The sequence below is a fragment of the Azotobacter chroococcum genome, assembly GCF_004339665.1.
GTDB lineage: Bacteria > Pseudomonadota > Gammaproteobacteria > Pseudomonadales > Pseudomonadaceae > Azotobacter > Azotobacter chroococcum.
Genome location: NZ_SMMU01000022.1, coordinates 1 through 55250, shown reverse-complemented (window position 1 = coordinate 55250; position 55250 = coordinate 1). Strand labels below are relative to the sequence as shown.

The following is a 55250-nucleotide window of genomic DNA, read 5'->3' as shown; positions in this document are numbered from 1 at the left end:
CATTGCTATGGTCGAAGTCATGGGCGTGGTGTTGGTGCTGGTGTACGTGGAGCGGGGCGCCGATGTGCGCGCCATCTCGCTGCGCCGTGCCTCCAAACAGGAGAGGAAACTCTATGCGAACCTCAAAGACTGACTGGGATCGGGTGAAGCGCGAGGCCGAGGCCGAGGCCCCGATCCCGTACAGCTCCGAAGACGAGCTGTACGATCCGAACGATCCCGAGGCCGTCGATGCCTTCTGGAAGAAAGCGACCATCCGCCGGCGTGGCGAGCGTGGGCCGCAGAAAAAGTCGGTGAAGGTCTCCACCACCATCCGATTGTCGCCCGAGGTGCTGGAAGGCTTCCGCGCCATGGGCCCCGGCTGGCAGACCCGCATGGATGCCGTGTTGGCGGACTGGCTCAAGACGCATTCGCCGGAGTAGGCCGGCAAATCCAGGAGGGCGGCATGGCTATCAGGCTCACCAGGTGGGACGTTATCGACCATCTCAAAACCGAGGAGGACATTGCGCTCTACCTTGAGGCTTGCATCGAGGAGGCAGGGGGCGACGCGGAGTTCATCGCCAAGGCGCATGAGTCTGTTGCGCGAGCGCGGGTTATCAACCGCATTGGGGCAGGAGTAGACTCCCAGCCTGTCACCGGCGCCAGCCGGCAGGAATCTGGCTCCCGTCAAGGTTGAGCCAGTAGCGCGGGGGCGGCGATCTGCCGTAGCCCCGCGTTTTTCGCTGAGAGCGATCATGCCTCACCTCCCGGCGGCAGGACGCCAGCAGTGGCCCCCTCCGCGCCGAACAGTTCGCCCAGGTCAACGCCGTAGATCTCCCTCCACGCATCTGCCGGCCAGGACACGGCCTTTCCGTAGCGCGGGCACGGCACCTTCGGCGGCGTCACGTCATGCGCCTTGCACCACATCTGCAGCGGACGGAAACCTTGAGCTCCGAACTTGCGGCCAGAGGCCTTCTCGACGGCGATGATGGTCGCGTGCCGAGTGCCGCGCCCCAGCTCCTGTTCGAGCTGGCGGGCCTTGCGGCTGGCGGCCGAGGCGGTGGCCATGGCACTAGCCTCGCGCGTGCGACTGATCTGGGCCTTGGTCGCAATGGCGTGGTCGCGCTCGCCGATGGCTGCCTGCTCGGCCTTCTTGGCCTCCAGAAGATGCTCAAGCGCTTCGATGTAGGTCTGGGGGAGCTGACTTGAAGCCCCCTGTTTCAACCGCTCCTCCAGCGCGGTCATGTGATCGAACACGGCCGCCTGCAACTCGTAGCTGTAGGACATGGCCATCAGGCAGGACTCGCGTTTGGGGAAGCGGTAGATATCGCGCTTGATCATTCCACCAGTGCCATTGGCGTATAGGTCAGTTCCCATAAATTTGGGAGCTGCCTCGCCAAGCACCTTTGGCACCTTGGCCATGAAATGATCGTGACGTAGAACGGTATCGTCATCTTGCTTACGACGGTGATCGTTGATGAAGTCCACCAGCTCCAGGCTGGTCATCATTACTGGCATTTCGACGATGGCGTTCATGCTGCCACCTCCTTGCGGCCCTTAGCCGGCTTGCACAGCAGCGCCAGTACGGTACGGGCGCGCTGGTGCTGGCTCTCCGGCAGGCAATAGCGGATCACGTCGCAGGGGGCGCCCCAGCGGTTGGGCACCTTCTCCGGCTGGCGCTGGAACTCCAGGCCGTAGTTGTGCGTCAGCTTGGCAATCGTCGAGTTGAGGCAGTGGTCGCCCAGGAGTTCGGCCTCGAAGCGGTTCAGCGAGTTATACGGCGCCAGCAGCTCGGCGGGGCTGGCGCTGCTATCATGGACAAACACTTCCTTTGGGCTGCCCTGTTGGTCGGCCTTCTTTTTATCCGTCATTCAGGCCACCTCCCCACGGCTCTCGGCGATCCGCTCATCACACCAAGCCAGCACCTCGGCTTCGATCCAGACAGCCGACTTCGGCCCCAGCATGATCTGTGCGGGGAAGGTGCCGGCAGCGATCCGGCGGTAAATCTCGGACGTGGAAAGAGTGGTCAGTCTGCGGACTTCGGGCAGCTTGATGAAGCGGCGCGCCTTGGTGACCTCAGCGCGCCGTTCAAGTTCGGCCTTCGAGTCTTGGTGAAGTTGGGGAAGGGTAGTGCCTGCCATGTCGTGCGCCTCCTTGGGGCTGCTGGGGAACATGGCGAAATGCTGGCCTGGCGGCCCAGGGCCGAACAGGTGACAGGTTCCAATCAACGGGTGACAGGTTGCGGATGGCTCGATGTGGATAAGCCAGCGCCAGCCAGGCATGGCGCTGGTTTGGAACGTGTCACCCCTTTTCGCGCTGGCGCTTGGCGACCATGCCGCCTTTCTTGCGGGCAGGCCAAGTAAGCGCCCACCGCAAATGCCTAACTACAGCGCCGGCAGGCTCGCCGAAGCGGTCTTTCCACCAGCGCCGGGCAAGCTCTCCCATGCCAACCCCGTTTTCTGCTACAGGGTCAAACGTCCCGTTTTCGGTCAGTTCGCACCAAGCCGAGACTCCGCGCCGCCCTTCGACCGGGGAAAGCGGATTGTCCGGGTTCATGAATTCGATGATGCCGGCATGCTCGCATAGCTGTTCGGCCAGCTTCACGCGCTCTCGCTCGCTTTTGTTGAACTCCTGGCGCAAGCCCTCGCACTCCCAATGGACCCTCTGTAGCTGTGCCTTCAAAGCGACGATGATGGCCTCTTTGTCTGCCTCGCTTCGCTCCGCACGCTGGCGCGCAGTCCGTTCGGCATCCAACTGCTCGGCAGCACTGCTTTCTCCCTTCCGGCGTAGATGGGCCTCGCGCATATTCAGATAGCCCGGCTCGCTGCCAGATAGGATCGGTAGTTGCTCGGCGTAGCTGGCAATCGGCGAGGCATTGGCAACCATGGCGACGTTGAAGCTGTCGTTTGCCGGAAATGCTAAGCCTGCGACCTGGGTAGCGCGTTTGGTGGCCTCGTTGGCAAGGGCGTTGACCCATTGACGACTGATCAGTACTGAGGCCGCAGGAATAGCCCCGGAGCTAGTGGTGATCGTTGCGGCGGCTTTATCCTGGCTAGCGCTGTCGAAATAGGTGGCAAGCTCGCCGTAGGTGATTCCTTCTCTGCCGTGTGCTGAGTTGCTCAGGATGGCAGAAACGTGGGTTTTCTCTATGGGATAGTCTGCAGGTGCCAGCGTGCGTAGAAGAGCAGCCATTTCGCTGGCCAACAGATATGGATTGATCGGAGGGTGCCCGTCATCCCATTCGCGGGCAATCTTGTCCAGAGGAATGTGCTCGAAGCCTGTAAACATCGTTTCTCCCAACCTACTTTATGCCGTCCATGGCTTCAATGGTCGGCCTGCCTGGCGGATAGGGCTCCGCGTTTCCCCTTTGCGGGTTAGGCTGGTCGGTGCTGAGCGCTGTACATATTTGCAGCGACAGGCGCGCAGTATACCTGCGCTGTATGGGGATGTTGTGGGAGTATTTGGGAGTTATCCGGTTGTTGGAGTGTCTAGGGCGGACGGCACTGCTGGCTCCCCACGAAAACTTGGGGCGGTTCAGCCAGTCATGCCTTGCGCTTGATGGCCACCACGTTGGCGCCAGCACACAGCGCGTCTATCGAGTCGGCCCAGGCTTGCATCATGTCCCGGCGCTGCTCCAGGTAGGTGGCATGGTTGTAGGTGTCGCGCATCTCGTCGGCGTCGCCGTGGGCGAGCTGGCGCTCGATCCAGTCCCGGTTGTACCCGCGGCTGTTGAGTTCGGTGCTCAGCAGGTGGCGGAAGCCGTGGCCGGTCTGGCGGCCCCGGTAGCCGGCATCGGCCAATGCCTTGTTCACCGTGTTCTCGCTCATCGGGCGGGCGCTGTTGTTGCGGCCGGCGAAGACCAGCGCGTAGCCCCCGGTGATCTCTTGCAGCTGGCGCAGGATCGCCACGCTTTGGCGGGGCAGGGGGACCACATGCGGGCGACGGGCCTTCATGCGCTCTTTCGGGATCGTCCAGACGGCGGCCTCGAGGTCGAACTCTGACCAGGGGGCGGCGCGCAGCTCCCCCGGGCGGACGCCAGTCAGCACCAGCAGGCGGATGGCATGGCGGGTCAGGACGTTGATGCTGGCGCCCTCGATCTTGCCCAGCAGCTCGGGCAGCTCGGCGAAGGCAACGTGTGGGTGATGGCGGGTCGCTGGTGCATGGGCGGCTACCACGTCCAGATCGGTGGCCGGGTTGGCGTCCACGCTGCCCTTGGCCAGCCCGTAGCGGAAAATCTGGCTCAGCCACTGGCGGCACTTCTTGGCGACGTTGTGTGCGCCCCGGTCCTCGATCTTGCGTAGCAGCTCCACTAGCTCGGGGCGGGTGATCGCCTTCACCGGGCGATTGCCCAGGGCTGGCAGCAAGTCAGACTCCAGATAGGCGGCGGTCTTGTCGGCAGTGGACTTCGCCCAGCGCGGCGCCCGGTAGGCGTGCCACTCCCGCGCCAGCGTCTCGAAGGTCAGTCCGTTGCTCTGCTGCGCCTCCTTCTCGGCCTGGCGCTCGGCGCCGGGGTCTTTGCCCTCGGCCAGCAGCTGGCGGGCTTCGTCGCGCCTCTTGCGGGCTTGCTGTAGGCCGACAGCAGGGTAGGCGCCGAAAGCGAGCCCCTTCTCTTTGCCGGCCACTCGATACTTGAGCCGCCACAGCTTGGAGCCGTTTGGGTTGACCAACAGATAGAGCCCGTGGGCATCGCTCAGCTTGTAGGGCTTCTCCTTGGGCTTAGCGGTTTTGATGGCGCTGTCAGTCAGGGGCATGGCCATTGCTCTCCGGATCGGCAGCCAGCAGGAAGGAGCGGACGGCGGCTGTCTGCTCTGGCGTCAGCCGCAGGACTTGGCGCGGCGTCTCGATGGTCAGGGCGTTTTCTTGGCTCAGCACCAGGCGCAAGGTATTGGCTCGCTGGCGCTGCGGCATGTTGGCTTCCCGCTCAGCCTTGCGGGCTGCGCTCGGATCGGTGCCGGCCTTGAGCATGGTGCGGGCTTCGTCACGGGCTTGGATGGCCTGCTCCAGCGACACGGCAGGGAAGGCTCCCATGCTCAGGCTCTTGGCTACCCCACCGAAGCGATAACGGAAGCGCCATTGCTTGGAGCCGCTCGGGTTTACCAGCAGGGCAAGCCCTTGGCCAATCGTGATCTTGTACGGCTTCGATTTCGCAGGTGCTGCTGCAAGGCTTGCAGCGTCTGGGCTTGCTCTCATTTTGGGGGAATCGTCCGTGACCGAACTCAGGTTCCCCCAGATATACCCCCAAATGTTTGGGCTTACAAGGGAAGGTATGGGAAGCATAGACAACAAAAAACCGGCTCAGAGGCCGGTTCTTCGTGGGTTTCGGGCTTTCTTGGGAAGGCTCGAAAAGATTGTGTGGTGCCCCGGGAGAGACTCGAACTCTCACTCTGTCGCCAGAAACGGATTTTGAATCCGCCGCGTCTACCGATTCCGCCACCGAGGCACGATGGCGGCGCAGTATAGGGAGGCGAGCGGAGCGGGTCAATCGTGCCGCGTGGTCACCCGGAGTGCTTTCCGGTAAGCTTTGCGCCCCGAAAAGCTGACCTTTCTGCCATGCGCGTCGCCGATTTCCATTTCGATCTTCCCGAATCCCTGATTGCCCGGCATCCGCTGGCCGAGCGGCGTGCCAGCCGGCTGCTGGTGCTCGACGGAGCGACCGGGAGCCTGCAGCACCGGCGTTTTGCCGATCTGCTCGACTATCTGCGGCCCGGCGATCTGATGGTGTTCAACAATACCCGGGTGATTCCCGCGCGCCTGTTCGGGCAGAAGGCTTCCGGCGGCAAGCTGGAAATCCTTGTCGAGCGGGTGCTGGATGACGACCGGGTGCTGGCCCATGTGCGGGCCAGCAAGTCGCCCAAGCCCGGCTCGAAGATTCTCATCGAAGGCGGCGGCGAGGCACTGATGCTCGCCCGCCACGATGCCCTGTTCGAGCTGCGTTTCGACCAGAGCGTGCTGCCCCTGCTCGAGCGCGTCGGGCACATGCCGTTGCCTCCTTATATAGATCGCCCCGACGAGGCGGCCGACCGCGAGCGCTATCAGACGGTCTATGCCGATCGCGCCGGCGCGGTGGCGGCGCCCACCGCCGGTCTGCACTTCGACGAGGGGCTGCTCGCGGCGATCCGCGAGAAGGGCGTGGATACCGCCTTCGTCACCCTGCACGTCGGTGCCGGCACCTTCCAGCCGGTGCGTGTCGAGCGCATCGAGGATCACCACATGCACCGCGAGTGGCTGGAGGTCGGTCAGGATGTGGTCGATGCCGTGGTGGCCTGCCGGGCCCGCGGCGGGCGGGTGATCGCGGTCGGCACCACCAGCGTGCGCTCGCTGGAGAGCGCCGCGCGGTACGGCGAGCTCAAGCCGTTCAGCGGCGATACCGACATCTTCATCTATCCGGGGCGGCCCTTCCATGTGGTCGATGCCCTGGTGACCAATTTCCATCTGCCCGAGTCCACCCTGCTGATGCTGGTGTCGGCCTTCGCCGGCTATCCCGAGACCATGACCGCCTACGCGGCCGCCGTGGAGCACGGGTATCGCTTCTTCAGCTATGGCGATGCCATGTTCATCACCCGCAATCCCGCTCCCCGCGGCCCCGAGGAAACCCCATGAGTCATATGTCCTTCGAGTTGCTGGCCACCGACGGCAAGGCCCGCCGCGGCCGTCTGACCTTCCCCCGCGGGGTGGTCGAGACCCCGGCGTTCATGCCGGTGGGCACCTATGGCACGGTGAAGGGCATGCTGCCGCGCGACATCGAGGCGATCGGCGCGCAGATCATCCTCGGCAACACCTTCCACCTCTGGCTGCGGCCGGGCACCGAGGTGATCCGCCGGCATGGCGACCTGCACGACTTCATGCAGTGGCAGGGGCCGATCCTCACCGATTCCGGCGGCTTTCAGGTGTTCAGCCTGGGGGCGCTGCGCAAGATCAAGGAGGAGGGCGTGTATTTCGCCTCGCCGGTGGATGGCGCCAAGGTGTTCATGGGCCCGGAGGAGTCGATGCAGGTGCAGCGCGAACTCGGCTCGGACATCGTGATGATCTTCGACGAGTGCACGCCCTATCCGGCCGATGAGGAGGTGGCGCGGCGCTCCATGGAGCTGTCGCTGCGCTGGGCGAAGCGCTCGAAGATCGCTCACGAGGGCAATCCGGCAGCGCTGTTCGGCATCGTCCAGGGCGGCATGCACGAGGATCTGCGCCTGCGCTCGCTGGAGGGGCTCGAGGAGATCGGCTTCGACGGCCTGGCCATCGGCGGCCTGTCGGTCGGCGAGCCGAAGGAGGAGATGATCCGCGTGCTGGACTTCCTGCCGCCGCGGCTGCCGGCGGACAAGCCGCGCTACCTGATGGGGGTGGGCAAGCCGGAGGATCTGGTCGAGGGGGTGCGCCGTGGCATCGACATGTTCGACTGCGTGATGCCGACCCGCAATGCACGCAACGGCCATCTGTTCGTCGATAGCGGGGTGCTGAAGATCCGCAATGCGGTGCATCGGCACGACGAGTCGCCGTTGGATCCGGCCTGCGACTGTTACACCTGCAAACATTTCTCCCGCGCCTATCTGCATCATTTGGACAAATGCGGCGAAATGCTGGGCAGCATGTTGAATACAATCCACAACTTGCGGCATTACCAGCGTCTGATGGCTGGTTTGCGCGAGGCTATTCAACAGGGTAAATTGGCCGCCTTTGTCGATGCCTTCTACGCCCGGCGCGGTCTGCCGGTGCCGCCGCTGACCTGAGCCGGCCGTCCTTTCCGAATCCTTCCAACAGGAGCGTTACATGAGTTTTCTGATTCCCGCCGCCTATGCCGAAGCCGCTGCCCCCGCAGGCGCCCCGCCGGGTACCGGCTTCGAGTGGATCTTCCTGGTCGGTTTCCTGGTCATCTTCTACTTCATGATCTGGCGTCCCCAGGCCAAGCGTGCCAAGGAGCACAAGAACCTGCTGGGCGGCCTGCAGAAGGGCGACGAAGTGGTGACCAGCGGCGGCATCGCCGGGCGGGTGAGCAAGGTGGCCGACGATTTCATCGTGCTGGAAGTCTCCGATACCGTGGAGCTGAAGATCCAGAAGGGCGCGATCGTCGCCTCCCTGCCCAAGGGCACCCTGAAAGCCATCTAAGCTCCACTCCCTTCATCCATGACGGGGCGCGCAAGGCGCCCCGCGTCTCAATCGGACGGCGTCATGCTCAACAAGTATCCCCTGTGGAAGTATCTGCTGATCCTGGCCGTGCTGCTGGTCGGCATCGTCTATTCCGCACCCAATCTGTTTCCCGACGACCCGGCCATCCAGATCAGCGGGGCAAGCACGGCCCGGCCGATCGGACCGGGCGATCTCGAGCGTGTCGGCAAGGCGCTGGCCGAGGCCGGCATCGCCGTCAAGGCGAGCAGTCTGGCCAATGAAGGCAAGGCCGGGCTGGTACGCCTGGCCGATCAGGAGCACCAGCTGAAGGCCAAGGATGTGGCGCGCAAGGTGCTCGGCGACGAGTACGTGGTGGCGCTGAACCTGGCGCCGACCACGCCCGGCTGGCTGCGCGCGCTGGGCGCCAGTCCGATGAAGCTGGGCCTGGACCTGTCCGGTGGTGTGCACTTCCTGCTCGAGGTGGACATGGACAAGGCGCTGGATGCGCGCCTGAAGGTGTATGAAAGCGAAGTGAAGAGCCTGCTGCGCAAGGAGCGTCAGCGCTACCGCAGTCTGCCGCAGCAGGACGGCGCCATCCAGCTGGGCTTTGCCGACAGCGAGCAGCTGGAGCAGGCCCAGGCGTTGATACGCAAGAATTTCAGCGATTTCGAGCTGGCCGCCGCCGAGCGCAACGGTCTGCAGGTGCTGCGCCTGGTAATGACCCCGGCGAAGCTCGCGGAGATCCGCGAGTACTCGATCAAGCAGAACCTGACCACGGTGCGCAACCGGGTCAACGAGCTGGGCGTGTCCGAGCCGCTGGTGCAGCGCCAGGGGGCCAATCGCATCGTGGTCGAACTGCCCGGCGTGCAGGACACCGCCGAAGCCAAGCGGATTCTCGGCAAGACGGCCAACCTGGAATTCCGCATGGCCGCCGAGCCCGATGCCGCGCGCGCCATGACCGAAACCTTCGAGTTCCGCGAGGAGGGGCGTCCGCCGGTGGCACTGGAGCGCAGCCTGATCATCACCGGCGACCAGGTCACCGACGCCCAGGCTGGCTATGACGAGAACGGCCGTCCGCAGGTGAACATCCGCCTCGACGGCCACGGTGGCGAGCTGATGAACCGGGCGACCCGCAACAGCGTCGGGCGCAGCATGGCGGTGCTGTTCATCGAGCAGAAGCCGGTGACCCGCTACGTCAAGCAGATGGTCGACGGCGTCGAGCAGGAGGTGGCGGTTGAGACCTTCCGCGAAGAGAGGAAGATCATCAGCCTGGCGACCATCCAGTCGGCGCTCGGCAGCCAGTTCCGCATCACCGGCCTCGACGGCCAGGGCGAGGCCTCGGAGCTGGCGCTGCTGCTGCGTGCCGGTGGTCTGGCGGCGCCCATGTATTTCGCCGAAGAGCGCACCCTGGGTCCGAGCCTGGGCGCGGAGAACATCCAGCTGGGCATTCAGGCCTCGCTGTGGGGTTTCCTCTTCGTCACCGTGTTCATGCTGCTGATCTATAAGTTCTTCGGCCTGCTGGCCGTCGTGGCGCTGGCCTTCAATATGGTGTTGCTGATGGCCTTGATGTCGCTGCTCGGGGCGACCCTGACCCTGCCAGGCATCGCCGGTATCGTGTTGACCATGGGCATGGCGGTGGATGCCAACGTGCTGATCTTCTCGCGCATCCGCGAGGAGATCGCCAACGGCCTGTCGATCCAGAGGGCCATCCACGAGGGCTTCGTCCGCGCCTTCTCGGCGATCCTCGACGGCAACCTGACCACCCTGCTGGTGGGCGGGATCCTCTTCGCCTTGGGGACCGGGCCGGTCAAGGGCTTCGCCGTGACCATGTCGCTGGGGATCGTCACCTCCATGTTCACCGCCATCATGGCGACCCGTGGCCTGGTCAACCTGATCTACGGTGGCCGCGATCTGAAGAAACTGTGGATTTGAGGGGTTCGGCATGAAGCGCGTAATCAATTTCATGGGTATCCGCCGGGTGGCCTTCATCGCCACCCTGGCGCTGACCCTGGTGTCGCTGGCCAGTCTGGCGATCAGGGGGCTGAATTTCGGCCTGGACTTCACCGGCGGCACCCTTATCGAGCTGACCTACGAGCGCCCCGTCGAGCTGGCGAGCGTGCGTGCCAAGCTGGACGAGGCCGGCTACGGCGATGCCCTGGTGCAGAGTTTCGGCGCGACCACCGACGTGCTGGTGCGCCTGCAGGGCGACGATCCGCAGCTGGGCGAGAAGGTGGCGGCGGCGCTGCGTCAGTCCGCCGCCGACAATCCGGCGACGGTCAAGCGCGTCGAGTTCGTCGGTCCGGCGGTGGGCGAGGAGCTGCGCGACCAGGGCGGGCTGGGCATGCTGCTGGCGCTGGCTGGAATCCTGGTCTACGTGGCCTTCCGCTTCCAGTGGAAGTTCGGCTGCGGCGCCGTGCTTTCACTGTTCCACGACGTCATCATCACCCTCGGCGTGTTCTCTTTCTTCCAGATTCCGTTCGACCTCACGGTGCTGGCGGCGGTGCTGGCGATCATCGGCTATTCGCTGAACGACACCATTGTGGTGTTCGACCGCATCCGCGAGAACTTCCGTCTGCTGCGCAAGACCGAGCTGATCGAGAATATCAACATTTCCACGACCCAGACGCTGCTGCGCACCATGGCGACCTCGGTTTCCACCCTGCTGGCGGTGATGGCGCTGATGCTGTTCGGCGGCGAGGCGCTGTGGGGCTTCTCCCTGGCGCTGTTCATTGGGGTGGCGGCAGGGACTTATTCCTCGGTCTATATCGCCAACCTCACGCTGGTCTGGCTGAAGCTGACTCGCGACGACCTGATCCCCCCGGTCGCCGAGGAGACCGAGGCGGACCTGCGCCCCTGAGATCGAGCGAAGCGGAACTGCCTGCTGGTACGCCAGTCCAACTGCCGGCGCCCATCCGTGCGGTAGGGCGAGCGCAGGCAGGAGACAGTGATGGGCAAGGCAATGATCGTGGGTGTGGTGTGCGGCGCGCTGGGGCTGGCCGCGAGCGGGATGGCATCCGCCTATGGCTTGGGCGAGCGCGAGCCCGAATACGCCGACGTGCTGGCGGTGCAGCCGGTCGGGGAGGAAGGCGGAGCGCCGCGCGACGCCTGCCGGGAGGTCGAGGTGAGCCGTCCGGCAGAGGTCAAGGATCAGCAGCAGATCGCCGGTACGCTGATCGGTGCGGTCGCCGGCGGTCTGCTCGGCAGCCAGGTCGGCAGTGGCAGCGGGAAGAAGCTCGCCGCCGTGGCCGGAGCAGTCGCCGGTGGCTATGCCGGCAACAAGATTCAGGAAACTCTGCAGGCCCGCAATACCCAGACCACCACCGAAACCCGTTGCGACGGGGTGGCCGGCAACGGCTACGACTACGGAGTGGTCGGCTACGACGTGAAGTACCGTCTGGGCCAGGAGGTCGGCTGGGTGCGCATGGATCATGATCCCGGTGCGCGGATTCCGGTGCACAACGGCCGGTTGCGGCTGGATCGGGAGGAGCCTTCGCCCGTGTGGTAGGTTGCCTGTCCGGCGGTGCTTTTTCAGGTCGATAAAAAACCCGCCATGGCGGGTTTTTTTATTTTTCCGGTGTCGCTTCAGCGCTTCAGAGCCGGCGGCAGGTGCGGCTGGATGGCGGTCAGCACGGCCTTGAAGCACTTGGTGTTGCCGGCCACCACATGGCCCTTCTCGAGGAATTCGTGGCCGCCGCTGAAGTCGCTCACCAGGCCGCCCGCTTCCTGGATCAGCAGGGCGCCGGCGGCCATGTCCCATTCCGACAGACCGAACTCCCAGAAGGCATCGTAGCGGCCGGCGGCGACGTAGGCCAGGTCCAGGCTGGCGGCGCCGGCACGGCGGATGCCGGCAGTCTGGCCGGTCAGCGCGCGGAACATGCCCAGGTAGTTCTCGAGGTATTCGAGCTGGCTGTCGCGGAACGGGAAGCCGGTGCCCAGCAGGGCGCCGTCCAGGCTCTTGCGCGGGCTGACACGGATGCGCCGGCCGTTGAGGGCGGCGCCACGGCCACGGCTGGCGGTGAATTCCTCCTGGCGGATGGGGTCGAGTACCACGGCGTGCTCCAGGCGACCTCTGTACTTGCAGGCGATGCTCACGGCGTAGTGCGGCACGCCGCGCAGGAAGTTGGTGGTGCCGTCCAGCGGGTCGATGATCCACTGGTAGTCGGCGCCCTCGCCGCTACCGGGTTGCAGCCCGCCTTCCTCGCCGAGAATGGTGTGGTTCGGGTAGGCCTTGCGCAGGGTGGCGATGATGGTCTGCTCCGCCGCGCGATCCACCTCGCTGACGTAGTCCTTGGCGTCCTTCTCGTCGACCGAGATGACGTCCAGGCGTTCGATGGAGCGGAAGATCAGTTCGCCGGCGCTGCGGGCCGCGCGCAGCGCGATATTCAGCATAGGCTGCATGGAGGTTCACCTGGGTCGTTAAAGAAAGCCGGCCATACTAGCAGAAACGGGCGGGGTATGCAGTGGCCGGGGTCGCGTGGCGTTCGCTATCCAGCTTCTGTAAGATTCCAGCCCCTTTGGCCGTGTAGCGTTGTGGAGCTGGTGTTGCTGCAGAACATTCGCGTCGTCCTGGTGAATACCAGTCATCCCGGCAATATTGGCGGGGCGGCTCGCGCCATGAAGAATATGGGCCTGAGCCGCCTCTATCTGGTCGATCCCGAGGACTTTCCGAGTAGCGAGGCGGTTGCCCGGGCCTCCGGCGCCACCGACATTCTCGATAATGCGCAGGTGGTCGCCCGCCTGGAGGAGGCTCTGGTCGGCTGCAGCTTGGCGCTCGGCACCAGTGCCCGCGACCGGCGGATTCCCTGGCCACTGGTGGACCCGCGCGAGTGCGCGACGACCTGCCTGGAGCAGGTCGGGCAGGGCGCCGAGGTAGCCTTGGTGTTCGGCCGCGAATATGCCGGGCTGACCAACGAGGAACTGCAGCGCTGCCAGTTCCATGTGCACATTCCCTCGGACCCTTCGTTCAGCTCGCTCAATCTGGCGGCGGCGGTCCAGGTGCTGGCCTACGAGGTGCGCATGGCCTGGCTGGCGGTCGAAGGCCTGCCGAGCAAGCAGGAAAAGCTGGAAACCACGGCGATGCTCAATGCCCAGCCGGCCACCATGGACGAGCTCGAGCTGTTCTACGGGCATCTGGAAAGCACTCTGGTGGAGATCGGCTTTCTCGATCCGGAAAAGCCGCGCCATCTGATGTCGCGCCTGCGCCGGCTGTACGGCCGCAGCGCGATCAGCAAGCTGGAGATGAATATCCTGCGCGGCATTCTTACGGAAACCCAGAAGGCGGCCCGCGACGAGACCCATACGCGGAGAGGGCAGTGATGTTCGAACGCATGAGAGAAGATATCCGGAGCGTTTTCCAGCGCGACCCTGCCGCCCGCAACGCCCTTGAGGTGCTGATCTGCTATCCGGGGCTGCATGCCCTGTGGCTGCACCGCCTGGCGCACGGGCTGTGGTGCGCCGATTGGAAGTTGCTGGCGCGGCTGGTCTCGCACGTGGGGCGCTGGCTGACCGGCATCGAGATCCATCCGGGTGCGCGGATCGGCCGGCGCCTGTTCATCGATCATGGCATGGGCGTGGTGATCGGCGAGACCGCCGAGATCGGCGACGACGTCACGCTCTATCATGGCGTGACCCTGGGCGGCACCAGCTGGAACAAGGGCAAGCGCCATCCGACCCTGGAGGACGGCGTGATCGTCGGGGCCGGGGCGAAGATCCTCGGTCCCTTCACCGTCGGTGCCGGCGCCAAGATTGGCTCCAACGCCGTGGTGACCCGCGCGGTGCCCGCCGGCGCCACGGCGGTGGGGATTCCCGGGCGGATCATTGCCAGGCCGGATGACGAGCAGGAGGCCAGGCGCCAGGCGCTCGCCGAGAAGTACGGCTTCGACGCCTACGCCCTCGGCCAGAGCATGCCGGACCCGGTGGCGCACGCCATCGGCCAGCTGCTCGATCACCTGCATGCGGTCGACGAGCGTCTCGAAGACATGTGCCAGGCGCTCAAGGCGCTGGGCAGCGATTATTGCGCGAAGGAGCTGCCGGCGTTGCGCGAGGAGGATTTCGCGGGGGTCAAGGAAGAGGACGACAAGCCTCCGGTCTGAGGTTTCCCGGTCCATCCCGGCTGTGCCGTCGGGGTGGGCAATTCCGAGTAAATTGCAAGGATTAATAGTTGATCCTGTTGGTCGGGTATTGCATACTGAGCGCACATCAGCGATTTCCTGGTAGCGACCATGCGACTGACAACCAAAGGCCGGTATGCCGTCACGGCCATGCTCGATCTGGCACTGCATGCCCAGGACGGCCCCGTTTCCCTCGCCGATATCTCCGAGCGCCAGGGGATTTCCCTTTCCTACCTGGAACAGCTGTTCGCCAAGCTGCGGCGCAACAGTCTGGTGACCAGCGTCCGCGGTCCCGGTGGCGGCTACCAGCTGTCCCGCGGCATGGCCGACATCCAGGTGGCCGAAGTCATCGACGCGGTCAACGAGTCGGTGGACGTGACCCGCTGTCAGGGCGATCGCGGCTGCCACTCGGGAGAGGTCTGCCTGACCCATTACCTCTGGTGCGACCTCAGTCACCAGATCCACGAATTTCTCAGTGGCATCAGCCTGGCCGATCTGGTCGCCCGCAGCGACGTCCAGGATCTCGCCCGATTGCAGGATCGGCGCCAGGGCGGCGGTTGTCCGCTGCCGTATGCCGGAAAGATCGAAGCGTCCGCCATCGAATGAGCCGGATGCCAGCCTGACAGGAGAGCCTCATGAAGTTGCCGATTTACCTGGATTATTCCGCCACCACCCCGGTCGACCCGCGGGTGGCACAGAAGATGTGCGAGTGCCTGACCATGGACGGTAATTTCGGCAATCCGGCCTCGCGCTCCCATGTCTTCGGCTGGAAAGCCGAAGAGGCGGTCGAGAATGCGCGCCGCCAGGTGGCGGAGCTGGTCAATGCCGATCCGCGGGAAATCGTCTGGACCTCCGGCGCCACCGAGTCCGACAACCTGGCGATCAAGGGTGTCGCGCACTTCTATGCGAGCAAGGGCAAGCACATCGTCACCTCGAAGATCGAGCACAAGGCGGTGCTGGACACCACCCGCCAGCTCGAGCGCGAAGGCTTCGAGGTGACCTATCTCGAGCCCGGCGAGGACGGCCTGATCACCCCGGCGATGGTCGAGGCGGCGCTGCGCGAAGACACCATCCTGGTCTCGGTGATGCACGTCAACAACGAGATCGGTACCATCAACGACATCGCCGCCATCGGCGAGCTGACCCGCTCGCGCGGCGTGCTGTACCACGTCGATGCCGCCCAGTCGACCGGCAAGGTGGCCATCGATCTGGAGAGCATGAAGGTCGACCTGATGTCCTTCTCCGCCCACAAGACCTACGGTCCCAAGGGCGTCGGCGCGCTCTACGTGCGCCGCAAGCCGCGCGTGCGCCTGGAGGCGCAGATGCATGGCGGTGGTCACGAGCGCGGCATGCGCTCCGGCACCCTGGCGCCCCACCAGATCGTCGGCATGGGCGAGGCCTTCCGCATCGCCAGGGAAGAGATGGCCGCGGAAAGCCGGCGCATCGCCGCGCTCAGCCAGCGCTTCCACGAGCATGTCGGTACCCTCGAGGAGGTCTATCTGAACGGCAGCGCCACGGCGCGGGTGCCGCACAACCTCAACCTCAGCTTCAACTACGTGGAAGGCGAGTCGCTGATCATGGCGCTCAAGGACCTGGCGGTTTCCTCGGGTTCGGCCTGCACCTCGGCTTCCCTGGAGCCGTCCTACGTGCTGCGCGCCCTGGGCCGCAACGACGAGCTGGCACACAGCTCGATCCGCTTCACCTTCGGTCGCTTCACTACCGAGGAAGACGTCGACTACGCCGCGCGGAAGGTCTGCGAGGCGGTCAGCAAGCTGCGCGAACTGTCGCCGCTCTGGGACATGTACAAGGAAGGGGTCGACCTGTCCAAGGTCGAGTGGCAGGCCCACTGATTATCCTCCCTCCCGAAATTGCCCGTGATTAACGAGGTATTGCACCATGGCTTACAGTGACAAGGTCATCGACCACTATGAAAACCCGCGCAACGTCGGCAAGCTCGATGCAGAGGACCCGGACGTCGGCACCGGCATGGTCGGTGCCCCGGCCTGCGGTGACGTGATGCGTCTGCAGATCAAGGTCAACGAGCAGGGCGTCATCGAGGACGCCAGGTTCAAGACCTACGGCTGCGGCTCGGCCATCGCCTCCAGCTCCCTGGCCACCGAGTGGATGAAGGGCAAGACCCTGGACGAGGCGGAAACCATCAGGAACACCCAGATCGCCGAAGAGCTGGCGCTGCCGCCGGTCAAGATCCACTGCTCCGTGCTGGCGGAGGATGCCATCAAGGCCGCCGTGCGCGACTACAAGCACAAGAAGGGCCTGGTTTAAACCACGCTGACGAGTTAAGGAGTTGCAATGGCCATCACCATGACCGAAGCCGCCGCCCACCATGTCCGCCGCTCCCTCGAAGGGCGCGGCAAGGGCGAGGGCATCCGCCTGGGCGTCCGCACGAGCGGCTGTTCGGGCCTGGCCTACGTGCTGGAGTTCGTCGACGAGGTGGCTGGCGAGGATCAGGTGTTCGAGAGTCACGGCGTCAAGGTGATCATCGACCCCAAGAGCCTGGTCTACCTGGACGGCACCGAGCTGGACTTCGTCCGCGAAGGGCTCAACGAGGGCTTCAAGTTCAACAACCCGAACGTGCGTGGCGAGTGCGGCTGCGGCGAAAGCTTCAATACCTGAGGCGGCTGCATGGGTAGTAGCGGCAGTCATTTCGCCCTGTTCGACCTCGAGCCGGATTTTCGCCTCGACCTGGAGCAGCTCGCGGCGCGCTACCGTGAGCGGGTGCGCCGGGTGCATCCCGACCGCTTCGCCGGCGCACCCGCGCGCGAGCAGCGCCTGGCGCTGGAGGAGTCCGCCCGGCTCAACGAGGCCTACCAGACGCTGAAGAGCCCGTCCCGGCGCGCCCGCTACCTGCTGTCCCTGCAGGGAGAGGAGATGCCCCAGGAGACCACGGTGCAGGATCCTGCCTTCCTCATGCGGCAGATGGAGCTGCGCGAGGAGCTGCAAGAGCTGCAGGACGCCGCCGACCTGGGCGGGCTGGCGACCTTCAAGCGCCACCTCGCGCAGGCCCAGGAGCAGCTCAACGAGGGCTTCGCCACCTGCTGGGCCGATCCGCTGCGGCGCGACGAGGCCGAGCGCCTGGCGCGGCGCATGCAGTTTCTCGACAAGCTCTCCATCGAGGTCCGCCAGCTCGAAGAGCGTCTCGACGACTAACCCTGCGCCGCTCCGGCTGCGCCCCCCGATAGTTGAATGCCATGGCCCTACTGCAGATCGCTGAACCCGGACAAAGCCCGCAACCCCACCAGCGCCGTCTGGCGGTGGGGATCGACCTGGGCACCACCAATTCGCTGGTCGCCGCGCTGCGCAGCAGTCTGGCCGAGTCGCTGGCGGACGCCGACGGGGAGGTGATCCTGCCCTCGGCGGTGCGCTACCTGGCCGATGGTCAGGTCGAGGTCGGTCGCGGCGCCAAGGCGGCCGCCGCCGTGGACCCGCTGAATACGGTGCTGTCGGTGAAGCGCCTGATGGGGCGCGGCATCGCCGACCTCACCCTGCTCGGCGAGCAGCTGCCGTACCGCTTCGTCGAGGGCGAGTCGCACATGCCCTTCATCGACACCGTGCAAGGTCCGAAAAGCCCGGTCGAGGTGTCGGCAGAGATCCTCAGGGTGCTGCGCCGACGTGCCGAGGAGGCCCTCGGCGGCGAGCTGGTCGGCGCGGTGATCACCGTGCCGGCCTATTTCGACGAGGCGCAGCGCCAGGCCACCAAGGACGCCGCGCGTCTGGCCGGTCTCAACGTGCTGCGCCTGCTCAACGAGCCGACCGCGGCCGCGGTCGCCTACGGTCTCGACCGGCGCGCCGAGGGCGTGGTGGCGGTCTACGACCTGGGCGGCGGCACCTTCGACATCTCCATCCTGCGCCTGACCCACGGGGTCTTCGAGGTGCTCGCCACTGGCGGCGACAGCGCCCTGGGCGGCGACGACTTCGACCATGCCATCGCTACGTGGATCGTCGAGCAGGCGGGGTTGTCCGCCGACCTCGATCCGGGGACCCAGCGCCATCTGCTGCAGCTGGCCTGTGCGGCCAAGGAGGCGCTGAGTGAAAGCGGCTCGGTGGCGCTCGCCTATGGCGGCTGGCAGGGCGAGCTGTCCCGCGAGCGCTTCGAGGCGCTGATCGAGCCCCTGGTGGCGCGCAGCCTCAAGGCTTGCCGGCGGGCGCTGCGCGATGCCGAGATCGATCCGCCGGAGATTTCCGCGGTGGTCATGGTCGGCGGCTCCACACGGGTGCCGCGGGTGCGCCAGGCGGTCGCCGAGCTGTTCGACCGTCAGCCGCTGACCGACATCGACCCCGATCAGGTGGTCGCCATCGGTGCGGCGCTGCAGGCCGATACCCTGGCCGGTAACGGGCGCGACGGCGAGGAATTGCTGCTGCTGGACGTCAATCCGCTGTCCCTGGGGCTGGAGACCATGGGCGGGCTGATGGAGAAGGTCATCCCGCGCAATACCACGATTCCGGTAGCCCGTGCCCAGGACTTCACCACCTACAAGGATGGCCAGACGGCCATGCTGATCCATGTCCTGCAGGGCGAGCGCGAACTGGTCAAGGACTGCCGTTCCCTGGCGCGCTTCGAGCTGCGCGGGATTCCTCCGATGGTGGCGGGGGCGGCGAAGATCCGCGTCACCTTCCAGGTCGACGCCGACGGCCTGCTCGGCGTCTCCGCCCGCGAACTGGGCTCCGGCGTCGAGGCGAGCGTGCAGGTCAAGCCGTCCTACGGGCTGACTGACGGCGAGATCGCGCGGATGCTCAAGGATTCCTTCGAGCATGCCGGCGGCGACAAGGCCGCGCGCATGCTGCGCGAGCAGCAGGTCGAGGCGCAGCGTCTGCTGGAGGCGGTGCTGGCAGCCCTGGAGGCCGACGGCGAGGCGTTGCTGAGTCCCGAGGAGCGGACTGCCATCGACGCGCAGGTGCAGGCGCTGCGCGGGGTGCTGGAGGGGCAGGACGGCGCCGCCATCGAGTTGCACACCCGGCGCCTGGCGCAGATCACCGACGCCTTTGCCGCCCGGCGCATGGATGCTTCGGTGAAGGCCGCGCTGTCCGGCCGCCGACTGAACGAAATCGAGGAGTGAGTGATGCCGCAGATCGTTTTTCTGCCCCACGAGGTACATTGTCCCGACGGCAAGGTGGTCGAGGCCGAGCCTGGCGAGAGCATTCTCGAGGCGGCCCTGCGCAACGACATCGAGATCGAGCATGCCTGCGAGATGTCCTGTGCCTGCACCACCTGTCACGTGATCGTGCGCGAGGGGTTCGACTCCCTGGATCCGTCCGACGAGCTGGAGGACGACATGCTCGACAAGGCCTGGGGACTGGAGCCGGAATCGCGGCTATCCTGTCAGGCTAAGATTGGCGAAGAGGATCTGGTGGTGGAGATTCCCCGCTACACCCTCAATCAGGTTTCGGAACAGCACTGAGGGCATGCGCGTGAGCCTGAAATGGAGCGACGTACAGGAAATCGCCCTGCAGCTGGCCGATACCCATCCGCAGATCGATCCGCGCTACCTCAACTTCGTCGACCTGCATCGCTGGGTACTGGCCCTCCCTGAGTTCGACGACGACCCCGAGCGCGGCGGCGAAAAGGTGCTGGAAGCCATCCAGGCGACCTGGATCGAAGAAGCCGACTGATCCGCAAGCTGGTCTTATGCATTTCACTGGAACCCGCGTATAATCCGCGGGTTTAATTTTCTGCTTTTCAAAACCCCCCGATTGACTGGAGCTATCCATGGCCGTTGAACGTACCCTTTCCATCATCAAGCCCGACGCCGTCGCCAAGAACGTCATCGGTGAGATCCTCACCCGTTTCGAGAAGGCCGGCCTGAGCGTCGTCGCTGCGAAGATGGTCCAGCTGTCCGAGCGCGAAGCCGGCGGCTTCTACGCCGAGCACCAGGCGCGTCCGTTCTTCAAGGATCTGGTGTCCTTCATGACCTCCGGTCCGGTCGTCGTGCAGGTGCTGGAAGGCGAGGGCGCCATTGCCAAGAACCGCGAGCTGATGGGCGCCACCAACCCGAAGGACGCTGCTCCGGGCACCATCCGCGCCGACTTCGCCGTGTCCATTGACGAGAACGCCGTGCACGGCTCCGACTCCGAGGCTTCCGCTGCTCGCGAGATCGCCTACTTCTTCGCCGCAACCGAGGTGTGCGCCCGCATCCGCTGATCAGGCGATGGGGGAGGGTGAATCCATGACCGAAACCACCAAGGTGAACCTGCTGGGGCTGACCCAGCCGCAGCTGGAAGGCTTCTTCGAGTCCATCGGCGAGAAGCGCTTTCGCGCCGGGCAGGTGATGAAATGGATTCACCACTTCGGCGTCGACGACTTCGAGGCCATGAGCAACATCGGCAAGGCCCTGCGCGAGAAGCTCAGGGCCTGCGCCGAGATCCGCGGTCCGGAGATCGTCAGCCAGGACATTTCCAGCGACGGTACCCGCAAGTGGGTGGTGCGCGTGGCGTCTGGCAGCTGCGTCGAAACCGTGTACATCCCGCAGGCCGGCCGCGGCACCCTGTGCGTGTCGTCGCAGGCCGGCTGCTCGCTGGACTGCAGTTTCTGCTCCACCGGCAAGCAGGGCTTCAACAGCGACCTGACCGCCGCCGAGATCATCGGCCAGGTCTGGATCGCCAACAAATCCTTCGGCACCGTCCCGGCCAAGATCGACCGCGCCATCACCAACGTGGTGATGATGGGCATGGGCGAGCCGCTGATGAATTTCGACAACGTGGTCGCCGCCATGCAGATCATGATGGACGACCTCGGCTACGGCATCTCCAAGCGCAAGGTGACCCTTTCCACCTCCGGCGTGGCGCCGATGATCGACGAGCTGGGCAAGGTGATCGACGTGTCCCTGGCGCTGTCGCTGCACGCGCCCAACGACGAGCTGCGCAACCGGCTGGTGCCGATCAACCGCAAGTATCCGCTGGCCGTGGTGCTGGATGCCTGCAAGCGCTACATCTCGCGCCTCGGCGAGAAGCGCGTGCTGACCGTGGAATACACCCTGCTCAAGGACGTCAACGACCAGCCCGAACATGCGGCGCAGATGGTCGAGCTGCTGCGCGACGTGCCGTGCAAGATCAACCTGATTCCCTTCAATCCCTTCCCCTTCTCCGGTTACGAGCGGCCGAGCAACAACGCCATTCGCCGCTTCCAGGACCTGCTGCACCAGGCCGGGCACAACGTCACGGTGCGCACTACCCGGGGCGACGACATCGACGCTGCCTGCGGCCAACTGGTCGGCCAGGTCATGGATCGCACCCGGCGTAGCGAGCGCCACATCGCCGTGCGTCAGCTCGGCGACGAGGCAGCGCCATCTGCCAGTGCCGCCAACCGGACCTGAGCCGAGGATGTTTATGACCCTGCGCGCTGCGCTGCTGTTGTTTTCCGCCATGCTGCTGGCCGGTTGCGTCTCGACCGGAGCGGTCGATCCCATGAAGACCGAGCAGGGCCGCAAGGAAGCCCGCGATGCCTATATCCAGCTCGGCCTTGGCTACCTCAAGCAGGGCCAGACCGATCGCGCCAAGGTGCCGCTGGGCAAGGCGCTGGATATCGACCCGGCCGATGCCGATGCCCACGCCGCCCTGGGCCTGGTGTTCCAGGCCGAGCTCGAGCCGGAGCTGGCCGACCAGCACTACCGCAAGGCGCTCTCCCGCCGCCCCGCTGATGCGCGCATCCTGAACAACTACGGCAGCTTCCTGTTCGAGCAGCGTCGCTATCAGGACGCCTACGAGCGTTTCCAGCAGGCCGCCGCCGACACCCTGTACCCCGAGCGCTCGCGGGTTTATCTCAATCTCGGCCTGACCGCCGTCCAGTTGGGGCGGCGCGATCTCGCCAAGAGCCATCTGGAAAAGTCCCTGCGCATCAATTCGCAGCAGCCCCGAGCCCTGCTGGAAATGGCCTCGCTGGATTTCGAGGCGCGCGACTACGTGGCGGCGCGCTCCTATTACGCCAGCTTCAACCGCATGGGTGAGCAGAATGCCCGCAGCCTGCTGCTGGGTGCCCGTCTGGCGAAGGTCTTCGAGGACCGCGACCAGGCCGCCGTCTTTGGCCTGCAGTTGAAACGCAAGTACCCGGGCACGCCGGAATATCAGCAATATCTGTCGGAGCAATGATGAACGTGTCGCAAACCGAGAGCACGGCCGCGGCCTCCGTCAACCCGGGCGAGATCCTGCGCAAGGGCCGCGAAGCCAACGACTGGTCGCTGGCCCAGGTGGCCGGACAGCTGAATCTCCCCACTCGGACCCTGGTCCAGCTGGAGGCCGGCGAATTCGACCGACTGCCGGGACATACCTTCGCCCGCGGCTATGTGCGCTCCTACGCCAAGCTGCTGGGGATGGACCAGGCCCGGCTGGTCGAGGCCTTCGACCAGTACACCGGCACCAACGCCAAGGGCAGCGAAGTGCACAGCCTGGGCAAGATCGAGCAGCCGCTGCGGATTTCGCAGAGCCTCCTGCGGCTGGCCGGCCTCGCCCTGATCCTGCTGCTGGTCGGCTCCGCCCTGTTCTGGTGGCAGGAGCGTTCGGCGCAGCAGGGGGGCCGCAACGCACTCAACCTGGCCCATGTCGAGGTCGACAGCGCCGACGGCACCACCCAGATCCACCCGCTTGACGAGCCGGAGGACCAGGCTGTGGCCCAGGCGCTCCAGCCCGCCGGGCCGCAGCCTCAGCCGACTCCGCTGGCCGGCAGCACTGCCAGCACGGACAGCCACCCGGCGCGTGAGGCGGCGAGCGCTGCGACGCCGCTGCCGCTGGCACCGGTCGCGCCCGGCACGCCTGCCCCGCTGGCCGAGCCTGCGCCCGCCCCGGCCATGCCGGTCGTCGTGCCGGCTGCTCCGGCTGCTCCGGCTGCTCCGGCTGCCGCTCCGGCCACGGCCGGCACGCCCGCCGCAGCCAGTCCGGCGTCTGCCAGCGAGCCGGCCGCCGGGGAAGGCGTGCTGAGCATCCGCTTCACGGCCGACTGCTGGACCCAGGTCACCGACGCCCGCGGCAAGGCGCTGTTTCGCGGCCTGAAGCGCGCCGGCGACACGCTCGAGCTGCGCGGCCAGAAACCGCTGGACGTGCGTCTCGGCTTCGCCCACGGCGCCGAGGTCAGTTTCAACGGCCAGCCGGTCAACCTGGCGCCCTACACCGCCCGCGGCGCGACCGCCCGCCTGAAACTGGGGAACTAAGCCTCCATGCACAGCGAATCACCCATTCAGCGCCGCCTGTCGCGCAAGATCTGGGTCGGCCCGGTCGCGGTAGGCGGCGATGCGCCCATCTCGGTGCAGAGCATGACCAACACCGACACCCATGACGTCGATGCCACCGTGGCGCAGATCCGCCGCCTGGAAGCAGCCGGCGCCGACATCGTGCGCGTCTCGGTGCCGGACATGGACGCCGCCGAGGCCTTCGGGCGGATCAAGCAGCAGGTACAGGTACCCCTGGTCGCCGACATCCACTTCGACTACCAGATCGCCCTGCGCGTGGCCGAACTGGGCGTCGACTGCCTGCGCATCAACCCGGGCAACATCGGCCGCGAGGACCGGGTCCGCGCGGTGGTGGACGCGGCACGCGATCGCGGCATCCCGATCCGCATCGGCGTCAACGCCGGCTCTCTGGAGAAGGACCTGCAGAAGAAGTACGGCGAGCCGACCCCGCAGGCGCTGGTGGAGTCCGCCCTGCGCCACGTCGAGCATCTCGACCGCCTGGACTTCCAGAACTTCAAGGTCAGCGTCAAGGCCTCCGACGTGTTCATGGCGGTGGCTGCCTACCGCCTGCTGGCCGGGCAGATCGAGCAGCCGCTGCACCTGGGCATCACCGAGGCCGGCGGGCTGCGTTCCGGCACCGTGAAGTCCGCAGTGGGCCTCGGCATGCTGCTCGCCGAGGGCATCGGCGACACCATCCGCGTGTCCCTGGCCGCCGATCCGGTGGAGGAGATCAAGGTCGGCTTCGACATCCTCAAGTCGCTGCACCTGCGCTCGCGGGGGATCAACTTCATCGCCTGCCCGAGCTGCTCGCGGCAGAACTTCGACGTGGTGAAGACCATGAACGAGCTGGAGACCCGCCTCGAGGACCTGCTGGTGCCGCTCGACGTGGCGGTGATCGGCTGCGTGGTGAACGGTCCCGGCGAAGCCAAGGAGGCGCATGTCGGCCTCACCGGCGGCACCCCGAACAACCTGGTCTACATCGACGGCAAGCCGGCGCAGAAGCTGGGCAACGAGAATCTGGTGGACGAGCTGGAGCGGCTGATCCGCCGCAAGGCTGCGGAAAAGGCCGCAGCCGACGCCAGTCTGATCGTCCGCAGTTAAGGAATCCGCGTGAGCAAGAACATCCAGGCCATCCGTGGCATGAACGACATCCTGCCGGAGCAGACCCCGCTCTGGCGCTATTTCGAGAACGGCGTGGCCAGCCTGCTGGACGGCTACGGCTACCGGCAGATCCGCATGCCGATCGTCGAGTTCACCGAACTCTTCAAGCGCTCCATCGGCGAGGTCACCGACATCGTCGAGAAGGAGATGTACACCTTCGAGGACCGCAACGGCGACTCCCTGACCTTGCGCCCAGAGGGCACCGCCAGCTGCGTGCGCGCAGTGCTCGAGCACGGCATCAGCGGTGGCGGCCAGCTGCAGAAGCTCTGGTACGTCGGCCCGATGTTCCGCCACGAGCGCCCGCAGAAGGGCCGCTACCGGCAGTTCCACCAGATCGGCGTGGAGGTCTTCAACCTGCCGGGGCCAGACATCGACGCCGAGCTGATCGTGCTGACCTGGCGCCTGTGGGGCCTGCTCGGCCTGCGCGAGGCGGTGACCCTCGAACTCAACAGCCTCGGCAGCAGCGAGGCCCGCGCGCGCTACCGCGAGGCGCTGGTCGAGTACCTCTCGGCGCGCTTCGAGCAGCTCGACGAGGACAGCCAGCGCCGCCTGTCCAGCAACCCGCTGCGCATCCTCGACAGCAAGAGCCCGGACACCCAGGCCCTGCTGGTGGATGCGCCCAAGCTGGCCGATTACCTGGACGAGGAGTCGCGCCTGCACTTCGAGGGCCTCAAGGCGCGCCTGGATGCCGCCGGCGTCCCCTACGTGATCAATTCCAAGCTGGTGCGCGGCCTGGACTACTACGGCAAGACGGTGTTCGAGTGGGTCACCGACCAGCTCGGCGCCCAAGGCACCGTGTGCGCCGGCGGCCGCTACGACGGTCTGGTCGAGCAACTGGGCGGCAAGCCGACGCCGGCGGTGGGCTTCGCCATGGGCGTCGAGCGTCTGGTGCTGTTGCTGGAAACCCTGGACAAGGTTCCGGCGGAGCTGTCCCGGCAGGTCGACCTGTACTTCTGCGCCTTCGGCGAGGCGGCCGAGCTGGCCGCCCTGGCGCTGGCCGAGCAGCTGCGCGACGCGCTGCCGGGCATGCGCCTGGCGGTCAATGCCGGGGCCGGCAGCTTCAAGAGCCAGCTGAAGAAGGCCGACAAGAGCGGTGCCCTCTATGCCCTGGTGCTGGGCGAGGACGAGCTGGCCGGGCGCATCGTCGGGCTGAAGCCGCTGCGCGCCGATGGCGAACAACAGAGTGTGGGCTGGGACGAGCTGGGCGAGCGCCTGGCCGCTTGCCTGCAGGCTTGAACACTGGATTGAGGAGTATCGGGTGACCTCGCATACCGAAGATGAAGAGCTGGCGCAGATCAAGGACTGGTGGCAGCGCAGTGGCAAGCCGCTGCTCGCCGGCGGTGCCCTGGCCTTGGTGGCGGTGTTCGGCTGGCAGGGCTGGCAGAAGCAGCAGACCGGGCAGGCGCAGAACGCTTCGGCGCTCTACCAGCAGCTGCTGGACACCAGCCTGACGCCGTCCGGAAAGCCGGATACGGCCAAGGTCGCCGAGCTCTATGGACAGCTGCAGAGCGAGTTCGCCGGCAGCCACTACGCCCAGTACGGCAGCCTGCTGGTCGCCAAGGTGGCGGTGGACGAGGGCAAGCTCGAGGATGCCGCCGCCGAGCTGCGGGCGATCCTCGGCAAGCCGGTCGATGCCACCCTCGGCGAGCTGGCCCACCAGCGCCTGGCGCGGGTCCTGGCGGCTCAGGACAAGGCCGAGGAAGGCCTCGCCCTGCTCGCCGGCGAAGCCGATCCGGCCTTCCAGGCCGGTCGCGAGGAAATCCGGGGCGATCTGCTGGTGCAGCTCGGCCGACTCGACGAGGCCCGAGCTGCCTATGAAAAGGCCAAGGCTGCCCAGCCGGATGATGCTGCACTGGGCACCCTGCAGATGAAGCTCGACGACCTGGCCAAGGGAGATGCCTGACGTGAAGCCCTGGAAACATGCCGCGGTGCTGGCCATGGCCGCGACGCTCGCCGGCTGCAGCAGCATCGGCAACTGGTTCAACAGCTCCAAGGAGCAGCCGCCGGCCCCCTTGACGCAGTTCAAGGAAGAGGTGCAGCTGACCAAGGAGTGGAGCCGCTCGATCGGCGAGGGCCAGGGCGAGACTTACAACCAGTTGGTGCCGGCGGTGGAGGGCGATACCCTGTTCGTCGCCGATGTCACCGGACAGGTGATGGCCCTCGAGCGCTTCAGCGGCAAGGTCCTCTGGAGCAAGGAGCTGGAGCTGCCGGTGTCCGGCGGCGTCGGCGCCGGTTATGGCCAGGTCCTGCTCGGTACCCTGCAGGGCGAGGTGATCGCCCTGGATTCGGGCAGCGGCGCGGAGATCTGGCGCAGCCGCGTCAGCAGCGAGGTACTGGCGCCGCCGGTAAGCAACGGCGACGTGGTGGTGGTGCAGACCCAGGACGACCGCCTGATCGCCCTCGAGGCGAGCAGCGGCAGCCAGCGCTGGATCTACGAGAGCCCCCCGGCCGTGCTCACCCTGCGCGGCACCGGTGCGCCGCTGGTCACCAACCAGCTGGCGATCGTCGGTCTTTCCAGCGGCAAGGTGCTCGCCCTGGAAACCCAGCGCGGCCTGCCGATCTGGGAGCAGCGGGTGGCGGTGCCTACCGGGCGTTCCGAGCTGGAGCGGGTGGTGGACATCGACGGCGGCCTGGCGATGTCCGGCGGCACCCTGTATGTCGCGACCTTCCAGGGCAACATCGCCGCCCTCGATATGCAGACCGGGCGTCCCCTGTGGCAGCGCCAGGCCTCCAGCAACGGCAGCGTGGCGCTGGGCTATGGCAGCGTCTATGTGAGTCTGGCCGAGGGCGCCGTCGAAGGTATCGACGAGCGCAGCGCCTCGGCGCTGTGGAAGAACGATGCACTGGCCCGTCGCCAGCTGTCGTCGCCGGAGGTGTTCTCCAGCTACGTGGCGGTCGGCGACCTGGAGGGCTACCTGCACCTGCTCAGCCAGGTGGACGGCCGCTTCGTCGGGCGCATCCGCATCGACAGCAAGGGCCTGCGCGCCCGTCCGCTGGTGGTGGGCGACTGGCTGTATGCCTATGGCAACGGCGGCAACCTGGTCGCACTGACCGTTCGCTGACCGCTGGCCATCGGTCGGCTTGAGCCGACCCCCCGTTCGGCCGCTGCTCCGCGCAGCGGCCGTTGTGTTTTCCGAACATTGCAGGTGAGAGCCTTATGGTTCCCGTAATCGCCCTGGTGGGCCGCCCGAACGTCGGCAAGTCGACGCTGTTCAACCGTCTGACCAAGACCCGCGACGCCATCGTCGCCGAATACGCCGGACTGACCCGCGACCGCCAGTACGGCGAGGCCAAGTGGCAGGGGCGCACGTACATCGTCATCGACACCGGGGGCATCTCCGGCGACGAGGAAGGCATCGATGCGAAGATGGCCGAGCAGTCGCTGCAGGCCATCGAGGAGGCCGACGCCGTGCTGTTCATGGTCGACTCCCGCGCCGGGATGACCGCCGCCGACCAGCTGATCGCCGAGCACCTGCGCAAGCGCAACAAGCGCTTCTTCCTGGTGGCCAACAAGGTCGATACCGTCGACCCGGACATCGCCCGCGCCGAGTTCAGCCCGCTGGGCCTGGGCGACGCCCTGCCGATCGCCGCCGCCCACGGGCGCGGCATCAACGCCATGCTCGAGGCGGCCCTCGGCATCTTCCCCAGGGACAATGCCGAACTCGAGGGCGAAGAGGAGATCGTCGCCGAGGGCGAGGAGCCCAAGCGCATCCCCGGCCCCAGCGAGAAGGACGGCATCAAGATCGCCATCATCGGCCGTCCCAACGTCGGCAAGTCGACCCTGGTCAACCGCATGCTCGGTGAGGAGCGGGTGATCGTCTACGACCAGGCCGGCACCACCCGCGACAGCATCTACATCCCCTTCGAGCGCGACGAGGAGAAGTACACCCTGATCGATACCGCTGGGGTGCGCCGGCGCGGCAAGATCTTCGAGGCGGTAGAGAAGTTCTCGGTGGTCAAGACCCTGCAGGCCATCCAGGACGCCAACGTGGTGATCTTCGTGATGGACGCCCGCGAAGGGGTAGTCGAGCACGACCTCAACCTGCTCGGCTTCGTGCTGGAGACCGGCCGTGCCCTGGTCATTGCGCTGAACAAGTGGGACGGCATGGAGCCGGGCCAGCGCGACTATGTAAAGACCGAGCTGGAGCGCCGGCTGATGTTCGTCGACTTCGCCGACATCCACTTCATTTCGGCGCTGCACGGCAGCGGCGTGGGCCACCTCTACAAATCGGTGCAGGCCTCGTTCAAGTCGGCCATCACCCGCTGGCCGACCAGCCGCCTGACCCAGATCCTCGAGGACGCGGTGCAGGAGCACCAGCCGCCACTGGTCAACGGCCGGCGCATCAAGCTGCGCTACGCCCACCTGGGCGGCGCCAACCCGCCCCTGATCGTGATCCACGGCAACCAGGTGGAGGCGGTGCCGAAGTCCTATACGCGCTATCTGGAGAACACCTATCGCCGCGTGCTCAGGCTGGTCGGCACGCCGATCCGCATCGAATACAAGGGCGGCGACAACCCCTACGAGGGTAAGAAGAACACCCTCACCGACCGTCAGGTGAACAAGAAGCGCCGCCTGATGAGCCACCACAAGAAGGCCGAGAAGAAGCGCCGCGACAAGAAGCGCTGACGGCCCGCCCGCCTGCGCTCACGGCCGCGCGGCCGGGGCGCCGCAGGCGTGGCAGAAGCGGGCGAAGGCGCTCTTGCGCTGCTGGCACTGCCCGCAGTGGTCGAACAGGCAGATGCCGCAGTGCGGGCAATAGTCGATCTGGGCGTTGTCCAGCTCGACCGCCCTTTCGCAGCCCGGGCAGACCTTCTTGGCCAGCCGCGCCAGGGCGGTGTCGTAGGACAGCTCCTGGCGCCGCTCGGCGTCGGGTCTGGCCTCGGCCTGGCGCTGGCGCTCCAGGTAGCGGTTCAGCGCGACGATGGCCTGGCGGCCGACCAGCACGGTGATCAGGATGCCCACGGCGTGCCGCACGTAGCCGCCGTAGCTCGGCAGGTAGGGCACCAGCTCGACGAAGAACACGAACAGCGCGAAGAAGATGAAGCCCCACACGAAGGGCCACCAGGGGCTCTTGCGCTGACGCGCGAACAGCCAGCCGGCGACGACCAGAAAGGGCAGGGTCAGCGCCAGGCGGTAGAGGAACACCTTCAGCTCCTGGCGCTGCAGTTCGTCCTGCAGCCGCTCCCGGGCCTGCTTCTCCAGCTCCTGCAGGCGCTGCTCGGCGCGGCCCTCGGTTTGTTGGGCGTCGAGCAGACGCTGCTGCTCGGCCTCGACCGCCGCCCTCGCACTGCGCTCGCCGATCCTCAGCCGCTCCAGGTCGGCGGTGCGCCGCAGCAGTTCGGTATCCCCCGCCGCCTGCTGGGTGGCGCGGCGGCTGGCCAGCCAGGCGTTCAGGCTGTCGCGGGCGGTCAGGCTGTCCTGGCGGGCGATCTCCAGCTTCAGCTGCGCCTGCTCCAAGGCGTCGCGGGCCTCCTGGGCGAGCCGGCGCTGCTGCTCGATCGCCTGGCGCGCCTGCTCGGCGGCGGGCCGGTCGATGAAGTCCTCGAACGTCAGGTATTGCTCGACCAGCGGCAGGTTCTTCACCAGCGTGCCGCCCAGCCCGATCAGGAAGCCGGCGAAGACCACGGCGATGATCCACAGGGCGAAACGGAACCATTTTTCCGACAGGCGTTGGGCTTTGCTCATGGGGCATCCTTTCTTGGCGAGAGCCTGCGTGGGCGGCGGGCGCGGGTATGGCACGAGGCCACAGGATAGCGCAGCCCGTCCGTCCCGGCGCGCTTGCCGCACGGTGCGCGATGTGCTGTCGCCGGGGCGCGGATCGGCTATTCTCGCGGCTTCGCCCGTCGCTTGTCCGTGAAATCAGGCCCATGATCCAGAGCAAACTGCCCAACGTCGGCACCACCATCTTCACCACCATGTCCCAGCTCGCCGCGCAGACCGGCGCCATCAACCTGTCCCAGGGGTTCCCGGATTTCGACGGTCCGCAGGCGCTGCGCGAGGCGGTCGGCCGCCACGTCATGGCCGGCCACAACCAGTACGCGCCGATGATCGGCCTGCCGGCGCTGCGCGAGCAGGTCGCGCAGAAGATCGCCCGCAGCTACGGCCGCCAGGTGGACATGGACAGCGAGATCACCATCACCCCCGGCGCCACCGAGGCGATCTTCTGCGCGGTGCAGGCGCTGGTCCGCCCGGGCGACGAGGTGATCGTCTTCGACCCCTGCTACGACAGCTACGAGCCCTCGGTGGAACTGGCGGGCGGGCGCTGCGTGCACGTGCCGCTGGCCCTGCCGGACTTCTCCATCGACTGGCAGCGCCTGGCCGACGCCCTCAGCCCGCGCACCCGGCTGATCATCCTCAACAGCCCGCACAATCCCAGCGGCGCGCTGATCTCCCGCAGCGAACTGGACCAACTGGCCAGGCTGATCCGCGGCTTCGACATCTACCTGATCAGCGACGAGGTCTACGAACACCTGGTCTACGACGGCGTGCAGCACGCCAGCGTGCTGGCTCACGAGGAACTCTACGCGCGCGCCTGCGTGGTCAGCTCGTTCGGCAAGACCTACCACGTCACCGGCTGGAAGACCGGCTATGTGGTGGCGCCGCCGGCATTGAGCATGGAGCTGCGCAAGGTCCACCAGTTCGTCACCTTCTGCGGCATCACCCCGCTGCAGTGGGCGCTGGCCGACTACATGGCCGCCCATCCCGAGCATGTCGACGAACTGCCGGCCTTCTACCAGGCCAAGCGCGACCTGTTCTGCGACCTGCTCAAGGGCTCGCGCTTCACCTTCAAGCGCACCCCCGGCACCTACTTCCAACTGGCCGACTACTCGGCGATCCGCGACGACCTCGACGACGTGGAGATGTCCCTGTGGCTGACCCGCGAGCACAGCGTGGCGACCATCCCGGTGTCGGTGTTCTACCAGACCCCGCCGGCCGGCCTGCGCCTGGTGCGCTTCTGCTTCGCCAAGCGCGAGGAGACCCTGCGCCAGGCCGCCGAGAAGCTGTGCCGGGTGTGACCCGCAGGGCGGATAACCGCGCAGCGTTATCCAGCCCCAACGCCTGCCCGACGACCAAGGAATTGTGGAGACTTTGCCATGCGTGACCTGAGCACCTTGCCCGACCTCAAGCTGGCCCTGGTGCAGACCGCCCCGGTTTGGCAGGACCCGGCCGCCAACCACGCCCACTTCGGCAGACTGCTGGAGCAGGCCGCCGGCGCCGACCTAGTGATCCTGCCGGAGATGTTCGGCACCGGCTTTTCCATGGACGCCGCGGCGCTGGCCGAGGAAGAGGACGGCCCGAGCCGTGCCTGGCTGCTGGAGCAGGCCGCACGGCTGGAGGCGGTGGTGGTCGGCAGCGTCATCACCCGCGCCGCGGACGGCAGCTACCGCAACCGCCTGTACTGGGCGCGTCCGGACGGCAGCTGCGCGCACTACGACAAGCGCCACCTGTTCCGCATGGCCGGCGAGCACGAGCACTACGCCGCCGGCGATACGCGCGTGCTGCTCGAACTCAAGGGCTGGCACGTGCGCCCGCTGGTCTGCTACGACCTGCGCTTTCCGGTGTGGAGCCGCGATCCGCACGACACCGACCTCCTGCTCTACATCGCCAGCTGGCCGGCGGCCCGGCGCAACGCCTGGAACCGCCTGCTGCCGGCGCGCGGCATCGAGAACCTCTGTTATGTGGCGGCGGTCAACCGCGTCGGCGCCGACGGCAACGGCTACCCGCACGCCGGCGACAGCCAGGTGCTCGACTTCCAGGGCGAACCGCTGCTGGCGCCGGGCGAGGCCGACGGCGTGTTCCACGTCACGCTCTCGGCCCAGGCGCTGGCCAAGTACCGCACGCGCTTTCCGGCCTGGCGCGATGCGGATGCGTTCGAGCTGAAGGACTGAGCGACCCGAGAGGAGCCTCCGCCCGCCTGCCCCTCGACGGCGCAGCCGGTCTTGCTACGGTTGGATAAGGCGCCGCCCGGTCCGCGACGGGCTGGCCGGCGCCACGGACCGATCCTCCCGCAGCGAGGTAGCGCTCGTGCCCCCTGGACTTTCTGCGCCGTGGCGTCGGCCGGCGTGCCGGATCGCGGTTCTCCTGCTGTCGGTAGCGCTGCTTGCCGGTTGTTCCTTCGGCCTCGTCTACGGCCAGCTGCACCGGCTGCTGCCCTGGTACATCGACGATTACGTCAGCCTGGACCGCGACCAGCGGACCCTGCTCGACGTGCGCCTGGCCGAGCGCCTTGCCTGGCACTGCCGCACCCAGCTCGTTCCCTATGCCACCCTGTTGCGCGGGCTGGAAGGCGACCTGCGCAGCGGCGCCGTCACGCCGGCCCGCCTCGAGACCCATCTCGGGCAGGCCGAAAGCCTCCTGCGCGAGCTGCTGGCGGCGATCCTGCCGGATGCGCGCCTGCTGCTCGCCCGGCTCGACGACGAACAGCTCGCCGAGCTGGGCGAAGCCTTCCGGCGCCGCAACCGCGAGCTGCGCAAGGAGTTCCTCGCCGGCACGCCGGCCGAGCGGGAGGCGGAGCAGATCGCGCGCATGGAGAAGCGCCTGCGTCGCTGGTTCGGCCGCCTGAGCGAGGAGCAGCGCGCGCTCGTCGCGCGCTGGAGCGAGGCCTTGCAGCCCGCTACGGTGGAGTGGCTGGCCAACCGCGAGCGCTGGCAGGCCCGGCTGCTGGCGGCGCTCGCGCAGCGCCGGGACGCCGCGCGTTTCGAGGCGGGCCTGCGGCCGCTGCTACTCGAGCCCGAGGCCGCCTGGAGCGCCGGCTACCGCGCCCGGCTGGCGCACAACCGGGAGCAGACCCTGATCCTCCTCGCCGCGTTGTTCGACACGGCGACGCCGCGCCAGCGCGCGCATCTCTTCGCCGAGCTGGAGGCCTGGGCCAGGCAGTTCGAGCAACTGGCCTGCACGCCTTCGCCGCTGCTGACGGCCGGGCAGGGCTGAGGGTTTCAGGTTTCCGAGTCCTGCCTGGACGCCTGGCGCTCCTCGCGCACCAGATACGCCTGCTTGTGCCCGCGCCGCTCGTACTCGCGCATCAGCGCCTCGGCCGCGGCTCGTTCGGTGAAGCGGCGCATCTCCACCTCGTTGCCGTTGTCGTCGATGCGGTAGAGGATCCAGCGGCCGGCGCCGGGGGCAGCGTGCGTCGTCGTGTCGTTCAAGAGCGCTTCCTCGCCTGTCACGGGACGGGACTATGGTTGATGGGATAACGCCAGAATTTGCCGTTCCGGAGCGTCCGATGAAAACCCAGCTTCCCCTCGCCGATGTCTACACCCTCCTCGAGCCCGGGCCGGTGCTGCTGCTCAGCACCTCGCATGCCGGTCGGGCCAATGTGATGCCGCTGTCCTGGCATACCATGCTGGAGTTCGAGCCGCCGCTGGTGGGCTGCGTGGTCAGCGCGGCGAACTTTTCCTTCGCCGCGCTGAGCGAGACCGGCCAGTGCGTGCTCAACGTGCCGACCGTGGAGCTGGCCGAGCAGGTGGTCGGCTGCGGCAACTGCTCGGGGCGCGAGCTGGACAAGTTCGCCCGCTTCGGCCTGACCGCCCGGCCGGCCAAGCAGGTGGCGGCGCCGCTGGTGGCCGAGTGCTACGCGAATCTGGAGTGCCGGGTGACCGACCGCCAGCTGGTCGGCAGCTACAACTTCTTCATCCTCCAGGTGGTGGAGGCCTGGCACACCCCGGCGGTGACCGCGCCGCGCACCCTGCATCACCGCGGCTTCGGCCGGTTCATGGTGGCCGGCGAGGAGCTAAGCCTGCCCTCGGCCATGCCTTGAGCGCTCCAGCGCGGCGATCTGCCGGTCCTGCAGGCCGGTGAGGCCAAGCAGCGCGCTGCCGGCGCCGAGCAGCGCCCAGAAGATGTCCGCCTGGGTGTCCCAGGGATCGCCCTGGGTGCCGAGGAACTCGATCGCGCCCTGTCCGGCGATCAGCGCCACCCACCATTCGATCAGCTCGTAGAAGGCGCTGACCGCCAGCGCCACGCACAGCGACAGGAAGGCCAGCATCCGCCCCCTGGCCAGGAAGCCCCCGCGCAGCAGGATCTCCCGGGCGACCAGCGCCGGCACCAGGCCCTGCATGAAGTGGCCGAGCTTGTCGTAGGGGTTGCGGCTCAGCCCGAACAGCTCCTGTACCCAGAATCCCGCCGGCACTCGCGCGTAGGTGTAGGCGCCGCCGAGGATCAGCACCAGGGCATGGGCGGCGATCAGCAGGTAGAGCAGGGAGGTCAGCGGGAAGCGCCCGTAGGTGGCGATCAGCAGCGGCGCGGCGATCAGCACCGGGGCGACTTCCAGCAGCCAGGTGGCCCGGTCGTAGGGCACGATGCCGGAGACCAGCAGGGCGGTCAGGACGACGAGGCCGAGGGAGGCAAGAAGTCGGTTGCGCTGCATGGCGTGGCTCGCCTGGATTGCCGGAGGAGGGCGAGAGTTAGCACCCGGCCGGGCCCCTGGCAAGGGCCCGGCCGGCACAGGCTATTTCTTCGGGCAGCGGCGCAGGTCGACTTCGCCGACCAGCGGGTTGGCGTTGCCCTGCACGCAGGCGATGCGCTGGTTGCGCCAGAGCTCCCATTCGCTCACCGGATACTGGCGGTTCCAGATGTTGTAGAGGCGCTGGTCCTGCTTCGACAGGCGCAGCTGGTAGCGCTGGCTCATGTACAGGTAGATGCGCGCGATGGCGCCGCGGGTGTACTCCGGCGGCATCGCGGTGCGCTGCTTGAAGTCGACCACGAAGGGGCAGGCGCCGTACTGGGTGGGCTTCTCGGTGAGCATGCCGAAGCCGAAGTTGCTGCGGTCGCCGTTCACCTCGCCGACCACCGGCACCAGGTTGTGCAGGTCGGCCTCGGCCTGGCTGAACAGCGGGTCGTTGGCCGTGCAGTTCTTGCGCCCGCCGTCCTGCCAGCACTGGCGCTGGTGGCCGATCACCCAGGCCGGGACGACGTGCTCCCACTCGACGCGGCCGGCGCGGTTGGCATCCTTGCGCGGCTGGTAGCCGCAGCTCTCCAGGTCGATGCGGTTGCCCTTGTAGGCGCACTGGCAATAGAAGTCCACCGGCCGCTCGGCATGGATCTTCCAGGCGATCTTCTTCGCTTCGCGGAAGGTGCGCGGGGCTTCGGCGTGGACCAGGGAGAACGGCAGCAGGAGCAGCAGGAGAAGGATGACGCGGCGCATGGGACTCTCGCAGTTGATGTAGTACGAGCGTCCATGCCGATGCGCCGAATGTTACCCGGTTATGGAAAGAAATCCATGCAGACTGTGATTCGATAGACAGATTCGGCATATGCCGGATGCAGGCCCGGGAGCCGGGGCGGTGTGCCTGGACGGGGGAAGCGGGAAGGGGAATGGCCCCCCGGGTTTTCCCCTCTCCCCGAGCCTCTCCCCGGCGGGGAGAGGGCAGCGCAGGGAATCAGGCCGCGCGGGTCGCTGCCTGCTGGCCGAGGGCGCGGTTGAGGGCGCTGAACAGCGCGCGGATGCTCGCCGTGGTCAGGTTCTCGTCGATGCCCAGGCCGTGCAGCGGGCGCTGGCCGTCGAGGCGCAGCTCGATGTAGGCCGCGGCTCTGGCATTGCTGCCGGCGCCGATGGCGTGTTCGTGGTAGTCCATGATTTCCACTCGGACCGGCAGGCTGGCCACCAAGGCCTCCAGCGGCCCCTTGCCGATGCCGCGCCAGTGGCGGCTCTCGCCGTTGTCGAGGACCTCCACGTCCAGCGCGCAGGTGCCGTTCTCCTCCTGCAGGCGATGGCCTTTCAGGGCGTAGGGCGCATCGGCGCGCAGGTACTCGGCCTCGAGCAGGGCATGGATCTGCGCGGCGCTCATCTCCAGACCCAGGCGGTCGGTTTCCTTCTGCACCACCTGGCTGAATTCGATCTGCATGCGTCGCGGCAGGCTGATGCCGTATTCCTGTTCGAGCAGGTAGGTGATGCCGCCCTTGCCGGACTGGCTGTTGACGCGAATGACGGCTTCATAGCTGCGGCCGATGTCGGCCGGGTCGATCGGCAGATAGGGTACTTCCCAGACGCCGTTCGGGTCCTGTTGGGTAAAGCCTTTGCGGATCGCGTCCTGGTGCGAGCCGGAGAAGGCGGTGTGCACCAGGTCGCCGACGTAGGGATGGCGCGGGTGCACCGGCAGCTGGTTGCATTCCTCGACCACCTTGCGCACCGCGTCGATGTCGGAGAAGTCCAGCTGCGGGTCGACGCCCTGGGTGTAGAGGTTCAGCGCCAGGGTCACCAGATCGACGTTGCCGGTGCGCTCGCCGTTGCCGAACAGGCAGCCCTCGACGCGGTCGGCACCGGCCATCAGGCCCAGCTCGCTGGCCGCCACGCCGGTGCCGCGGTCGTTGTGGGTGTGCAGGCTGACCAGCACGCTGTCGCGGCGGTCGATGTGCCGGCAGAACCATTCGATCTGGTCGGCGTAGACGTTCGGCGTGGCCGCCTCGATGGTCGCCGGCAGGTTGAGGATCAGCCTGTGCTCCGGGGTCGGCTGGAACACCGCGATTACCGCGTTGCACACCTCGACGGCGAACTCGGTCTCGGTGGAGCTGAACACCTCCGGGGAATACTCGAAGCGCCAGGCGGTTTCCGGGCTGGCGTCGGCCAGGCGCTTGATGATCCGCGCGGCGTCGACGGCGATCTCCACCACTCCGGCCTTGTCCTGATTGAAGACGATGCGCCGGAAGCTCGGCGCGGTGGCGTTGTAGTAGTGGACGATGGCCCGCTTGGCGCCCTTGAGCGACTCGAAGGTGCGGGTGATCAGGTCCTCGCGGGCCTGGGTCAGCACCTGGATGGTCACGTCGTCGGGGATGTGGCCTTCCTCGATCAGCTGGCGGACGAAGTCGAAGTCGGTCTGCGAGGCCGAGGGGAAGCCCACCTCGATCTCCTTGACGCCCACCTGCACCAGGGTCTTGAAGAAGCGCAGCTTCTTCACCGCGTCCATCGGCTCGATCAGCGACTGGTTGCCGTCGCGCAGGTCGGAGCTGGCCCAGATCGGCGCCCGGTCGATCACCTGGTCCGGCCAGGTGCGGTCGCGCAGGGCGATCGGCGCGAAGGGGCGGTATTTCTGCGACGGGTCTTTGAGCATGGTCATGGCGTCTCCCTGAGTCTTGCAGGCGCGGACCGGAAAACCGGCGCCGGGCGTCATTCGGTGGGTGCACGCTAGTGTCTCGTCGTTAGTGTTGCAAGCTTTTGCTAAAAATTGGTTTTTACATCCTTAATTATCGATTTATTTGGTTTTATATTGCCATTAATGGCGTAAAGAATCGTTTTTGTTGTTTTTGTCTTTTGCGCTGACCTGTCGCAACCCGGGCGCGCTCCGCTCGTGCGAACATCCCCGCCCTCGCCGGAGGGGCCGGCGGTACGGCAGGGCATCCCGGTGACGCGCAAGGGCAGAACGACAGCAGGAATCTGGCTTGGCCTGTTCGCCATGCTGATGATCCATGTCGGCCCCCTGTATTCTGCCCTGCAGAGCCAGCCGGCGCAGGACGTCGCCCGGCTGCTGGCGTCGCCCACCATCACGCGGCGGCTTCGCACGGCCAGCCCGCCTGGCTGGCGGCCCTGGAGCTGTGCGGCTATTGCGAGCTGCTGACCCTCAATCCGCCGCTGGCCCTGTCCCTCGACCTCGCCCTGCCGTACTACGCGCCGGCCTTCATCCTGCCGCTGCCGGAAAAGCCGCTGCCGGCCGCGCCACGGCGCAGCAGCGGGCATCCGCGCGCACCGCCCGCCTTCCACGCCTGACCGGCTTTTCGGCCGCCTTTCCGTTCGCCTGAAACGCCGTGACCGCTGGCGGGCATCGCCCGTCGCCGTCGCGGCCTGTGCGGACGGTTTCGCGCGCCCACCCGAAACCCGACGACGTGGATACCCGATGAACCGCGACATGCTTTGCCGTGCGGCGCGCCCGCACCTGCCCCAGACCTTTTCCCGCACCCCGTTCCGCCTGTGCCGGATGCCCGCCCGCGCCGCGCTGCTCGGCCTTCTGGTCAGCGGCAGCCTGCCGGCCGCCGAGCCGGAGAGCGAAACCGAGCCCCACGAGATGCCGCCGCTGGTGATCACCGGCGTCGCCCTGCATTCGCCGCTGACCGTGGTGACCGATCCGAAGATCCCCCGCCAGCCGGTGCCGGCCAGCGACGGCGCCGACTACCTGAAGACCATCCCCGGCTTCGCCGCGGTGCGCAACGGCGGGGTCAATGGCGACCCGGTGTTCCGCGGCATGTTCGGCTCGCGGCTCAAGCTGCTGACCAACGGCGGCGAGATGATCGGCGCCTGCCCGAACCGCATGGACTCGCCCAGCTCCTACATATCCCCGGAAAGCTACGACCGCCTGACGGTGACCAAGGGCCCGCAGACGGTGCTCTGGGGACCGGGCGCCTCGGCGGCGACCGTGCGCTTCGAGCGCGACCCGGAACGCTTCGCCACACTCGGCGGGCGCGTCGACGCGAGCTTCCTGGCCGGCTCCAACGGCCGTTTCGACCGGCGCGTCGACGCCGCCGTGGGCGGCGCGCAGGGCTACCTCAGGGTGCTCGCCAACCGCTCGGATGCCGACGACTATCAGAACGGCGACGGCGACACCGTGCCCTCGCGCTGGGACAAGTGGAACACCGATCTGGCGCTGGGCTGGACCCCGGACGCCGATACCCTGCTGGAGCTGACCCTCGGCCGCGGCGACGGCGAGGCGCGCTACGCCGGACGCAGCATGGACGGTAGCCAGTTCGAGCGGGAAAGCCTCGCCCTGCGCTTCGAGAAGGACAACCTCGGCGGGCTGCTGCAGAAGGTCGAGGCGCAGCTCTACTACAACTACGCCGACCACGTGATGGACAACTTCCGCCTGCGCAGCCCGGACCCGGGCGCGGCGATGGCGATGATGCGCTATCCGATGGCCAGCAACGTCGACCGCCGCACCCTCGGCGGGCGGCTGAGCGGCACCTGGCGCTGGGACGACTTCCAGCTGGTCGGCGGGCTGGACGGGCAGACCAGCGAGCATCGCCGCCGGCAGTCCAGCTACGCCATGATGAGCGGCGCCTACACCGACGCCGACAGCTTTCCCTGGGAAACCGATGCCGACTTCCACAACTACGGCGCCTTCGCCGAGCTGACCTGGTACGCCACCGCCGGCTCGCGGCTGATCGGCGGGGCGCGCCTCGACCGCGCCTATGCCGAGGACGAGCGCGACCTTTTGAAGAACAACATGGGCGTCAGCTGGCGCAACCCGACCGCCGGCGAGGAGCGCAGCGAGACCCTGACCAGCGGCTTCCTGCGCTACGAGCGCGACCTCGACGCCGTTCCGGCCACCGCCTACGTCGGCCTTGGCCATAGCGAGCGCTTCCCCGACTACTGGGAACTGTTTTCCGCCACCGCGGTGATGAACGCGCCGACCGCCTTCGAGCAGATCGACCCGGAGAAGACCACCCAGCTGGACTTCGGCATCCAGTACCGGCAGGGACCGCTGGAGGCCTGGGCCTCGGCCTATCTGGGCTGGGTGCGCGACTTCATCCTGTTCGACTACACGACCCTGCCCAGCGGCCATGTGCGCACCACGGCGGACAACATCGACGCGCGCATCATGGGCGCCGAGCTGGGTGCCGGCTACCGCTTCAGTCCGAACTGGAAGGGCGACGCCAGCCTGGCCTGGGCCTGGGGCAAGAACAGCTCGGACGACCGCCCGCTGCCGCAGATCCCGCCGCTGGAGGCGCGCCTGAGCCTCACCTGGGAGCGGGGCGACTGGAGCGCCGGCGGCCTGTGGCGGCTGGTGGCGGCGCAGAACCGGGTGGCCGAGAACCAGGGCAGCATCGTCGCCAAGGACTTCGACGAAAGTCCCGGCTTCGGCGTGTTCTCGGTCAACGGCGCCTGGCGCCTGAACCGGCACTACCGGCTCAGCACCGGGATCGACAATCTGCTCGACAAGACCTACAGCGAGCACCTCAACCTGGCCGGCAACGGCGCCTTCGACCTGCCTGCCGACAGCCGCATCGACGAGCCGGGACGCACCTGGTGGGCGCGGCTGGACATGAGCTTCTGAATCATCCCCGGCAAGGATGTCGCCGTTTCGGCGGCGTCCTTTCATGACCAGGCGCCGACTACCCACCTGGGGGGGAATACCTGGGGGGGGGAGGGGCAGTATTCTTGCCGGGCCGGTCACCGCTTCGCTGTTCCCCGCGGGCCGAGCGCAGAACAAGAACAAGATCGAGAGGAAGGCCGGCACGACCGGCCCGAGGTAGAAACATGGATCGACGATCCCGACCGCAGGCTTGCAGCCACCCCGACTGATCCGCCACGCCCCCCGGCAATCGCGCCAGTCCCGCCCAACCCATCGAAATCCACGTACGACCCGCCGTGCCAATCACCGCGGGACGCGGCACCGCCTTGCCGGTTCGCGGCCCGGACCTGTCCTCGGGATGGTCGTCATGCTCCAGCAACAGGAATGAATCCATGCGCTTCAACAAGAAGAATCCAGCCTGTGCCGCATCCCTGACATTCGTCCTGGCGGTTCCGGCCATCGCTGCCGACGGAGCCGGAGAAGGCTTTCTCGAGGGCTCAACCTTCAAGGTGCTCAACCGCAACATCTACTTCAGCCAGGACTTCCGCAACGGCGACAGCGCCCTCAACCCGCAGACCGGCGAGAAGAAGACCCGCCGCAGCGAATGGGCGCATGGCGTGATCGCCACCTTCGAGTCCGGCTTCACGCCCGGCGTGGTGGGTTTCGGCCTGGACGTGCGCGGCCAGTTCGGGATCAAGCTGGACGGCGGCGACGGCCTGGTCGGCAACGGCATGGCGGGCAACGGCATCGTTCCGCGGCGCGGCTACAACTTCGACGGCAAGCCCAAGGACGAATTCGGCCGGGTCGACGTGGCGCTGAAGATGCGCCTGTTCGATGACACCGAGCTGCGCTACGGCGACGTCCGCCCGCTCACCCCGGTGGTCAACACCAGCGACATCCGTCTGCTGCCGCAGAGCTTTCGCGGCGGCACCGTCATGAACACCTCGATCAAGGGCCTGACCCTGCAGGCCGGCAAGCTGGAGTCCAACGCCGACCGTACCGCCACCGCCCACCGGGGTGACCTGGGCACCGCCTACGGCGGGCGCTTCAAGGAGGCCGACGACTTCGTCTACTTCGGCGCCGATTATCAGCTCAACGACCGGCTGCGCCTGCGCCTGCACCACGGCCGACTCGACAATGTGTGGAACCAGGCGTTCCTCGGCGTCGACTGGAACCAGCCGCTGCGCGAGGGGCTGAAACTGCGGGCCGGCGCCAAGTACTACCGCACCCGCGACACCGGCAAGTCGCTGATGGGCGACATCAACAACGACTCCTGGAGCGCCAACGTCGGCCTCGACGTCGGCGCCCACAGCTTCACCGTGGCGCGCACCCATATCGATGGCGACACGCCGTTCGACTACGTGTGGAACACCTGGGACTTCTACCTGGACTCCTTCTCCCAGTCCTCCGACTTCAACAGCCCCAACGAGCGGGTGTGGATGGCGCGCTACGACTACGACTTCGCCGGCCTCGGCATCCCCGGCCTGAGCTTCACCACCCGCTACATGCGCGGCACCGACATCGACGGCACCAAGGCCGGGCCGCACTACGCCGCCTACCAGAACACCCGCGACGGCCGCCACTGGGAGAACGACATCTGGCTCGGCTACGTGGTGCAGAGTGGCCCGGCCAAGGACCTGAGCTTCCGCATCTGGCACGCCACCCACCGGGTCAGCGGCGACCACGTCGCCGAGGCCAACCTCGACGAACTGCGGCTGATCTTCGAATACCCCCTCGACTTCAGCCTGTTCTGAACAGGCCCTTGCTCCTGCAGGCCCATCCCCTGCAGGAGCTTTTTTGTCCCGGCTGTCCGGCGCCCGTCCCAGGCTTCCGCACTACAGTTATTGGTTGATGGTCAAGCTGCCGGCAGCAGAGCATGCGTTCTCGCCTGCTCTGCTGCCGGCATTTCGCAGTCAACCGGGTGAAGGGGGAGAGGCCGATGCTTACGACGAACACGCCACAACCGTTGCGGGTCAGGCTGACAGGTGCGCTGGCCGCCTTGGCGGGGGCGGCATTGGCGCTCGGCGGCGCTTACCTGGCGCTGCTGGGCGGCTCTTGGTACTACCTGTTCGCCGGCCTCGGCCTGCTGGTCGTGGGGGGCTTGATCCTGGCAAGGCGGCGGCTGGCGATCTGGTTGTATGCCGTGCTGCTGCTCGCCACCTTGGCCTGGACGGTCAATGAGGTCCGCTTCGACTGGTGGCAGCTGTCGACGCGCATCGATCTGTGGTGGGGGCTGGGCCTCTGGCTGCTGCTGCCCTTCGTCAACCGCCATATCGGCGCCCCGCCGAGCTGGCGGGACGGCGCCAGCGCTCTGCTCGGCATCGGTTTGCTGCTCGGCGCGCTGATGGCCGGCTATTCGCTGACCCGGGACTATTCGCGCATCGCCGGCGAATTCGCCGAAGAGCGCATGTCCGGCACGCGCCCGGCGGGGCAGGCCGGCCGCTCGGCGCGCGAGTGGCCGGCATACGGCGGCTCGGACCGCGGCGACCGCTATTCGGCGGCCGACCTGATCACGCCCGGAAACGTCGGGCGGCTGAAGAAGGCCTGGGAGTACCATACCGGCGACGGGCCTCGCGAGGGCGATCCGGACGAATTCACCAATCAGGTCACTCCGCTGAAGATCGGCGACAGCCTGTTCATCTGCACCCCCCACAGCATCGCCATCGCCGTGGATGCCGGCACCGGCGAGGAGCTGTGGCGCTTCGACCCGAACATCAACCGCGAGGCCAAGTACTACCAGCACATGACCTGCCGTGGCCTGGCCTATCACGATGCCGCGGCCTATCCCGGCACCGGCGAGGCCGTCGCCGGTGCCCCCGCACGCTGCGCCCGCAGGCTGTTCCTGCCGACCAATGACGGCACGCTGTTCGCCCTGGATCCCGGCGACGGCCAGCCCTGCCAGACGTTCGGCACGGGCGGCATGATCGACCTGAAGGTAGGGCTGGGCGACGACGCCCGGGGGGTATACCTGCCGACTTCGCCACCGGTGGTGACCGAGAGGCTGGTGATCGTCGGCGGCTCGGTGACCGACAACGGCTCGGTGGACTCCCCCGGCGGGGCGATCCGTGCCTACGACGTGCGTACCGGCGCGCTGGTGTGGAACTGGGATCCGGGCAATCCGGAAGCCACCGAGCCGTTGCCGCCGGGCGGCGCCTATGTGCGCAGCACGCCGAACTCCTGGACCATCGCCACGGCCGACGAGGAACTGGGGCTGGTCTTCATCCCCATGGGCAACCAGACGCCGGACCAGTGGGGGGCGCAGCGCTCGCCGGAAACCGAGCGCTTCACCGCGGCCCTGGTGGCGCTCGACCTGGCCAGCGGCAGGGTGCGCTGGGTGTTCCAGGCCGTGCACCACGACCTCTGGGATCGCGACCTGCCCTCGCAACCCACGCTGGTCGATCTCGACGGTCCGCAGGGCAAGGTGCCGGCGATCATCCAGCCGACCAAGGGCGGCGATCTGTTCGTGCTGGACCGGCGCACCGGCCAGCCCATCGTGCCGGTGCACGAGCGTCCGGTGCCGCAGGGCGCGGTCGAGGGCGATTTCACCGCGCCGACCCAGCCCGCCTCGGCCCTCAGCTACGCCCCGAAGCAGCCGCTGCGCGAGCGCGACATGTGGGGCGCCACGCCGTTCGACCAACTGATCTGCCGCATCCAGTTCCACAGGTTGCGCTACGAGGGGGATTTCACGCCGCCGAGCGAGCAGGGCTCGCTGATCTATCCGGGCAACGTCGGCACCTTCAACTGGCCCTCGGTGGCGGTCGACCCGGAACGGCAGCTGCTGATCGGCGCGCCCAACTATCTGGCCTTCGTCTCGCGGCTGGTCAGGCGCGGCGAGATCGAGGTCAAGGAAGGAGGCAGAGGCGGCAGCGAGCTCGGTCTGCAGCCCAATCTCGGTGCGCCTTACATGGTGTACCTGGGGCCGTTCATGTCGCCGGTGGGCCTGCCCTGCCAGTCGCCACCCTGGGGCTACATCACCGCCGTGGACCTGCGCAGCATGAAGCCGGTGTGGATGCACAAGAACGGTACCAGCCGCGACAACGCGCCCTACATTCCGTTTTCCGTAGGCGTTCCTGCGCTGGGCGGCCCCCTGGTCACCGCCGGTGGCGTGGCCTTTCTCAGCGGCACGCTGGACTACTACCTGCGCGCCTACGATGTGCGCAACGGCGAAGAGCTGTGGAAGGGGCGTCTTCCCGCCGGCGGTCAGGCGACGCCGATAACCTACGTGGCGGAGAAGAGCGGGAAGCAGTTCGTCGTGGTGATGGCCGGCGGGCACGGCTCGTTCGGCACGCGCATCGGCGATTCGCTGGTCGCCTGGACGCTGGAGGACGAGACAGAACGCTAAGGCGTCATCGGGCCGGTGTTCGCTGCTCGTTGCCGCATGTCGGACGCTGCTCCCGTCCGCCGTGCGGACGAGGCGAGCCGGCCTCAGTGCCAATCCCACAGCTTGGGATGACCGGGTTAGCGACATCTTCGGGCTTGCCGATCCGCATTTCCGAGCTACGTTGAAAGAGGAGCATCGCCCGATGCAAGGGAGGGGCGCCCCAGGCAGAGCAAAACTGGATATGGAGATCTAGCAGTGCACAACTTTTATCAGGTCGGAAGTGATGCAATCTCTGGCGAGAAGTATGGATTTCACATCGAGGAGGAAGAGGAAGAAGAGGAGGAGGAGGAGGAGGATCTTTTCTATCCCGACCTCGACTCTATAGCGAAACTCAGTGATAACTAAGCAAGAAGGCCGCTAAATGCGGCCTTCTTGCTGTATGGGCTCTTGTTTGCGCGAGCGCATCCGGGGGCGCTGTCGTCTACCCTGTTTCCAAAGCGTTTCGCTGCATTTCTGGCGGACTGATAGGGAGAGAGGCAATGACGCTTAAAGACCTGGCCGCCCGCTCCCCGAGCTTCGACATGCGCCTGCGCAGCCTGCAGGGCTCCTGGGAGCCGGATTGGGAAAAGCTGAGGATCGACATGGAGGACCGCCCCGCGCTTGTCCGGCAGACGCGGCGGGATTCCGTCCTCTGGCTGTACGGCTACATCGTCGCCCTGGCGGACAAGAAACTGATCGACATGGGCGACGCCGAGCGGATGCAGTGCGAAATCCTGGACCTGAAGGACGCGCTGTAGTCGCGGGCCTGGCGATCCCCGAATCCCATGCCGCCGATGGCGTCGATGGGTGCCCGGATAACGCCGCTTGAGACGATCGGTCGCAGGGTCCTGCGGCATCCCGCTCCCCGTATCATGGAGCTTGGGAACCGCACCCCGCGTCGAGGACCGTCGCCATGAAGAACATCCGCATCGTCTGCCTGGCCCTGTTCGGCGGGCTCAGCCTGCTCTGGCTGCTGGCCGACAACCTGCTCGGGGCGCCCTACGAATTCTTCGCCCTGCGCCGGGCGATGGTGAACTACACCGGCATCCTCGCCGTGGGCGCTATGAGCGTCGGCCTCTTCCTGGCGGTCCGCCCGGCGGTCCTGGAGTCTTTCCTCGGCGGACTGGACAAGGGCTATCGCCTGCACAAATAGCTGGGCATCGCCGCGCTGGCTCTGTCCGTCGTCCACTGGCTGTGGGTCAAGGCGCCGAAGTGGATGGTCGGCTGGGGCTGGCTGGAACGGCCGGTGCGCAAGGCGGCCGGCGGCGAAGAGCTGGGGGCGCTGCTGGGCTTCCTGCGCAGCCAGCGCGGACTGGCCGAGGAACTCGGCGAGTGGGCCTTCTATGCTGCCGTGGCGCTGATCCTGCTGGCGCTGTTCAAGCGCTTTCCCTACCGCTATTTCTTCAAGACCCACCGCCTGCTGGCCGTGGTCTACCTGGTGCTGGTGTTCCACTCGGTGGTCCTGATGAACAGCGCCTACTGGGCCTCGCCGCTCGGCGTCACCATGGCCGTGCTGCTGCTCGCCGGCACCTTGGCCGCCGCCATCTCCCTGCTGCGCCGGATCGGCGGCAGCCGCCGCGCGCTCGGCCACATCGAGGCGTTGGAACTGCACAAGGACAATAGGGTGCTGGGCATCGACATCCGCCTGCAGGACCGCTGGCCCGGCCACCAGGCCGGGCAGTTCGCCTTCGTCACCTTCGATCCGGCCGAGGGGCCGCATCCCTTCACCATCTCCTCCGCCTGGCAGGGCGACGGCCATCTGCGCTTCCACATCAAGGGCATCGGCGACTATACCGAGACCCTGCCGCAGACCCTCACGGTCGGCGATCCGGTCACCGTGGAAGGCCCCTACGGGCGTTTCGACTTCGCCGACGGCAAGCCGCGGCAGATCTGGGTCGCCGGCGGCATCGGCATCACCCCGTTCATCGCCGGCCTGCAGGCCCTGGCCGAGCAGCCGGACGGCCGCAGCATCGATCTGTTCTACAGCACCGCGGCGCCGGACCAGACGTTCATCGAGCGCCTGCAGCAGCTGGCCGGGCAGGCCAGGGTGCGCCTGCACCTGCTGGTCAGCGGCCGCGACGAGCGCCTGACCGGCGAGCGCTTGCGCGAGCAGGTGCCCGACTGGCGCACGGCCGATGTCTGGTTCTGCGGCCCGGCGGGCTTCGGCCGCTCGCTGCGCGAGAGCCTGACCGCCAGCGGCCTGCCGGCGGCGGACTTCCACCAGGAGCTGTTCGAGATGCGCTGACGCAGCGCTGCCCCCGTGTCTTGCGCCGTCCGGAGCCGAGGGCCGGCGTATGAAAACCGGCCGACCGGCCCGGACAGGCGTATGAAGCCGAGCCGGCAGACGCGGACCTATCCGCGCCGTGGTGCCACGCCTGGCCGGCCGTCGCGGGACAGACTGCGGGACCGGAAGGCGGCCGCTGAGACAGGGCGTCTCAAGGCTGTTCCGGCGTGTCCGTCCAAGCGAGACGCAGCGTCTCGCCTGCAGCGCTGCCCGGTCGGCCGGGCCTTCCTGATGACCCTCTCTGCCGCGGGCCTTTGCGCTCGCCGCCAGGACTCTGGCACCGACCTTGCTCTGGCTCAATGGCATGCGCCGCAGGCCTCCCCCGCCGCAGCCAATAACAACAAGCAGAGGTGCGAAATGTCCGAGTCATTCCTTTCCGAATTCTTCCTGTCCGCAAGCGCCGCCCGGGATGCCGGCGGCGGCTCCGGCGGCGTTCCGCGCTAGCCGCAAGCGGCGTCCCGGCCCGAGCCGCCACGCCAGCCGCGTCGGCGCCTCCGCCCAAGGTCTCGATCACAACCTGCCGTGCAGCCACTGCGGGAGGCGGCCGCGCTCTGCCCGTACACCGCCCGGCCGACGCCAGGGATGGTCGTCATGCTCCAGCAACAGGAATGAACCATGCGTCTCGACAACAACAAGAATCCAGCCTGTATCGCCTCCCTGTCCGTCCTTCTGGTCCTGCCGGCCGTGGCCTTCGGCGAGGAGGGCTTTTTCGACGGCTCCAGTTTCACGCTGCTCAACCGCAACTTCTACTTCAGCCAGGATTTTCGCAACGGCGCCAGCGTCACCAACCCGCAGACCGGCGAGAAGAAGGGCCGCCGTACCGAGTGGGCGCACGGCCTGATCGCCACCTTCGAGTCCGGCTTCACCCCCGGCGCGGTGGGTTTCGGCCTGGACGTGCGCGGCCTGTACGGCATCAAGCTGGACGGCGGCGACGGCCTGGTGGGCGACGGCAACGGCGGTCCCGGCCTGATCCCGCGGCGCGGCTACAACTTCGACGGCAAGCCCAAGGACGAATTCGGCAAGGTCGACGTCGAATTGAAGCTGCGCCTGTTCGACGACACCGAACTGCGCTACGGCGACGTCCGGCCCCTCAGCCCGGTGCTCAACACCAGCGACATCCGTCTGCTGCCGCAGAGCTTTCGCGGCACCACGCTCAAGAACACCTCGATCAAGGGCCTGACCCTGCAGGGCGGCAAGCTGGAATCGAGCAGCGACCGTACCGCCACCGCCCACAACGGCGACCTGGGCACCGCCTACGGCGGACGCTTCAAGGAGGCCGACGACTTCGTCTACGGCGGGATCGACTACAACCTCGACGACCGCCTGTTCTTTCGCCTGCACCACGGCCGGCTCGACGACGTCTGGAACCAGTCGGCCTTGTATGCCGACTGGCGGCAGCCGCTGGGGGAGGGCGTGAGCTTCAACGCCGCCTTCCGCTACTACCGCACCCGCGACACCGGCAAGTCGCTGCTCGGCGATCTCGACAACGACTCCTGGAGCCTGCAGGCCGGTGTCAGCGTCGGCGCCCACGCCTTCAGCGTCGCCCACACGCGGATCGACGACGGTTCGCCGTTCGACTACGTTTGGCACACCTGGGACTTCTTCCTGAACACCAACTCCCAGGTCTCCGACTTCAACAACCCCAACGAGCGCGTCTGGCTGTTCCGCTACGACTACGACTTCGCCGCCGTCGGCATTCCCGGCCTGGCGCTGATCGCCCGCTACGTGCGCGGCACCGACATCGACGGGCGCGATGTCGGCCCGGCCTACGCCGCCTACCAGAAGGTGCGCGACGGCCGTCACTGGGAGCGCAACGTCTGGCTCAGCTACGTGGTGCAGAGCGGGCCGGCCAGGGACCTGAGCTTCCGGCTCCTGCAGGCCACCCACCGGGTGAACGGCGACCATACCGCCGAGGCCGACATCGACGAGCTACGGCTGATTCTCGAGTTTCCTCTCGACCTGCGCATGTTCTGAGCAGGCGTTTGCCCCTGTGCTACTGACCGTCTCTGCAGGGGCTTTTTTATTCCGGCGCGGCTGCCCATGGCAGCCGTGCCTCAGTTCAGCCGAAGGCCATCAGAGGCGCGCGGCCGGCAGTTGCCTGCCGGTGGGCCGCGGCCAGGGCATCGGCCTCGCGGATGGCCCGGTAGACGTCGTCCGGCGCGACGGCGAAGGGCATGTTGCCCATGCTGTCGCGCTTCTCGCAGGCCCGTTCCGCCACCCGTCGCCACTGCGCCTCGGCGAAGGCCTTGACGCCGAGATCCTGCAAGGTGAGCGGCAGGCCGACCGCCTGGATGAAGTCGAGTACCGTGGCGATTTCCTCGTCCGGCGCCTGCTCCAGCACCAGTTGGGCGAGCAGGGCGAAGGCCATCTTCTCGCCGTGGCGGGCGTGCTGCAGGGCGGGCACGGCGAGCATGCCGTTGTGGATGGCGTGGGCCGCAGCGCGGCCGCCGCCGTCGGCGCTCACCCCGCTGAGGTAGACGGTCGCCTCCAGCACCGCCTCCACCGCCCGGGTCGAGCGCTGGCGCTCCACATCGAGGCGGGCCTGGACGGCGTTCTCCAGCAGGCTGTCCAGGCACAGCCGGGCGCTGGCCAGGGCGCTGCGCGCGGCGCGGCTCGGCGCCGCGCGTTCGGCCCGCGCCCGGTAGCAGGCGCGCACCTCAAAGTAGGTCGCCAGAGCCTTGCCGATGCCGGCGACGAACAGCCGCGCCGGCGCCGCGGCGAGGATCTCGGTGTCGGCGAGGACCACGTCCGGGCCGCCCGGCAGCAGCATGCAGCGGTCGAACTCGCTGTTCAGGGTGTAGATCAGCGCGCGGGCGGTACAGGCCGCGTCGCTGGAAGCGGTGGTCGGCACGGTCAGCACCGGCAGCCGCTCGTGGCAGGCGACCGCCTTGGCCGTGTCCAGAGTCTTGCCGCCACCGATGCCAACGATCAGCTCGGCCTTGACGCTGCGCACCAGCTCGCGGTTGCGGTTGATCTCGACGCGCGTGCATTCGTGCTGGAACTTGCCGAACACCGCCGTGCCGCGCGCCTCGAACGACGGGCCGGCCTCGGCGATCGCCCGCTCGAGGATGAACTTGTCGCAGAGGACGTAGACGCGGCTGCCGAAGGCCTGCGCATAGCTGCCCAGATCGGCCAGCAGGCCCTTGCCCATGAAGAACTTGCCCGGAGGGCGGATGGAGATTGCGCCGTTCGGCATGATGGATGGCCCTTTTTGTCGGATCTTGTAGGCGGGATGCGCACGCCGGGTCCGGGCCGGGAAAGGCGTTTCTCCAGGCCAGCGGGTGGCCGGGGCTACGGTAGGGAAAGGCCGGGAGTCGGAATAACTACCCGGATGGGGGGCGCGGACGGGTGGGATAGGGCATTATCCTGCACAGGCGACGCGCCGCGCGGCCCCGGCTGCCGTGCAGGTTGCGCCGGAGACAACAAGAACAGGTCGGAACAGACCGGCTTTCGAGGTATGCAAGATGGATCGACGCCAGTCCGAGCGCCGTTTCGCTCCCGTCTACAGCCAGGGCACCTGCGGCCTGCCGCTGATCGCCACCAAGTTCGTCCCGCCGCGCGCGCCCGGCGTGCTGCTGGCCCGCCCGCGCCTGCTGGCGCGTTTCGAGCCGCTGGCCGAGCGCACGCTGGCGCTGGTCTGCGCCGGCGCCGGCTTCGGCAAGACCACACTGCTCGCCCAGTTCCGCAGCCAGCTCCAGGAGTGCGGCCAGGCCGTTGCCTGGCTGAGCCTGGACGAGGGCGACGACGTGCCCGAGTATTTCTGCCATTACCTGCTCGACGCCCTGCTGCCGCTGCACCCCGGCCTCGGCTGGCGGCTGGGCTTTCTCGCCGCAGGATTGCCGTCCATCGACCGCGTGTTCGGCCACCTGATCAACGCCGTGCAGGCGGTCGAGGCACCGCTCTACCTGATCGTCGACGACTACCACACGATCCGCAACCCGGCGATCCACCGCGCCTTCGCCTACCTGCTCGAACACGCGCCGGCCAACTTCCACGTGCTGCTCGGCAGCCGCAGCCTGCCGTCGCTGCCGCTGAGCCGCCTGCGCTCGCGCCACCAGCTGATCGAGATCGACACCAACGACCTACGCTTCAACCTCTGCGAGGCGCGCCACTACTTCACCGACTCCGCCGCCCTGGCCCTGAGCAACGCGCAGACCCAGCGCCTGCTGGAGGTGACCGAGGGCTGGGTCACCGGCATGCAGATGGCCACCCTGTCGCCGTCGATCAAGGACAACCCGGCGCAGGTCATCGACAGCCTGAGCCACGGCGGCCGGCTGGTCGGCCGCTACCTGGAGGACGTGGTGTTCGAGCCGCTGCCGGCGGCGGTCGACGACTTCCTGATGCGCACCTCGATCCTCGACCGCTTCTGCGCCGAGCTGTGCGACGCGGTCACCGGGCGCCACGACGGCCACGCCATGCTCGACTGGATCGAGCGGCACAACCTGTTCGTCGCCGCGCTGGACGACCACGGCCAGTGGTTCCGCTACCACCACCTGTTCGCCGAGACCCTGCAGACCCGCCTGCGCCGGCGCACCGACCTGGACGTCGCCGCGCTGCACGAGCGCGCCGGCAATTGGTTCGCCGGGCAGAGCCTGTGGGCCGAGGCGACCCGCCACGCGCTGGCCGCCGGCAAGGTCGAGAGCGCGCCGGGCCGCGCCGGGCTGGGCGCCCAGTCGCTGGCCGAGCGCGGCGACATCGACACCCTGCTGGGCTGGCTGCAGCAACTGCCGATCACCGCCGACGAGCACCGCATCAGCCTGCAGCTCAACCTCGCCTGGGCGCTGGCCCACCGTTTCCGTTTCGACGAGTCGCGGCGCCTGCTCGGCGAGCTGCGCCGCTGGTTCGCCGTGCATCCGGCGCGCCGCGACCTGCGGGTCAAGCTGGACGCGGTGGCGGCCATCTGCGAGGCCTTCGCCGAGAACGTGCAGACCGGCATCGCCCTGGCCGAGCCGCTGCTGGCGCAGATCCCCTGCGGCGACAGCTGGGTCGACGGCCTGGTCTGCAACGTCCTCAGCTACTGCCACATGGTCCTCGGCCAGCATGATCAGGCGCAGGCCGTGCAGCGCCACACCCTCTATCCGGGCGCGCCCACCGAGAACCTGTTCGTCACCGTCCACCGCGCCTTCATCCTCGGCCAGAGCCACCTGCGCCAGGGCGACCTGCGCACCGCCGAGGCCTGCTTCCTGCAGGCGATGGAATCCGCCGACCGGCTCACCGGGCCGCAGTCCAGCGGCAGCGCCACCCTGGCCGCCTCGCTGGCCGAACTGGCCTACGAGCACGGCGACTGGGAGCGGCTGGATGCGCTGGTCCGCCAGCGCGGCCCGCAGATCGACCGCGTGGTGCCCCTCGACGGCGTGCTGGCGGTCTACCGCGCGCTGTGCCGGCGGGCGCTGGCCGTAGACGACGGCGTGCAGGCGCGCCTGTTGCTCCAGCACGCCCAGGAGATCGCCGCCCAGCGCCGCTGGAACCGCCTGCAGGCGGCGCTGCTCGCCGAACAGGTGCGCCTGCAGCTGCAGCGCGACGACCTGGCCGGTGCCGAGCACATGCTGCGGCGCATCGAGCTGCTGAAGAGCGACGAGGGCGCCATCCCGGGCTGCCGCCACTACGCGCGCATCGCCCGCGCCCGGCTGCTGCTCGCCCAGGGCCTCGGCCTGGCGGCAGCCGACTGCCTGGCCGGGGTGGTGGCCGAGTTCGAGGCGCGCGGCCAGCAGCTCGAAGCCGCACGCCTGCGCCCGTTGTGGGCCATCGCCCTCTGGCAGGGCGACGAGCGCGACGCCGCCGTCGCGGTCCTGCTGCCGGCTCTGCAACTGGGCCAGCGGGAAAACCTGCTGTGCAGCCTGACCGACGCCGGCCGCGCCCTGCTGCCGCTGCTGGGCCGCTGCGCCAGCGTGGAGGCGGGCGCCGGCGACCTCGTGGGCTACATCGCCATCCTGCGCGAACACCTTGGCGGCAACGACTGCGCCGAACCGCCGTTCAGCCTCAGCGAACGGGAAAGCCAGACCCTGCGCCTGGTCGCCGCCGGCCAGTCCAACAAGGAAATCGCCCGCAGCCTGGATATCTCCGTGGAAACGGTGAAATGGCACCTGAAGAACCTCTACGGGAAACTGCAGGTCACCAGCCGGACACGGGCGATGAGCCGGGCGCGGGAGTTGAGTTTGCTGGAGTGAGGGACGAGCTGGCGAGCTGCCGCTCGTCGGCTCGGGCGTAATCTCAAGCGACTTTCTGAGTGTCGCCGCTTGCTGCCCGTTTCTGCGTAGCTATTTTTATACTTCACCTTCGCGGCTTTCGACTTTCTTTCTTGGTTTCATTGGTCAGTAATGATGGGTTCTTGGCGGGTGTTCACTTTCGCTGGCACAGGTGGATGGCGGTAGTGTAACCACTGTTGTCGCAGTGCTTTTAGTAAAAGAGAGCATTCTATAGTGTCGTGAGTTGAAGTTAAGTTGCTGGTGGCCGTCCAAGGGTGTGCCCGCTCTGGCATCGGGAATATGTTATGCGTTCTGCGCCAGGTAGTGTGTTTGCTCACATGATTTTGTGCCGAATAGTAGTTGGTAAGAGACGACTGCTCATTCGGACACGCATTCCCGCTTGGTAAGGCGGTGCGTGGGGTGATTCTTATTAGGCGGAAAACTCAAAGGCGAGATAAAGCATGGCAAGTGTAAAGGAAATGATCGCTCCCGTTGTTCCTGAAAGGCTTAAGATGGTAATTCGGCCTTGGTATCGAGCACTTCAAGGGTCTGCTCATGAAGGGCCGCCGGATAGGCCGGCGGGGCTGGCTATCGGCTCTTTTGGAGGATTTGAGCTTGCGTATCGAAAGGGAACTGCGGATGAAGAAGTTATTAAGCACAGCTTTGATGATGACATTTTCTTCGCAGGGGTTCCAGAGTATCAACCAGGCGCAGCTGATGTAATTATTGATATCGGTGCTCACATTGGTACCTTCTCTCTGCTGGCAGCATCCAAAGTGAAGCATGGCAAGGTCTATGCAATTGAGGCCAGTGAGGAATCCTTTAGCCTGTTGCGAATTAATGTTGCCCTGAACCAATGTGCCAATATTTCAGTCCATCACTTGGCCATGGCGGACAGAGATGGCACCTGTACGCTTTACCACGATATTGGCAATTGGGGGCATTCCACTGTCAAGAAGCTCTCCAAATCGAGTGAAATTGTAGAGTCCTGCTCCTTGTCCAGTTTCCTGGAAAAAAACAGGATTGAGGAGTGCCAGTTCATGAAGCTGAACTGCGAGGGTGGGGAGTTTCCTATTTTATTGAGTTCCTCAAACAGTGTTCTGCAGCGATTCGGCACCATTCTTGTTTTGTATCACTGTGACTTGTGGGGAAAGAATACGGCGGATGACTTGGTTCGCCATTTGGAGTCCAGTGGTTTCAATTGTGTCGTACGGAATCGATCAAAAATGCGCGGCTGGATTATCGCGACAAGAGCGGCGAAAACAATGCATTGAAAATAAAGCGATTGAAGCGGATTTAATACGCCCGTCCCCTTGCGCGAGTCTCCCGATGAAGCAGTCCTTCTCCACCGATGCCAAGTATGCTGGCAAGCGCAAGCAGACCCGCCGCGAGCGCTTCCTGCTCGCGGCTAAAAGGGAAAGGGGGACAGATTTATTTTTCGAATACCTTCTTTCAGCCCAGGCTTGCGGTCTGGCAGATGGAAGGCCGCTTGCCCTAGCCCGGACAGCGCAGCAGATCGACGCGCATCGGGATGACGAAGCGTGCTCCCTCGGGTCCTATGAAGCCCTCGAATCTTTCGCGCACGGTCTGCAGCAGTTCCGGACTCAGGCGGTGCAGCGTGTGGGTGACGCCGATGATGCGGCGCTCGAACTCGGCGAAGTCTGCGAAGTGACGGTGGGTGTTGAAGAAATATTGTCCCGCCAGTTCCAGCACGCCCTGTTCGACCGCATTGCGTAGCGCGGCGAAGGCGGCTTCGCGAACCGCTTTCTCATCGTGGAACAGGCGCACCACTTCATTGAATTCGCCGGCATAGTCTTACTGTGTCATAAAGCTAGACGTTCATCTGCTCGCTATTTTTCCGTCCGCAGCACGGACAGCGATCAAGACGGCTCGCCAGCCGCTGGGCGA

At 66.9% G+C, this 55250-nt stretch carries 54 protein-coding genes, 1 tRNA gene and 2 pseudogenes (1 of these 57 running past the window's edge); 43 read left to right on the top strand and 14 right to left on the bottom strand.

Features of this window, described 5'->3' with window-relative positions; genetic code table 11:
- The 3 genes in view from EV691_RS16445 to EV691_RS16435 are tightly spaced (at most 23 nt apart) and all read left to right on the top strand, a layout consistent with a single transcriptional unit that may run on beyond the window.
- Window positions 1-133: the 3' portion of a BrnT family toxin gene (locus EV691_RS16445; protein ID WP_131298465.1), read on the top strand. It extends 140 nt beyond the left edge of the window; the window shows 133 of its 273 coding nt (coding positions 141-273); its start codon lies beyond the left edge, outside the window; the stop codon is at window positions 131-133.
- Window positions 114-419 (top strand): BrnA antitoxin family protein, encoded by a 306-nt coding sequence (locus EV691_RS16440; RefSeq protein WP_131298464.1) that lies wholly within the window; start codon window positions 114-116, stop codon window positions 417-419. The genes EV691_RS16445 and EV691_RS16440 overlap by 20 nt, the downstream gene beginning before the upstream one ends.
- Before the next feature lie 23 nt (window positions 420-442).
- Window positions 443-673, top strand: a complete 231-nt coding sequence (locus EV691_RS16435) for a helix-turn-helix domain-containing transcriptional regulator (protein ID WP_131298463.1) — start codon at window positions 443-445, stop codon at window positions 671-673.
- Window positions 674-729: 56 nt separating this feature from the next.
- Here EV691_RS16435 and EV691_RS23615 read toward each other — a convergent pair whose 3' ends face one another.
- The 7 genes from EV691_RS23615 to EV691_RS16400 all read right to left on the bottom strand — a co-directional run bounded on the left by EV691_RS23615 (window position 730) and on the right by EV691_RS16400 (window position 5416).
- Window positions 730-1512 (bottom strand): hypothetical protein, encoded by a 783-nt coding sequence (locus EV691_RS23615; RefSeq protein WP_207390193.1) that lies wholly within the window; start codon window positions 1510-1512, stop codon window positions 730-732.
- Window positions 1509-1847, bottom strand: a complete 339-nt coding sequence (locus EV691_RS16425) for a hypothetical protein (RefSeq protein WP_242672527.1) — start codon at window positions 1845-1847, stop codon at window positions 1509-1511. The genes EV691_RS23615 and EV691_RS16425 overlap by 4 nt, the downstream gene beginning before the upstream one ends.
- On the bottom strand, window positions 1848-2117 hold the full coding sequence (locus EV691_RS16420; protein ID WP_131298462.1) for a helix-turn-helix transcriptional regulator: 270 nt from the start codon (window positions 2115-2117) through the stop codon (window positions 1848-1850).
- A 160-nt stretch (window positions 2118-2277) separates the two neighbouring features.
- Window positions 2278-3264 carry a hypothetical protein gene (locus EV691_RS16415; protein ID WP_131298461.1) on the bottom strand — a complete coding sequence of 329 codons (987 nt, stop codon included), beginning with the start codon at window positions 3262-3264 and terminating at the stop codon, window positions 2278-2280.
- A 254-nt stretch (window positions 3265-3518) separates the two neighbouring features.
- Window positions 3519-4727, bottom strand: coding sequence for a tyrosine-type recombinase/integrase (locus tag EV691_RS16410; RefSeq protein ID WP_131298460.1), 1209 nt, complete (start codon window positions 4725-4727; stop codon window positions 3519-3521).
- A complete protein-coding gene (locus EV691_RS16405; protein ID WP_131298459.1) occupies window positions 4714-5166 on the bottom strand; it encodes an Arm DNA-binding domain-containing protein in 453 nt (150 codons plus the stop codon). Before EV691_RS16405 ends, EV691_RS16410 begins: the two co-directional genes overlap by 14 nt.
- Window positions 5167-5329: 163 nt before the next feature.
- Window positions 5330-5416, bottom strand: a tRNA-Leu gene (locus EV691_RS16400).
- A 110-nt stretch (window positions 5417-5526) separates the two neighbouring features.
- On the opposite strand from EV691_RS16400, the gene queA reads away from it, so the two are divergent.
- From queA to EV691_RS16370, 6 genes are all read left to right on the top strand, one after another.
- Window positions 5527-6576: a tRNA preQ1(34) S-adenosylmethionine ribosyltransferase-isomerase QueA gene (queA, locus tag EV691_RS16395; RefSeq protein WP_131298458.1), complete on the top strand. Its 1050-nt coding sequence runs from the start codon at window positions 5527-5529 to the stop codon at window positions 6574-6576.
- A 5-nt stretch (window positions 6577-6581) separates the two neighbouring features.
- Window positions 6582-7697 (top strand): tRNA guanosine(34) transglycosylase Tgt, encoded by a 1116-nt coding sequence (gene tgt, locus EV691_RS16390; protein ID WP_131298479.1) that lies wholly within the window; start codon window positions 6582-6584, stop codon window positions 7695-7697.
- Between the two features lie 40 nt (window positions 7698-7737).
- Window positions 7738-8073 carry a preprotein translocase subunit YajC gene (gene yajC, locus EV691_RS16385; RefSeq protein WP_039802399.1) on the top strand — a complete coding sequence of 112 codons (336 nt, stop codon included), beginning with the start codon at window positions 7738-7740 and terminating at the stop codon, window positions 8071-8073.
- A 63-nt stretch (window positions 8074-8136) separates the two neighbouring features.
- On the top strand, window positions 8137-10005 hold the full coding sequence (gene secD / locus EV691_RS16380; RefSeq protein ID WP_131298457.1) for a protein translocase subunit SecD: 1869 nt from the start codon (window positions 8137-8139) through the stop codon (window positions 10003-10005).
- Window positions 10006-10015: 10 nt separating this feature from the next.
- Window positions 10016-10930, top strand: a complete 915-nt coding sequence (gene secF / locus EV691_RS16375; protein WP_131298456.1) for a protein translocase subunit SecF — start codon at window positions 10016-10018, stop codon at window positions 10928-10930.
- 90 nt (window positions 10931-11020) lie between these two features.
- A complete protein-coding gene (locus tag EV691_RS16370) occupies window positions 11021-11578 on the top strand; it encodes a glycine zipper 2TM domain-containing protein (RefSeq protein WP_131298455.1) in 558 nt (185 codons plus the stop codon).
- A gap of 77 nt (window positions 11579-11655) precedes the next feature.
- Here the strand turns inward: EV691_RS16370 and suhB are convergent, their stop codons facing one another.
- Complete coding sequence (gene suhB / locus EV691_RS16365) at window positions 11656-12471, bottom strand: type III secretion system regulator SuhB (RefSeq protein ID WP_039802410.1); 816 nt, start codon at window positions 12469-12471, stop codon at window positions 11656-11658.
- Between the two features lie 141 nt (window positions 12472-12612).
- Between suhB and trmJ the strand changes: the two genes are divergently transcribed.
- The 19 genes from trmJ to der all read left to right on the top strand — a co-directional run bounded on the left by trmJ (window position 12613) and on the right by der (window position 29144).
- The gene (gene trmJ / locus EV691_RS16360; protein ID WP_131298478.1) at window positions 12613-13389 is read left to right on the top strand and encodes a tRNA (cytosine(32)/uridine(32)-2'-O)-methyltransferase TrmJ; all 777 of its coding nucleotides are present in this window, start codon (window positions 12613-12615) and stop codon (window positions 13387-13389) included.
- Complete coding sequence (gene cysE / locus EV691_RS16355) at window positions 13389-14165, top strand: serine O-acetyltransferase (protein ID WP_039802412.1); 777 nt, start codon at window positions 13389-13391, stop codon at window positions 14163-14165. Before trmJ ends, cysE begins: the two co-directional genes overlap by 1 nt.
- Window positions 14166-14294: 129 nt before the next feature.
- On the top strand, window positions 14295-14789 hold the full coding sequence (gene iscR / locus EV691_RS16350) for a Fe-S cluster assembly transcriptional regulator IscR (protein WP_039802414.1): 495 nt from the start codon (window positions 14295-14297) through the stop codon (window positions 14787-14789).
- 29 nt (window positions 14790-14818) lie between these two features.
- Entirely contained in the window at window positions 14819-16033 is a 1215-nt protein-coding gene (locus EV691_RS16345; RefSeq protein ID WP_131298453.1) for an IscS subfamily cysteine desulfurase, read from the top strand.
- Window positions 16034-16079: 46 nt separating this feature from the next.
- The gene (gene iscU / locus EV691_RS16340) at window positions 16080-16466 is read left to right on the top strand and encodes a Fe-S cluster assembly scaffold IscU (RefSeq protein WP_131298452.1); all 387 of its coding nucleotides are present in this window, start codon (window positions 16080-16082) and stop codon (window positions 16464-16466) included.
- A gap of 27 nt (window positions 16467-16493) precedes the next feature.
- Window positions 16494-16817: an iron-sulfur cluster assembly protein IscA gene (gene iscA, locus EV691_RS16335; protein ID WP_039802419.1), complete on the top strand. Its 324-nt coding sequence runs from the start codon at window positions 16494-16496 to the stop codon at window positions 16815-16817.
- Between the two features lie 9 nt (window positions 16818-16826).
- A complete protein-coding gene (hscB, locus tag EV691_RS16330; RefSeq protein ID WP_131298451.1) occupies window positions 16827-17351 on the top strand; it encodes a co-chaperone HscB in 525 nt (174 codons plus the stop codon).
- Window positions 17352-17392: 41 nt separating this feature from the next.
- Window positions 17393-19258 (top strand): Fe-S protein assembly chaperone HscA, encoded by a 1866-nt coding sequence (hscA, locus tag EV691_RS16325; RefSeq protein WP_131298450.1) that lies wholly within the window; start codon window positions 17393-17395, stop codon window positions 19256-19258.
- A 3-nt stretch (window positions 19259-19261) separates the two neighbouring features.
- Window positions 19262-19600, top strand: a complete 339-nt coding sequence (gene fdx / locus EV691_RS16320) for an ISC system 2Fe-2S type ferredoxin (RefSeq protein WP_131298449.1) — start codon at window positions 19262-19264, stop codon at window positions 19598-19600.
- A 10-nt stretch (window positions 19601-19610) separates the two neighbouring features.
- Window positions 19611-19811: a Fe-S cluster assembly protein IscX gene (gene iscX / locus EV691_RS16315; protein ID WP_131298448.1), complete on the top strand. Its 201-nt coding sequence runs from the start codon at window positions 19611-19613 to the stop codon at window positions 19809-19811.
- Between the two features lie 97 nt (window positions 19812-19908).
- Window positions 19909-20340 carry a nucleoside-diphosphate kinase gene (gene ndk / locus EV691_RS16310; protein ID WP_039802423.1) on the top strand — a complete coding sequence of 144 codons (432 nt, stop codon included), beginning with the start codon at window positions 19909-19911 and terminating at the stop codon, window positions 20338-20340.
- Between the two features lie 25 nt (window positions 20341-20365).
- Window positions 20366-21511 (top strand): dual-specificity RNA methyltransferase RlmN, encoded by a 1146-nt coding sequence (rlmN, locus tag EV691_RS16305; RefSeq protein WP_089168995.1) that lies wholly within the window; start codon window positions 20366-20368, stop codon window positions 21509-21511.
- A gap of 13 nt (window positions 21512-21524) precedes the next feature.
- Window positions 21525-22283, top strand: coding sequence for a type IV pilus biogenesis/stability protein PilW (gene pilW, locus EV691_RS16300; RefSeq protein WP_131298446.1), 759 nt, complete (start codon window positions 21525-21527; stop codon window positions 22281-22283).
- Window positions 22280-23338, top strand: a complete 1059-nt coding sequence (locus EV691_RS16295) for a RodZ domain-containing protein (protein WP_131298444.1) — start codon at window positions 22280-22282, stop codon at window positions 23336-23338. Before pilW ends, EV691_RS16295 begins: the two co-directional genes overlap by 4 nt.
- Window positions 23339-23344: 6 nt before the next feature.
- Window positions 23345-24457: a flavodoxin-dependent (E)-4-hydroxy-3-methylbut-2-enyl-diphosphate synthase gene (ispG, locus tag EV691_RS16290; protein WP_131298442.1), complete on the top strand. Its 1113-nt coding sequence runs from the start codon at window positions 23345-23347 to the stop codon at window positions 24455-24457.
- 9 nt (window positions 24458-24466) lie between these two features.
- A complete protein-coding gene (gene hisS / locus EV691_RS16285; protein ID WP_131298440.1) occupies window positions 24467-25753 on the top strand; it encodes a histidine--tRNA ligase in 1287 nt (428 codons plus the stop codon).
- 22 nt (window positions 25754-25775) lie between these two features.
- The gene (locus tag EV691_RS16280; protein ID WP_131298438.1) at window positions 25776-26420 is read left to right on the top strand and encodes a YfgM family protein; all 645 of its coding nucleotides are present in this window, start codon (window positions 25776-25778) and stop codon (window positions 26418-26420) included.
- A complete protein-coding gene (bamB, locus tag EV691_RS16275) occupies window positions 26413-27579 on the top strand; it encodes an outer membrane protein assembly factor BamB (protein WP_165496539.1) in 1167 nt (388 codons plus the stop codon). The genes EV691_RS16280 and bamB overlap by 8 nt, the downstream gene beginning before the upstream one ends.
- 95 nt (window positions 27580-27674) lie before the next feature.
- A complete protein-coding gene (gene der, locus EV691_RS16270) occupies window positions 27675-29144 on the top strand; it encodes a ribosome biogenesis GTPase Der (protein ID WP_131298434.1) in 1470 nt (489 codons plus the stop codon).
- 18 nt (window positions 29145-29162) lie between these two features.
- Here the strand turns inward: der and EV691_RS16265 are convergent, their stop codons facing one another.
- Complete coding sequence (locus EV691_RS16265) at window positions 29163-30203, bottom strand: zinc ribbon domain-containing protein (protein WP_131298432.1); 1041 nt, start codon at window positions 30201-30203, stop codon at window positions 29163-29165.
- A gap of 182 nt (window positions 30204-30385) precedes the next feature.
- On the opposite strand from EV691_RS16265, the gene EV691_RS16260 reads away from it, so the two are divergent.
- The 3 genes from EV691_RS16260 to EV691_RS16250 all read left to right on the top strand — a co-directional run bounded on the left by EV691_RS16260 (window position 30386) and on the right by EV691_RS16250 (window position 33449).
- Window positions 30386-31534 carry a pyridoxal phosphate-dependent aminotransferase gene (locus EV691_RS16260; protein WP_131298430.1) on the top strand — a complete coding sequence of 383 codons (1149 nt, stop codon included), beginning with the start codon at window positions 30386-30388 and terminating at the stop codon, window positions 31532-31534.
- A 78-nt stretch (window positions 31535-31612) separates the two neighbouring features.
- Window positions 31613-32407 carry an amidohydrolase gene (locus EV691_RS16255; RefSeq protein WP_131298428.1) on the top strand — a complete coding sequence of 265 codons (795 nt, stop codon included), beginning with the start codon at window positions 31613-31615 and terminating at the stop codon, window positions 32405-32407.
- A 136-nt stretch (window positions 32408-32543) separates the two neighbouring features.
- Window positions 32544-33449, top strand: coding sequence for a DUF6279 family lipoprotein (locus EV691_RS16250; protein WP_207390192.1), 906 nt, complete (start codon window positions 32544-32546; stop codon window positions 33447-33449).
- Window positions 33450-33454: 5 nt separating this feature from the next.
- Here EV691_RS16250 and EV691_RS16245 read toward each other — a convergent pair whose 3' ends face one another.
- A complete protein-coding gene (locus tag EV691_RS16245) occupies window positions 33455-33664 on the bottom strand; it encodes a hypothetical protein (RefSeq protein WP_131298426.1) in 210 nt (69 codons plus the stop codon).
- Between the two features lie 77 nt (window positions 33665-33741).
- Here EV691_RS16245 and EV691_RS16240 point away from each other — a divergent pair, with 77 nt between their 5' ends.
- Window positions 33742-34275, top strand: a complete 534-nt coding sequence (locus EV691_RS16240; protein ID WP_131298424.1) for a flavin reductase family protein — start codon at window positions 33742-33744, stop codon at window positions 34273-34275.
- On the opposite strand, the gene EV691_RS16235 is transcribed toward EV691_RS16240, so the two are convergent.
- The 3 genes from EV691_RS16235 to leuA all read right to left on the bottom strand — a co-directional run bounded on the left by EV691_RS16235 (window position 34249) and on the right by leuA (window position 37570).
- Window positions 34249-34884 (bottom strand): DUF2238 domain-containing protein, encoded by a 636-nt coding sequence (locus tag EV691_RS16235; protein WP_131298422.1) that lies wholly within the window; start codon window positions 34882-34884, stop codon window positions 34249-34251. The genes EV691_RS16240 and EV691_RS16235 overlap by 27 nt on opposite strands.
- An 81-nt stretch (window positions 34885-34965) precedes the next feature.
- Window positions 34966-35661 (bottom strand): endonuclease, encoded by a 696-nt coding sequence (locus EV691_RS16230; RefSeq protein ID WP_131298420.1) that lies wholly within the window; start codon window positions 35659-35661, stop codon window positions 34966-34968.
- Between the two features lie 235 nt (window positions 35662-35896).
- A complete protein-coding gene (gene leuA, locus EV691_RS16225) occupies window positions 35897-37570 on the bottom strand; it encodes a 2-isopropylmalate synthase (protein ID WP_131298418.1) in 1674 nt (557 codons plus the stop codon).
- 336 nt (window positions 37571-37906) lie between these two features.
- On the opposite strand from leuA, the pseudogene EV691_RS16220 reads away from it, so the two are divergent.
- From EV691_RS16220 to EV691_RS16190, 8 genes and pseudogenes are all read left to right on the top strand, one after another.
- A pseudogene (locus EV691_RS16220) lies at window positions 37907-38217 on the top strand (DUF2946 family protein).
- Window positions 38218-38344: 127 nt separating this feature from the next.
- Window positions 38345-40495, top strand: coding sequence for a TonB-dependent copper receptor (locus EV691_RS16215; protein WP_131298416.1), 2151 nt, complete (start codon window positions 38345-38347; stop codon window positions 40493-40495).
- Window positions 40496-40905: 410 nt separating this feature from the next.
- Window positions 40906-42267, top strand: a complete 1362-nt coding sequence (locus EV691_RS16210) for an OprD family porin (RefSeq protein ID WP_131254812.1) — start codon at window positions 40906-40908, stop codon at window positions 42265-42267.
- A gap of 185 nt (window positions 42268-42452) precedes the next feature.
- The gene (locus EV691_RS16205; protein ID WP_131298414.1) at window positions 42453-44855 is read left to right on the top strand and encodes a membrane-bound PQQ-dependent dehydrogenase, glucose/quinate/shikimate family; all 2403 of its coding nucleotides are present in this window, start codon (window positions 42453-42455) and stop codon (window positions 44853-44855) included.
- 234 nt (window positions 44856-45089) lie between these two features.
- Window positions 45090-45239 carry a hypothetical protein gene (locus EV691_RS23390; protein ID WP_165496538.1) on the top strand — a complete coding sequence of 50 codons (150 nt, stop codon included), beginning with the start codon at window positions 45090-45092 and terminating at the stop codon, window positions 45237-45239.
- Window positions 45240-45373: 134 nt separating this feature from the next.
- Complete coding sequence (locus EV691_RS16200; RefSeq protein ID WP_089168975.1) at window positions 45374-45631, top strand: hypothetical protein; 258 nt, start codon at window positions 45374-45376, stop codon at window positions 45629-45631.
- Window positions 45632-45786: 155 nt separating this feature from the next.
- Window positions 45787-47118 (top strand): annotated as a pseudogene (locus tag EV691_RS16195) (ferredoxin reductase family protein).
- A 654-nt stretch (window positions 47119-47772) separates the two neighbouring features.
- Window positions 47773-49131 carry an OprD family porin gene (locus tag EV691_RS16190; RefSeq protein WP_131298412.1) on the top strand — a complete coding sequence of 453 codons (1359 nt, stop codon included), beginning with the start codon at window positions 47773-47775 and terminating at the stop codon, window positions 49129-49131.
- A gap of 85 nt (window positions 49132-49216) precedes the next feature.
- On the opposite strand, the gene EV691_RS16185 is transcribed toward EV691_RS16190, so the two are convergent.
- Window positions 49217-50353: a glycerol dehydrogenase gene (locus EV691_RS16185; protein WP_242672526.1), complete on the bottom strand. Its 1137-nt coding sequence runs from the start codon at window positions 50351-50353 to the stop codon at window positions 49217-49219.
- Between the two features lie 268 nt (window positions 50354-50621).
- Between EV691_RS16185 and EV691_RS16180 the strand changes: the two genes are divergently transcribed.
- The 3 genes from EV691_RS16180 to EV691_RS23610 all read left to right on the top strand — a co-directional run bounded on the left by EV691_RS16180 (window position 50622) and on the right by EV691_RS23610 (window position 55079).
- On the top strand, window positions 50622-53324 hold the full coding sequence (locus tag EV691_RS16180; protein ID WP_131298408.1) for a winged helix-turn-helix domain-containing protein: 2703 nt from the start codon (window positions 50622-50624) through the stop codon (window positions 53322-53324).
- 479 nt (window positions 53325-53803) lie between these two features.
- Window positions 53804-54616 (top strand): FkbM family methyltransferase, encoded by an 813-nt coding sequence (locus EV691_RS16175; RefSeq protein ID WP_131298406.1) that lies wholly within the window; start codon window positions 53804-53806, stop codon window positions 54614-54616.
- A 55-nt stretch (window positions 54617-54671) separates the two neighbouring features.
- Complete coding sequence (locus EV691_RS23610) at window positions 54672-55079, top strand: hypothetical protein (protein ID WP_207390191.1); 408 nt, start codon at window positions 54672-54674, stop codon at window positions 55077-55079.
- Window positions 55080-55250: the final 171 nt, after the last annotated feature.

Coding starts and splice junctions, on each gene's coding strand:
- EV691_RS16440 (WP_131298464.1), top strand. CDS start 114: ATGCGAACCTCAAAGACTGACTGGGATCGGGTGAAGCGCGAGGCCGAG.
- EV691_RS16435 (WP_131298463.1), top strand. CDS start 443: ATGGCTATCAGGCTCACCAGGTGGGACGTTATCGACCATCTCAAAACC.
- EV691_RS23615 (WP_207390193.1), bottom strand. CDS start 1,512: ATGAACGCCATCGTCGAAATGCCAGTAATGATGACCAGCCTGGAGCTG.
- EV691_RS16425 (WP_242672527.1), bottom strand. CDS start 1,847: ATGACGGATAAAAAGAAGGCCGACCAACAGGGCAGCCCAAAGGAAGTG.
- EV691_RS16420 (WP_131298462.1), bottom strand. CDS start 2,117: ATGGCAGGCACTACCCTTCCCCAACTTCACCAAGACTCGAAGGCCGAA.
- EV691_RS16415 (WP_131298461.1), bottom strand. CDS start 3,264: ATGTTTACAGGCTTCGAGCACATTCCTCTGGACAAGATTGCCCGCGAA.
- EV691_RS16410 (WP_131298460.1), bottom strand. CDS start 4,727: ATGCCCCTGACTGACAGCGCCATCAAAACCGCTAAGCCCAAGGAGAAG.
- EV691_RS16405 (WP_131298459.1), bottom strand. CDS start 5,166: ATGAGAGCAAGCCCAGACGCTGCAAGCCTTGCAGCAGCACCTGCGAAA.
- queA (WP_131298458.1), top strand. CDS start 5,527: ATGCGCGTCGCCGATTTCCATTTCGATCTTCCCGAATCCCTGATTGCC.
- tgt (WP_131298479.1), top strand. CDS start 6,582: ATGTCCTTCGAGTTGCTGGCCACCGACGGCAAGGCCCGCCGCGGCCGT.
- yajC (WP_039802399.1), top strand. CDS start 7,738: ATGAGTTTTCTGATTCCCGCCGCCTATGCCGAAGCCGCTGCCCCCGCA.
- secD (WP_131298457.1), top strand. CDS start 8,137: ATGCTCAACAAGTATCCCCTGTGGAAGTATCTGCTGATCCTGGCCGTG.
- secF (WP_131298456.1), top strand. CDS start 10,016: ATGAAGCGCGTAATCAATTTCATGGGTATCCGCCGGGTGGCCTTCATC.
- EV691_RS16370 (WP_131298455.1), top strand. CDS start 11,021: ATGGGCAAGGCAATGATCGTGGGTGTGGTGTGCGGCGCGCTGGGGCTG.
- suhB (WP_039802410.1), bottom strand. CDS start 12,471: ATGCAGCCTATGCTGAATATCGCGCTGCGCGCGGCCCGCAGCGCCGGC.
- cysE (WP_039802412.1), top strand. CDS start 13,389: ATGTTCGAACGCATGAGAGAAGATATCCGGAGCGTTTTCCAGCGCGAC.
- iscR (WP_039802414.1), top strand. CDS start 14,295: ATGCGACTGACAACCAAAGGCCGGTATGCCGTCACGGCCATGCTCGAT.
- EV691_RS16345 (WP_131298453.1), top strand. CDS start 14,819: ATGAAGTTGCCGATTTACCTGGATTATTCCGCCACCACCCCGGTCGAC.
- iscU (WP_131298452.1), top strand. CDS start 16,080: ATGGCTTACAGTGACAAGGTCATCGACCACTATGAAAACCCGCGCAAC.
- iscA (WP_039802419.1), top strand. CDS start 16,494: ATGGCCATCACCATGACCGAAGCCGCCGCCCACCATGTCCGCCGCTCC.
- hscB (WP_131298451.1), top strand. CDS start 16,827: ATGGGTAGTAGCGGCAGTCATTTCGCCCTGTTCGACCTCGAGCCGGAT.
- hscA (WP_131298450.1), top strand. CDS start 17,393: ATGGCCCTACTGCAGATCGCTGAACCCGGACAAAGCCCGCAACCCCAC.
- fdx (WP_131298449.1), top strand. CDS start 19,262: ATGCCGCAGATCGTTTTTCTGCCCCACGAGGTACATTGTCCCGACGGC.
- ndk (WP_039802423.1), top strand. CDS start 19,909: ATGGCCGTTGAACGTACCCTTTCCATCATCAAGCCCGACGCCGTCGCC.
- rlmN (WP_089168995.1), top strand. CDS start 20,366: ATGACCGAAACCACCAAGGTGAACCTGCTGGGGCTGACCCAGCCGCAG.
- pilW (WP_131298446.1), top strand. CDS start 21,525: ATGACCCTGCGCGCTGCGCTGCTGTTGTTTTCCGCCATGCTGCTGGCC.
- EV691_RS16295 (WP_131298444.1), top strand. CDS start 22,280: ATGATGAACGTGTCGCAAACCGAGAGCACGGCCGCGGCCTCCGTCAAC.
- ispG (WP_131298442.1), top strand. CDS start 23,345: ATGCACAGCGAATCACCCATTCAGCGCCGCCTGTCGCGCAAGATCTGG.
- bamB (WP_165496539.1), top strand. CDS start 26,413: ATGCCTGACGTGAAGCCCTGGAAACATGCCGCGGTGCTGGCCATGGCC.
- der (WP_131298434.1), top strand. CDS start 27,675: ATGGTTCCCGTAATCGCCCTGGTGGGCCGCCCGAACGTCGGCAAGTCG.
- EV691_RS16265 (WP_131298432.1), bottom strand. CDS start 30,203: ATGAGCAAAGCCCAACGCCTGTCGGAAAAATGGTTCCGTTTCGCCCTG.
- EV691_RS16260 (WP_131298430.1), top strand. CDS start 30,386: ATGATCCAGAGCAAACTGCCCAACGTCGGCACCACCATCTTCACCACC.
- EV691_RS16255 (WP_131298428.1), top strand. CDS start 31,613: ATGCGTGACCTGAGCACCTTGCCCGACCTCAAGCTGGCCCTGGTGCAG.
- EV691_RS16240 (WP_131298424.1), top strand. CDS start 33,742: ATGAAAACCCAGCTTCCCCTCGCCGATGTCTACACCCTCCTCGAGCCC.
- EV691_RS16235 (WP_131298422.1), bottom strand. CDS start 34,884: ATGCAGCGCAACCGACTTCTTGCCTCCCTCGGCCTCGTCGTCCTGACC.
- EV691_RS16230 (WP_131298420.1), bottom strand. CDS start 35,661: ATGCGCCGCGTCATCCTTCTCCTGCTGCTCCTGCTGCCGTTCTCCCTG.
- leuA (WP_131298418.1), bottom strand. CDS start 37,570: ATGACCATGCTCAAAGACCCGTCGCAGAAATACCGCCCCTTCGCGCCG.
- EV691_RS16215 (WP_131298416.1), top strand. CDS start 38,345: ATGAACCGCGACATGCTTTGCCGTGCGGCGCGCCCGCACCTGCCCCAG.
- EV691_RS16210 (WP_131254812.1), top strand. CDS start 40,906: ATGCGCTTCAACAAGAAGAATCCAGCCTGTGCCGCATCCCTGACATTC.
- EV691_RS16205 (WP_131298414.1), top strand. CDS start 42,453: ATGCTTACGACGAACACGCCACAACCGTTGCGGGTCAGGCTGACAGGT.
- EV691_RS16200 (WP_089168975.1), top strand. CDS start 45,374: ATGACGCTTAAAGACCTGGCCGCCCGCTCCCCGAGCTTCGACATGCGC.
- EV691_RS16190 (WP_131298412.1), top strand. CDS start 47,773: ATGCGTCTCGACAACAACAAGAATCCAGCCTGTATCGCCTCCCTGTCC.
- EV691_RS16185 (WP_242672526.1), bottom strand. CDS start 50,353: ATGCCGAACGGCGCAATCTCCATCCGCCCTCCGGGCAAGTTCTTCATG.
- EV691_RS16180 (WP_131298408.1), top strand. CDS start 50,622: ATGGATCGACGCCAGTCCGAGCGCCGTTTCGCTCCCGTCTACAGCCAG.
- EV691_RS16175 (WP_131298406.1), top strand. CDS start 53,804: ATGGCAAGTGTAAAGGAAATGATCGCTCCCGTTGTTCCTGAAAGGCTT.
- EV691_RS23610 (WP_207390191.1), top strand. CDS start 54,672: ATGAAGCAGTCCTTCTCCACCGATGCCAAGTATGCTGGCAAGCGCAAG.